The sequence below is a fragment of the Pseudomonas sp. X10 genome, assembly GCF_054889225.1.
In genome coordinates this window covers 5,223,089-5,280,294 of record NZ_CM142677.1, presented here as the reverse complement: position 1 = coordinate 5,280,294, position 57,206 = coordinate 5,223,089, and the positions used below count along the sequence as shown (strand labels likewise).

At 63.4% G+C, this 57,206-nt stretch carries 50 protein-coding genes, 1 pseudogene and 1 riboswitch (2 of these 52 running past the window's edge); of the genes and pseudogenes, 23 read left to right on the top strand and 28 right to left on the bottom strand.

Annotated features, from left to right (window positions below):
• From ACYU03_RS23990 to gshB, 14 genes are all read right to left on the bottom strand, one after another.
• Positions 1–258, bottom strand: partial view of a TetR/AcrR family transcriptional regulator gene (locus ACYU03_RS23990; RefSeq protein WP_461887092.1) — the beginning only. The gene continues 357 nt to the left of window position 1, outside the view; only the first 258 of its 615 coding nucleotides appear in the window; the start codon lies at positions 256–258; its stop codon lies off the left edge, out of view.
• A 13-nt stretch (positions 259–271) separates the two neighbouring features.
• Positions 272–1,954, bottom strand: coding sequence for a class II poly(R)-hydroxyalkanoic acid synthase (gene phaC, locus ACYU03_RS23985; protein ID WP_461887091.1), 1,683 nt, complete (start codon positions 1,952–1,954; stop codon positions 272–274).
• A gap of 94 nt (positions 1,955–2,048) precedes the next feature.
• Positions 2,049–2,900, bottom strand: a complete 852-nt coding sequence (phaZ, locus tag ACYU03_RS23980; RefSeq protein ID WP_461887090.1) for a poly(3-hydroxyalkanoate) depolymerase — start codon at positions 2,898–2,900, stop codon at positions 2,049–2,051.
• A gap of 60 nt (positions 2,901–2,960) precedes the next feature.
• Complete coding sequence (gene phaC / locus ACYU03_RS23975) at positions 2,961–4,640, bottom strand: class II poly(R)-hydroxyalkanoic acid synthase (protein ID WP_461887089.1); 1,680 nt, start codon at positions 4,638–4,640, stop codon at positions 2,961–2,963.
• 360 nt (positions 4,641–5,000) lie between these two features.
• The gene (locus ACYU03_RS23970; protein WP_461887088.1) at positions 5,001–5,378 is read right to left on the bottom strand and encodes a gamma-butyrobetaine hydroxylase family protein; all 378 of its coding nucleotides are present in this window, start codon (positions 5,376–5,378) and stop codon (positions 5,001–5,003) included.
• 116 nt (positions 5,379–5,494) lie between these two features.
• Positions 5,495–6,838: an ATP-dependent protease ATPase subunit HslU gene (gene hslU / locus ACYU03_RS23965; RefSeq protein ID WP_461887087.1), complete on the bottom strand. Its 1,344-nt coding sequence runs from the start codon at positions 6,836–6,838 to the stop codon at positions 5,495–5,497.
• Positions 6,839–6,914: 76 nt separating this feature from the next.
• A complete protein-coding gene (gene hslV, locus ACYU03_RS23960; protein ID WP_084854004.1) occupies positions 6,915–7,445 on the bottom strand; it encodes an ATP-dependent protease subunit HslV in 531 nt (176 codons plus the stop codon).
• 182 nt (positions 7,446–7,627) lie between these two features.
• Positions 7,628–8,902: a dihydroorotase gene (locus ACYU03_RS23955; RefSeq protein WP_461887086.1), complete on the bottom strand. Its 1,275-nt coding sequence runs from the start codon at positions 8,900–8,902 to the stop codon at positions 7,628–7,630.
• Complete coding sequence (locus ACYU03_RS23950) at positions 8,899–9,903, bottom strand: aspartate carbamoyltransferase catalytic subunit (RefSeq protein WP_461887085.1); 1,005 nt, start codon at positions 9,901–9,903, stop codon at positions 8,899–8,901. The genes ACYU03_RS23955 and ACYU03_RS23950 overlap by 4 nt, the downstream gene beginning before the upstream one ends.
• A gap of 12 nt (positions 9,904–9,915) precedes the next feature.
• Positions 9,916–10,434, bottom strand: a complete 519-nt coding sequence (gene pyrR, locus ACYU03_RS23945) for a bifunctional pyr operon transcriptional regulator/uracil phosphoribosyltransferase PyrR (protein WP_461887084.1) — start codon at positions 10,432–10,434, stop codon at positions 9,916–9,918.
• A 52-nt stretch (positions 10,435–10,486) separates the two neighbouring features.
• The gene (ruvX, locus tag ACYU03_RS23940; protein WP_461887083.1) at positions 10,487–10,918 is read right to left on the bottom strand and encodes a Holliday junction resolvase RuvX; all 432 of its coding nucleotides are present in this window, start codon (positions 10,916–10,918) and stop codon (positions 10,487–10,489) included.
• Positions 10,918–11,487 carry a YqgE/AlgH family protein gene (locus ACYU03_RS23935; protein ID WP_461887082.1) on the bottom strand — a complete coding sequence of 190 codons (570 nt, stop codon included), beginning with the start codon at positions 11,485–11,487 and terminating at the stop codon, positions 10,918–10,920. The genes ruvX and ACYU03_RS23935 overlap by 1 nt, the downstream gene beginning before the upstream one ends.
• A gap of 112 nt (positions 11,488–11,599) precedes the next feature.
• Complete coding sequence (locus ACYU03_RS23930; RefSeq protein WP_461887081.1) at positions 11,600–12,505, bottom strand: TonB family protein; 906 nt, start codon at positions 12,503–12,505, stop codon at positions 11,600–11,602.
• A 251-nt stretch (positions 12,506–12,756) separates the two neighbouring features.
• Positions 12,757–13,710, bottom strand: a complete 954-nt coding sequence (gshB, locus tag ACYU03_RS23925) for a glutathione synthase (protein ID WP_461887080.1) — start codon at positions 13,708–13,710, stop codon at positions 12,757–12,759.
• 251 nt (positions 13,711–13,961) lie between these two features.
• Between gshB and ACYU03_RS23920 the strand changes: the two genes are divergently transcribed.
• The 7 genes from ACYU03_RS23920 (at position 13,962) to trhA (ending at position 23,534) form a co-directional block, all read left to right on the top strand.
• Positions 13,962–14,363 (top strand): response regulator, encoded by a 402-nt coding sequence (locus ACYU03_RS23920; protein WP_461887079.1) that lies wholly within the window; start codon positions 13,962–13,964, stop codon positions 14,361–14,363.
• A gap of 46 nt (positions 14,364–14,409) precedes the next feature.
• The gene (pilH, locus tag ACYU03_RS23915; protein ID WP_461887078.1) at positions 14,410–14,775 is read left to right on the top strand and encodes a twitching motility response regulator PilH; all 366 of its coding nucleotides are present in this window, start codon (positions 14,410–14,412) and stop codon (positions 14,773–14,775) included.
• Positions 14,772–15,326 (top strand): chemotaxis protein CheW, encoded by a 555-nt coding sequence (locus tag ACYU03_RS23910; protein ID WP_461887077.1) that lies wholly within the window; start codon positions 14,772–14,774, stop codon positions 15,324–15,326. Before pilH ends, ACYU03_RS23910 begins: the two co-directional genes overlap by 4 nt.
• Before the next feature lie 14 nt (positions 15,327–15,340).
• Positions 15,341–17,389 carry a methyl-accepting chemotaxis protein gene (locus ACYU03_RS23905; RefSeq protein WP_461887076.1) on the top strand — a complete coding sequence of 683 codons (2,049 nt, stop codon included), beginning with the start codon at positions 15,341–15,343 and terminating at the stop codon, positions 17,387–17,389.
• A 10-nt stretch (positions 17,390–17,399) separates the two neighbouring features.
• Positions 17,400–22,334, top strand: a complete 4,935-nt coding sequence (locus tag ACYU03_RS23900; protein ID WP_461887075.1) for a hybrid sensor histidine kinase/response regulator — start codon at positions 17,400–17,402, stop codon at positions 22,332–22,334.
• Positions 22,327–22,788, top strand: a complete 462-nt coding sequence (locus tag ACYU03_RS23895) for a chemotaxis protein CheW (RefSeq protein ID WP_461887074.1) — start codon at positions 22,327–22,329, stop codon at positions 22,786–22,788. Before ACYU03_RS23900 ends, ACYU03_RS23895 begins: the two co-directional genes overlap by 8 nt.
• A gap of 128 nt (positions 22,789–22,916) precedes the next feature.
• Positions 22,917–23,534: a PAQR family membrane homeostasis protein TrhA gene (trhA, locus tag ACYU03_RS23890; RefSeq protein ID WP_461887073.1), complete on the top strand. Its 618-nt coding sequence runs from the start codon at positions 22,917–22,919 to the stop codon at positions 23,532–23,534.
• Between the two features lie 158 nt (positions 23,535–23,692).
• Here the strand turns inward: trhA and ACYU03_RS23885 are convergent, their stop codons facing one another.
• Complete coding sequence (locus ACYU03_RS23885; RefSeq protein ID WP_461887072.1) at positions 23,693–24,412, bottom strand: 16S rRNA (uracil(1498)-N(3))-methyltransferase; 720 nt, start codon at positions 24,410–24,412, stop codon at positions 23,693–23,695.
• Between the two features lie 151 nt (positions 24,413–24,563).
• Positions 24,564–25,970 carry an adenosylmethionine--8-amino-7-oxononanoate transaminase gene (locus ACYU03_RS23880; protein WP_461887071.1) on the bottom strand — a complete coding sequence of 469 codons (1,407 nt, stop codon included), beginning with the start codon at positions 25,968–25,970 and terminating at the stop codon, positions 24,564–24,566.
• A gap of 235 nt (positions 25,971–26,205) precedes the next feature.
• On the opposite strand from ACYU03_RS23880, the pseudogene ACYU03_RS23875 reads away from it, so the two are divergent.
• The 3 genes and pseudogenes from ACYU03_RS23875 to ACYU03_RS23865 form a co-directional block, all read left to right on the top strand.
• Positions 26,206–27,837 (top strand): annotated as a pseudogene (locus tag ACYU03_RS23875) (flavin monoamine oxidase family protein); the annotation flags it as partial.
• Positions 27,838–28,165: 328 nt separating this feature from the next.
• Positions 28,166–28,717, top strand: a complete 552-nt coding sequence (locus ACYU03_RS23870; RefSeq protein ID WP_461887070.1) for a cytochrome b — start codon at positions 28,166–28,168, stop codon at positions 28,715–28,717.
• A 31-nt stretch (positions 28,718–28,748) separates the two neighbouring features.
• On the top strand, positions 28,749–29,327 hold the full coding sequence (locus ACYU03_RS23865) for a YceI family protein (protein ID WP_461887069.1): 579 nt from the start codon (positions 28,749–28,751) through the stop codon (positions 29,325–29,327).
• A gap of 59 nt (positions 29,328–29,386) precedes the next feature.
• Here the strand turns inward: ACYU03_RS23865 and ACYU03_RS23860 are convergent, their stop codons facing one another.
• The 4 genes from ACYU03_RS23860 to ahcY form a co-directional block, all read right to left on the bottom strand.
• A complete protein-coding gene (locus ACYU03_RS23860) occupies positions 29,387–31,255 on the bottom strand; it encodes a DEAD/DEAH box helicase (protein ID WP_461887068.1) in 1,869 nt (622 codons plus the stop codon).
• Positions 31,256–31,479: 224 nt separating this feature from the next.
• A complete protein-coding gene (locus ACYU03_RS23855; RefSeq protein ID WP_461887067.1) occupies positions 31,480–32,265 on the bottom strand; it encodes a substrate-binding periplasmic protein in 786 nt (261 codons plus the stop codon).
• 205 nt (positions 32,266–32,470) lie between these two features.
• Complete coding sequence (gene metF / locus ACYU03_RS23850; RefSeq protein ID WP_461887066.1) at positions 32,471–33,316, bottom strand: methylenetetrahydrofolate reductase [NAD(P)H]; 846 nt, start codon at positions 33,314–33,316, stop codon at positions 32,471–32,473.
• Positions 33,317–33,479: 163 nt separating this feature from the next.
• Complete coding sequence (gene ahcY, locus ACYU03_RS23845) at positions 33,480–34,889, bottom strand: adenosylhomocysteinase (RefSeq protein ID WP_461887065.1); 1,410 nt, start codon at positions 34,887–34,889, stop codon at positions 33,480–33,482.
• 20 nt (positions 34,890–34,909) lie between these two features.
• Positions 34,910–35,005: riboswitch (S-adenosyl-L-homocysteine riboswitch) on the bottom strand.
• A 179-nt stretch (positions 35,006–35,184) separates the two neighbouring features.
• Between ahcY and ACYU03_RS23840 the strand changes: the two genes are divergently transcribed.
• Entirely contained in the window at positions 35,185–35,586 is a 402-nt protein-coding gene (locus ACYU03_RS23840) for an acyl-CoA thioesterase (protein WP_461887064.1), read from the top strand.
• Between the two features lie 145 nt (positions 35,587–35,731).
• Here the strand turns inward: ACYU03_RS23840 and ACYU03_RS23835 are convergent, their stop codons facing one another.
• Positions 35,732–36,967 carry a cation:proton antiporter gene (locus ACYU03_RS23835; RefSeq protein ID WP_461887063.1) on the bottom strand — a complete coding sequence of 412 codons (1,236 nt, stop codon included), beginning with the start codon at positions 36,965–36,967 and terminating at the stop codon, positions 35,732–35,734.
• A 218-nt stretch (positions 36,968–37,185) separates the two neighbouring features.
• On the opposite strand from ACYU03_RS23835, the gene ACYU03_RS23830 reads away from it, so the two are divergent.
• Entirely contained in the window at positions 37,186–38,019 is an 834-nt protein-coding gene (locus ACYU03_RS23830; protein ID WP_461887062.1) for an EamA family transporter, read from the top strand.
• Between the two features lie 27 nt (positions 38,020–38,046).
• Complete coding sequence (locus ACYU03_RS23825; protein WP_461887061.1) at positions 38,047–38,433, top strand: MAPEG family protein; 387 nt, start codon at positions 38,047–38,049, stop codon at positions 38,431–38,433.
• Between the two features lie 67 nt (positions 38,434–38,500).
• On the opposite strand, the gene mltA is transcribed toward ACYU03_RS23825, so the two are convergent.
• A complete protein-coding gene (gene mltA / locus ACYU03_RS23820) occupies positions 38,501–39,652 on the bottom strand; it encodes a murein transglycosylase A (protein WP_461887060.1) in 1,152 nt (383 codons plus the stop codon).
• 118 nt (positions 39,653–39,770) lie between these two features.
• Here mltA and ACYU03_RS23815 point away from each other — a divergent pair, with 118 nt between their 5' ends.
• Complete coding sequence (locus ACYU03_RS23815; RefSeq protein ID WP_461887059.1) at positions 39,771–40,217, top strand: c-type cytochrome; 447 nt, start codon at positions 39,771–39,773, stop codon at positions 40,215–40,217.
• Positions 40,218–40,318: 101 nt separating this feature from the next.
• Here ACYU03_RS23815 and ACYU03_RS23810 read toward each other — a convergent pair whose 3' ends face one another.
• From ACYU03_RS23810 to ACYU03_RS23795, 4 genes are all read right to left on the bottom strand, one after another.
• A complete protein-coding gene (locus ACYU03_RS23810; RefSeq protein ID WP_461887058.1) occupies positions 40,319–40,714 on the bottom strand; it encodes a DUF1090 domain-containing protein in 396 nt (131 codons plus the stop codon).
• Positions 40,715–40,904: 190 nt separating this feature from the next.
• On the bottom strand, positions 40,905–42,578 hold the full coding sequence (gene ligB, locus ACYU03_RS23805) for an NAD-dependent DNA ligase LigB (RefSeq protein WP_461887057.1): 1,674 nt from the start codon (positions 42,576–42,578) through the stop codon (positions 40,905–40,907).
• Between the two features lie 166 nt (positions 42,579–42,744).
• The gene (gene metK, locus ACYU03_RS23800) at positions 42,745–43,935 is read right to left on the bottom strand and encodes a methionine adenosyltransferase (RefSeq protein ID WP_461887056.1); all 1,191 of its coding nucleotides are present in this window, start codon (positions 43,933–43,935) and stop codon (positions 42,745–42,747) included.
• Positions 43,936–43,954: 19 nt separating this feature from the next.
• A complete protein-coding gene (locus ACYU03_RS23795; protein ID WP_461887055.1) occupies positions 43,955–44,950 on the bottom strand; it encodes an ArsR/SmtB family transcription factor in 996 nt (331 codons plus the stop codon).
• Positions 44,951–45,231: 281 nt separating this feature from the next.
• On the opposite strand from ACYU03_RS23795, the gene tkt reads away from it, so the two are divergent.
• The 9 genes from tkt (at position 45,232) to ACYU03_RS23750 (ending at position 54,636) form a co-directional block, all read left to right on the top strand.
• A complete protein-coding gene (gene tkt / locus ACYU03_RS23790; RefSeq protein WP_461887054.1) occupies positions 45,232–47,229 on the top strand; it encodes a transketolase in 1,998 nt (665 codons plus the stop codon).
• A 148-nt stretch (positions 47,230–47,377) separates the two neighbouring features.
• Entirely contained in the window at positions 47,378–48,445 is a 1,068-nt protein-coding gene (gene epd, locus ACYU03_RS23785; protein ID WP_461887053.1) for an erythrose-4-phosphate dehydrogenase, read from the top strand.
• Between the two features lie 12 nt (positions 48,446–48,457).
• Positions 48,458–49,621, top strand: a complete 1,164-nt coding sequence (locus tag ACYU03_RS23780; RefSeq protein WP_461887052.1) for a phosphoglycerate kinase — start codon at positions 48,458–48,460, stop codon at positions 49,619–49,621.
• Positions 49,622–49,653: 32 nt separating this feature from the next.
• A complete protein-coding gene (locus ACYU03_RS23775; protein WP_461887051.1) occupies positions 49,654–49,872 on the top strand; it encodes a hypothetical protein in 219 nt (72 codons plus the stop codon).
• A gap of 51 nt (positions 49,873–49,923) precedes the next feature.
• Entirely contained in the window at positions 49,924–50,256 is a 333-nt protein-coding gene (locus ACYU03_RS23770) for an MliC family protein (RefSeq protein ID WP_461887050.1), read from the top strand.
• A gap of 101 nt (positions 50,257–50,357) precedes the next feature.
• Complete coding sequence (gene fba / locus ACYU03_RS23765) at positions 50,358–51,422, top strand: class II fructose-bisphosphate aldolase (protein ID WP_461887049.1); 1,065 nt, start codon at positions 50,358–50,360, stop codon at positions 51,420–51,422.
• A 236-nt stretch (positions 51,423–51,658) separates the two neighbouring features.
• Entirely contained in the window at positions 51,659–53,788 is a 2,130-nt protein-coding gene (locus tag ACYU03_RS23760) for a putative bifunctional diguanylate cyclase/phosphodiesterase (protein WP_461887048.1), read from the top strand.
• A gap of 31 nt (positions 53,789–53,819) precedes the next feature.
• On the top strand, positions 53,820–54,320 hold the full coding sequence (locus tag ACYU03_RS23755; RefSeq protein WP_461887047.1) for a M48 metallopeptidase family protein: 501 nt from the start codon (positions 53,820–53,822) through the stop codon (positions 54,318–54,320).
• Positions 54,321–54,339: 19 nt separating this feature from the next.
• Positions 54,340–54,636, top strand: a complete 297-nt coding sequence (locus tag ACYU03_RS23750) for a winged helix-turn-helix domain-containing protein (RefSeq protein ID WP_461887046.1) — start codon at positions 54,340–54,342, stop codon at positions 54,634–54,636.
• Between the two features lie 27 nt (positions 54,637–54,663).
• Here ACYU03_RS23750 and yccS read toward each other — a convergent pair whose 3' ends face one another.
• Both yccS and ACYU03_RS23740 read right to left on the bottom strand, forming a co-directional pair.
• Positions 54,664–56,844, bottom strand: coding sequence for a YccS family putative transporter (yccS, locus tag ACYU03_RS23745; protein WP_461887045.1), 2,181 nt, complete (start codon positions 56,842–56,844; stop codon positions 54,664–54,666).
• Between the two features lie 145 nt (positions 56,845–56,989).
• A protein-coding gene (locus tag ACYU03_RS23740; protein ID WP_461887044.1) for a BaiN/RdsA family NAD(P)/FAD-dependent oxidoreductase crosses the window boundary here: on the bottom strand, positions 56,990–57,206 show its 3' end. It continues 965 nt past the right edge of the window; only the last 217 of its 1,182 coding nucleotides appear in the window; the start codon falls outside the window, past its right edge; the stop codon is at positions 56,990–56,992.

Genomic DNA, 57,206 nt, shown 5'->3' with positions numbered 1-57,206 from the left:
GACGATCAGGTGCAGGAATAGCCAATAGTCCTCGGCATCCAGCCGCACCTCGAGCGGTGGGTCGAGCAGTGGTGTCAGTTCCTCCTCGAAGCGTTCGAACAGGCCCAGCACCAAAGGCTCCTTGCCATGGAAGTGGTAGTAGAGGTTGCCCGGGCTGATGCCCAGTTCGTTGGCGATCTCCAGGGTCGAGACGTTGGGCTCGCCCTGGCTGTTGAACAGTTGCAGGGCGCACTCGAGGATGCGATCGCGGGTCTTCATCCGGGCCATCCGCTCAACGCGCCATGACGTAGGTGCCGGGCGCTGGGTCCAGGGCAGGGTAGGTGGCGTTGCCCAGCTCGTTGCGGGGGGGCTTCAGGCTGCCGGAGCGCTGGCTGATCCAGTCCAGCCACAAGGGCCACCAACTGCCATCGCTGCGTTGCGCGTCGTGGAACCAGGCGCGCGGATCGCTGGAGAGGCGTGGGTTTTCGAGGTAGTAGGCCTTGGGATTGCCGGGCGGGTTGATGATGCTCTGGATATGTCCGCTGTTGGACAGCACGAAGCGTCGTTCGCCGCCGAGCAGCAGGGTCGAGCGGTAGACTGCATCCCAGGGCGTGATGTGATCGTTGCTGCCGGCCACGGTAAAGCTGTCGAGGTTGACTTGCTTGAGGTCGATGGGCGTACCGCAGACTTCCAGGCCGGCCGGGTGGGTCAGCGGATTGAGCTTGAAGAAGTCCAGCAGGTCGCCGTGCAGGGCGGCGGGCAGGCGGGTGTTGTCGGCGTTCCAGTAGAGGATGTCGAATGCCGGCGGTGTCTTACCGAGCAGGTAGTTGTTGACCCAGTAGTTCCAGATCAAGTCGTTGGGCCGCATCCAGGCGAAGATCCGCGCGACCTCACCGCCGTCGAGCACACCGCGTTGATAGGAGCGGCGCTTGGCCGCTTCGATGGTCTGCTCGTCGGCGAACAGGCTTGCCGGGCTGTCGAACTGACTGTCGAGCAGGCTGACCAGGTAGGTGGCGCTGCGCACCCGGCGCAACTGGTGCTTGGCTTGCAGGTGCCCCTGCAGAGCGGCCATGGTCAGGCCGCCAGCGCAGGCGCCAATGAGGTTGGGGTCGCGGTTGCCGCTGATGCTGCGGCAGGCATTGAGCGCTTCTTCCAGCGCCTGCACATAGCTGGACAGGCCCCATTCGCGGTGGCGCGGGTCAGGGTTGCGCCAACTGACCATGAAGACCTGCAGGCCGTTCTTGAGCATGTACTGGACGAAGCTATTGGCCGGGCTTAGGTCGAAGATATAGAACTTGTTGATCTGTGGCGGCACCACCAGCAACGGCCGGCTGAACTGTTTCTCGCTCATCGGCTTGTACTGGATCAGCTCCAGCAGCTCGTTGCGAAAGACCACGGCGCCCGGCGTGGTGGCCAGGTTGCCGCCGACTTCGAAAGCCTGCGGATCGACCTGGCGTGGCAGGCCGTTGTTGTGCCGCAGGTCGTCCAGCAGATGGCCCACGCCGCGCACCAGGCTCAGGCCGCCGGTATTGAGCAGTTCCTTGACCGCCATCGGGTTGAGCAGGGAGTTGCTCGGCGCCAGGGCGTCGTTGAGCAGGTTGAACAGAAAATGGGCGCGGGCCCGGTCGTCCGCGTCAAGGTGGCTGTCATCGATCCACAGGCGGGTCTGCTTTTGCCAGGCCAGGTAGGCTTGCAGGCCCCGCCGATAGAGGGGGTTCTGGCTCCAGGTCGGGTCGCTGAAGCGGCTGTCGCGTGGGTTCGGCTGGTATGGTGTGTCGCCGAGCATCACACGCCCCAGCTGGCCGCCCAGGGCCAACAGGTGTTTGGCTGTGTGGAAGGGGTTGCGTAGACCGTGGCGGCTGACATGGCGCAGTGTCGAGACCAGGTCGCGGCCGCGCAGGCCAGTGATTGCATTCTGCGCGTTCATGGTCGTGGCTGGGACCGATGTCGTCCCTTTTGCCGGTTTGTCTTTCATGGCAACACTCCCTCGTCCAGGCCATTATCTGCAAACAGATCGATCCAAGAGCGGCCGGTGTGAGCAGCGCTCACGTGGCCCCGCAGTACTGCCCTCAACCGCCAGAGGCGGGGCGGGGGTGCATGACTGCGCGTTGGCGCTCTTGCTGGAGGAACTTCATGATGATCGGGGCGACGGCTTCGGCCCGGGTGATGAGAAACAGGTGGCCGTCGTCGATTATGTGTAGCTGGGCATTGGGAATTCGCCAGGCCAGCAGGCGCATGTTGATCAATGGGATCAGCGGATCGTCGTCCCCGGCGAGTACCAGGGTGGGCTGGCGGATCTTGTGTAGCCAGTGGATGCTGGTCCAGCCGAGCCCGGCAAACAGTTGCCAGTAGTAGCCCATCTTGCCCCCGGAGCGCACCTTGGCCGCATGCGACAAGGCCAGGTCGGGGTCCCGGCGAAAGCCGCCACCATAGATCATGGGGGCGATACGGATCACGTGCGAAGGCTGCACATAGCGCCTTGGGCTGGCCATCATCCACAGGACCTTGGGCTTGCCCGGCACCATGAATGCCCCGGCAGCGGTAGCCGCCAGCACCAGCTTCTTGCAGCGTTCGGGATAGTCATGGGCGAATTGCTGGGCCAGCGCACCGCCCCAGGACACGCCAATGACGTTGACCTGGCCATAGTCCAGATAGTCGAGCATGCGCGCGGTCAGCTTGGCCAAGCCGGGGAAGCGGTAGGGATGCCGAGGTGTCGACGAACCGCCGACGCCAGGGACATCGAAGGCGATGACCTCCAGGTCCGGATCCAGGGCTTCGATGAAAGGGAAGACCAGCTCCAGGTTGGCGCCGATGCCATTGAAGATCAGCAAGGGCGTCAAGTGCGGCTTGCCTGGCCGGACCGCCGTGCGGATGGACTGACCATCCAGCTCGACGGTCCTGAAGATGTACGGTTGCGGCATGCGCGAAACCCTGTGGTGGATAAGTCGCCGTGACGCCCGCAGCCGTCACGGCGGTGGTGCTCAACGTTCGTGGACGTAGGTCCCTGGCGCCGCTTCGCCGGCGGGGAAGGCGCGGTTGCCCAGGCGCGTTGGCGCCTTCTTCAGCTCGCCGGAGCGCTCGGCCAGCCAGGCCTGCCAGTGCAGCCACCAGGAATCGGTGTGCTTGATGGCGTTTTCCTGCCACTCCTGGGGAGAGGCTGGTTGTTCGGTACTGGTCATGTAGCGTGCCTTGGGGTTGCCGGGCGGGTTGAGAATGCTCTGGATATGCCCGCTGTTGGACAGCACGAACTCGATCTTGCCGCCGAACAGCTGTGCCGAACGGTAGCAGGAATGCCAGGGAGTGATGTGGTCGGCAGTCCCGGCGACGCTGTAGATATCACAGTGGACCTTCTTCAGGTCGATGGGGGTGCCGGAGACTTCCAGGGCATCGGCGCGGATCAGCGGATTGTTCTTGAACATCTCGATCAAGTCGCCATGGAAGGCGGCCGGCAAACGTGTTGTGTCGTTGTTCCAGAACAGGATGTCGAACACCGGTGGTTCGTTGCCGAGCAGGTAGTTGTTGACCCAGTAGTTCCAGATCAGGTCATTGGGACGCATCCAGGCGAATACCTTGGCCATGTCGCTGCCCTCCAGGACACCTGCCTGGTAAGAGTGACGCTTGGCCGCCTCAAGTGTCTGCTCGTCCACGAACAGGGCGACCTGGGTGTCGACTGTGGTGTCGAGTACGCTCACCAGCAGGGTCAGGGCGTTGACCTTGGTCTCGCCCAGCGCGGCGTAGTGCCCGACCAGAGCGGTGCAGGTAATGCCGCCAGAGCAGGCGCCGAGTATGTTCAGATCCTTGCTGCCGGTGATCGCCAGCACTGCGTCGACCGCTTCCTTGAGGGCATCGATGTAGGTCGACAGGCCCCATTCGCGCTGGGTCTTGGTCGGGTTGCGCCAACTGACGATGAAGGTCTGTTGGTTGGAGCGCAGGCAGAAGCGCGCCAGGCTCTTCTCCGGGCTGAGGTCGAAGACATAGAACTTGTTGATCTGCGGCGGCACCACCAGCATCGGGCGTTGGTGTACCTGCTCGGTGATCGGGCGGTACTGGATCAGCTCCAGCACGTCATTGCGGTAGACCACGGCACCTTCGGTGGTACCCAGGCTCTTGCCGACCTCGAAGGCGTCCATGTTGACCTGGCTGGGCATACCGCCGTTGTTGACTAGGTCCTTGGCCAGGTTGGACAGGCCGTCGAGCAGGCTCTTGCCGCCGGTTTCGAAGAAACGCTTGACCGCTGCCGGGTTGGCCAGAGTGTTGGTGGGGGCCATGGCCTCGGTCATGAGGTTGATGACGAAATTGCCGCGGCTGATGTCCTGGGGCGACAGGTCGCTGTTATCGACCCAGTCGTGCAGTTCCTTGCGCCAGGCCAGGTAGGTTTGCAGGTAACGGCGGTACAGCGGGTTATGGGCCCAGGCAGGGTCGTTGAAACGACGGTCGTCGCTTTCAGGTTGAAGGGTGGACTTGCCCAGCAGCACGTTCTTGAGCTCGAGGCCGAAGTGCGCGACATGCTTGGCGCTGTGCAGGGGTTGGCGGATAGCTTGGCGCAACACAGTGCGCGCCGAGGTCAGCAGGTCCTTGCGGCGGATCCCGATGACCGGGTTCAGGCCCAGAGTGTTTTCCGAGGCTTGGCGCTGCAGCTCATCGTTGTTCTTGTTACTCATCTACGACGCTCCGTTGTCCTGAGACGAGTACCGGGTGGCTGTGGACGGGTACACAGACAAAAGCCCGGTACTGCTGCTCGGGTGACCAGTGATAACGAACAGCGGTGGTGCGACCGGATGCTTACGGCGATGAGCTGCGGTTTTTTCTGCGTGTGAAGACAGCCTGCTTTCGCTCGCGACCTCTACATACCGGCCTTGCCCCGCCCGCTCTTGAAACAGTGGAAACGATGCAGGGAACTTGCCAGTTCCATTGGTTACCCGACTTTGAAGTAATGCGCAAGACAGCCATTCATTGGTCGTCGTTCAGGCATTCAAGCAGATTGAATTAGAAAATGCGCTCTAAAGCCTGGGAGCCCTGCACTAGAGCATCAGCTTGACCACGGACTCGGATGGATCGCGGGATTTTCCGGCCTTGTGCAGTTCGTCGAGGTACTCGGCCCACAGCTGTTCCTGACGCAGGCACAACTGCTCCAGGTACTCCCAAGTGAACAATCCGCTGTCATGCCCGTCGTCGAAGGTCAATTTCAGTGCATATTGTCCGGCCGGCTCCAGACCGATCAGGCCGATGCCGAGCTTGCCGTATTGCAGGATCGGATTGCCGTGGCCCTGGACCTCGGCGGAGGGGGAATGCACGCGCAGGAATTCGGCGGGCAGGTGATAGACCTCGTCGGGCCCGTAGGTCAGGCTCAGGGTCTTGGAGGCTTTGTGAAGATTGATTGCGGTGGGCAATCTGGACATGACGGTGTTCTCTTGGCTTCAAGCTGCAAGCCTCAAGCTACAAGAGTCCCGCTGCAAGCCGCAAGCTTCAAGTCGATACGAGTCAACTTGCAGCTTGCGGCTTGTCACTTGCAGCTTTAGAGGATGTAGCGCGACAGGTCTTCGTTCTGCGCCAGCTCGCCCAGGTGGCTGTTGACGTACTCGGCATCGATGCGGATCGGCGCGTCGCTGTGGGCGCTGGCCAGATCACCGGCGCTGAACGACACCTCTTCGAGCAGGCGCTCGAGTAGGGTGTGCAGGCGGCGGGCACCGATGTTCTCGGTCTTCTCGTTGACCTGGTAGGCGATCTCGGCCAGGCGCTTGATGCCTTCCGGAGCGAACTCGATGTTCAGGCCTTCGGTCTTGAGCAGCTCGCGGTACTGTTCGGTGAGCGAGGCGTGCGGCTCGCTGAGGATGCGCTCGAAGTCTTCTGGAGTCAGGGCCTTGAGCTCGACGCGGATCGGCAGGCGGCCTTGCAGTTCGGGTACCAGGTCGCTCGGTTTGCTCAGGTGGAAGGCGCCGGAGGCGATGAACAGGATATGGTCGGTCTTGACCATGCCCAGCTTGGTGTTCACCGTGCAGCCTTCGATCAGCGGCAGCAGGTCGCGCTGCACACCTTCGCGGGAGACATCGGCGCCGCCGACGTTGCCACGTTTGGCCACCTTGTCGATCTCGTCGATGAACACGATGCCGTGCTGCTCGACGGCCTCCAGGGCTTTGGCCTTGAGCTCTTCCTCGTTGACCAGGCGGCTGGCTTCTTCGTCGCGCACCATCTTCAGTGCTTCCTTGACCTTCAGCTTGCGTGCTTTGCGCTTGCCCTTGCCCATGTTGGCGAACAGGCTCTGCAGCTGGTTGGTCATCTCTTCCATACCGGGTGGTGCGGCGATCTCGACGCCCATGGTTTCGGCGACTTCGATCTCGATTTCCTTGTCGTCCAGCTGGCCTTCGCGCAGGCGCTTGCGGAACAGCTGGCGGGTGTTGGAGTCGCTGTTGGAACTGGCGGCTTCCTCGGCGAAGCTGCTGGTGCGCGCCTGCGGCAGCAGGGCGTCGAGGATGCGGTCTTCGGCCGCGTCTTCGGCGCGGTGGCGCACGCGGATGATTTCTTGCTCGCGGAGCATCTTGATCGACGCATCGGCCAGGTCGCGGATGATCGATTCGACATCACGGCCGACATAGCCGACCTCGGTGAACTTGGTCGCTTCGACCTTGATGAACGGAGCGTTGGCCAGCTTGGCCAGGCGCCGGGCGATCTCGGTCTTGCCGACGCCGGTAGGGCCGATCATCAGGATGTTCTTCGGGGTCACTTCGACACGCAGCTCGGCAGGGAGCTGCATGCGCCGCCAGCGGTTGCGCAGGGCAATGGCCACGGCGCGCTTGGCGTCGTCCTGGCCGATGATGTGGCGGTTGAGTTCGTGGACGATCTCGCGGGGGGTCATGGACATGGTAATGATGGTCCTCGGGCGCAGTGAGTCAGCGTGGAAAAGCCCGGCCGCCGGGGCCGGGCGCCAGAACAACTGATCACTCGGCCAGGTCCTGCTCCTCGATGGTCAGGTTGTGGTTGGTGAACACGCAGATGTCACCGGCGATGTTCAGGGCGGTCTCGGCGATTTCGCGAGCCGACAGGTCGGTCTTGTTCAGCAAGGCACGGGCAGCGGCCTGGGCGTAGGCGCCACCGGAGCCCATGGCGATCAGGCCGTCTTCCGGCTCGACCACATCGCCATTGCCGGTGATGATCAAGGACGCGTCCTTGTTGGCGACGGCAAGCATGGCTTCGAGGCGGCTCAGGGAGCGGTCGGTACGCCATTCCTTGGCCAGCTCGACGGCGGCCCGGACCAGATGGCCCTGGTGTTTCTCCAGCTGGCCTTCGAAGCGCTCGAACAGGGTGAAGGCGTCGGCGGTGGCACCGGCGAAGCCGGCGATGACCTGGCCGTGATACAGGCGGCGGACTTTCTTGGCGTTGCCTTTCATCACGGTATTGCCGAGGGAAACCTGGCCGTCGCCACCCATGACGACTTTACCGTGGCGGCGGACTGAAACGATGGTGGTCAAGGGAGAGTCTCCACGCAGCGGGGCGAAAATGCCTGATGCAGACTCATATGGGGGCGGGGGGAAGGATTTCAACCACGGGTGTTTCGATGGCGTGTGCCGTATTCCTGTAGGAGCGGGCTTGCCCGCGATAGCAGTTGTCCGGACAGACGCTATCGCGGGCAAGCCCGCTCCTACAGGGGGACTCAGGGTTGCTCGTGGCAAATATGCCCATCGACCAAGGTATAACGCACCGCGCTCGGCAGGCAGTGGCCGATGAACGGGCAATTGTCACCTTTGGAGTACCACTGCTCACCCGCTACGGTCGAGGCCTGTGGATCGAACAGCACCAGGTCGGCGGCGCCACCCACCTTCAGTTCGCCGGCCGGCAGGCGCATGGCGGCGGCAGGGCCGCTGGTCAGGCGTGCGAGCAGGGTTGGCAGGTCGAGCAGGCCGTCCTCGACCAGGGTCATGGCCAGAGGCAGTAGCAGTTCGACGCTGCTGATGCCTGGCTCGGTGGCACCGAACGGTGCCAGCTTGGCGTCGCGTTCATGCGGCTGGTGATGGCTGGAAATCGCCTGGATCACGCCGGACTTCACGGCTTCGCGCAGGCCGTCGCGGTCAGCCTGGGTACGCAGCGGCGGTTGCACATGGTACAGGCTGGAGAAGTCGCGCAGAGCCTCGTCGGTAAGGATCAGTTGGTACAGGGCAACGTCTGCGGTAACCGGCAGGCCGAGCTGCTGGGCCTGGGCGATCAGACGCGCGCCGCGTGCACTGGTCAGCTGGCTGAAGTGCGCGCGCACGCCGGTCTGTTCCACCAGCAACAGGTTGCGCGCCAGGGCCACGGTCTCGGCGCTCTCGGGGATACCCGGCAGGCCGAGGAAACTGGCCATGGCGCCTTCATGGGCCAGGCCGCCTTGGGCCAGGTCGCGGTCCTGGGAGTGGAACACCACGGTCAGGTCGAAGGTGGCGGCGTATTCCAGGGCGCGCACCAGCGTCCGGTTGTTGCCGAAGCCCTTGAGGCCATTGCCGAAGGCTACGCAACCGGTGTCGCGCAGGGCGACCAGCTCGGCCAGTTGCTCGCCCTCCAGGCCCTTGGTCAGGGCGCCGATCGGGTAGACCTTGCTGTGGCCGGCCTCGCGGGCACGGTCGAGGATCAGCTCGGCGACCGCCGAGGTGTCCAGTATCGGCCGCGTCAGTGGTGGGCAGCACAGGCTGGTGACACCGCCGGCCACGGCGGCACGGGTTTCGCTGGCGATGTTGCCCTTGCGGCTGTAGCCGGGCTCGCGCAGGGCGACTTCCAGGTCGACCAGGCCCGGTGCGGCGACCAGGCCCTCGGCCTGGAGGGTGCGGCTGGCGCTGAAGCCAGCTGGCGCGGCACCGATGGCGACGATCTGGCCGCCATCCAGGTGCAGGTCGGTGACCTGGTCCAGGCCGCTGTTGGGGTCGATGACCCGGGCGCCAAGAATGCTGATGCTCACAGGGCGTTCTCCTGGTCGAGTTGACGTTGCGCGGTCTGCCCGCTCATGGCCATGGACAGCACTGCCATGCGTACGGCGATGCCGTAGGTAACCTGGTTGAGGATCACCGATTGGGCACCGTCGGCCACTGCCGACTCGATCTCCACGCCGCGGTTGATCGGCCCCGGGTGCATGACGATGGCATCGGGCTTGGCGGCGGCCAGGCGCGCGGTGGTCAGGCCGAACAGGCGATAGAACTCGCCCTCGCTCGGCAGCAGGCCGCCGGCCATGCGCTCACGCTGCAGGCGCAGCATGATCACCACATCGACGTCCTTCAGGCCCTGGGCCAGGTCGGTATAGACCTTGACCCCGTATTGCTCGACCCCGACCGGCAGCAGGGTCTTTGGCCCGATCACGCGGATGTCCGGGCAACCGAGGGCCTTGAGCGCCAGCATATTCGAGCGGGCGACGCGCGAATGCAGGATATCGCCGACGATCGCCACCGACAGGTTCTCGAAGCTGCCCTTGTGGCGACGGATGGTCAGCATGTCGAGCATGCCTTGCGTCGGGTGTGCATGGCGGCCGTCGCCGCCGTTGATGATGGCCACCTCTGGGCAGACATGCTCGGCGATGAAGTGCGCGGCACCGGAATCGGCGTGGCGTACCACGAACATGTCGGCTGCCATGGCTTCAAGGTTGCGCAGGGTGTCGAACAGGGTTTCGCCCTTGCTGGTCGAGGAGGTCGACACGTTCAGGGTGATCACGTCGGCCGAAAGGCGCTGGGCGGCCAGTTCGAAGGTGGTACGGGTGCGGGTCGAGTTCTCGAAGAACACGTTGCAGACGGTCTTGCCGCGCAGCAACGGGACTTTTTTCACGGCCCGGGCGCCGACTTCCAGGAAGGAGTCGGCGGTGTCGAGGATCTCGGTCAGCAGTTCGCGGGGCAAACCGTCGAGCGAGAGGAAGTGGCGCAGCTGGCCCTGATCGTTGAGCTGCAGCGGGCGCTTGGCGTCGATTGGCGTCATCGCGGGGGACTCTTAAAGGGCGGAAGCGGAGGCGAGGTCCTGGCGCTCGAGGGCGAGCGGTGCGGGTCCGGTCAATTTTACCCGTTCATTGGGCGCCAGCGACAGGGTGGCGCCGAGCACGTTCGGACGGATCGGCAACTCGCCGGCGTCCAGGTCGAGCAGGCAGACCAGGGTCACGCTGGCTGGGCGGCCATAATCGAACAACTCGTTCAGCGCGGCGCGGATGGTGCGACCGCTCATCAGCACGTCATCGACCAGCACCAGGTGCTGGCCTTCGATCTCGAACGGCAGCTGCGAGGGGCGTACCTGCGGGTGCAGGCCGTTCTGGCTGAAGTCGTCGCGGTAGAAGGACACATCCAGGGTGCCGAGCGGGCTGTCGTTTCCCAGTTCTTCGAGCAGGGCCTGGGCGACCCAGATGCCACCGGTGCGGATGCCGATGAAACGGGGCTCGGCGATGTTGCGGCGGCTCAGGTGGGCGCGAAGATCGACGGCCATCTGCCGGATCAGTTCGGCGGGATTGGGTAGGCTCATGCTTGCTCCTCAGGGTGCCGGGCTGGCCCGGCTTGAAACCGATGATCGGGGGTTACTGCCCGGTGTTGGCCTCCAGCCAGCCTTGCAGGAGCAGGGCGGCGGCGATGGCGTCGACCGGGTTGTCGCGGTAGCTGCCGCGCTGGCCGCCTCGGGCCAGGCGCTCGCCCTTGGCCTCGAAGGTAGTCAGGCGTTCGTCATGGGTGTGCACCGGCAGGTTGAAGCGGCCGTTCAAGCGACGGGCGAACTTCTCGGCGCGGGCGCTCATTTCGCTGGGGGTGCCGTCCATGTTCAGCGGCAGGCCAACCACGATGGCGTCGGGTTGCCACTCCTTGATCAGCTTCTCCACCTGGGCCCAGTCCGGCACGCCGTTCTGGGCCTTGAGGGTGCAAAGCTCACGGGCCTGGCCGGTGATCACCTGGCCGACGGCGACGCCGATCTGCTTGCTGCCGTAGTCGAAGCCCAGTAGCAGGCGCAGCTCGGCCATCAGGCGTGTCCCGCCTGGTTGGTCAGCAGGCTGAGGTTGATGCCCAGGCTGGCCGCCGCGGCATCCAGACGCATCTCGCTGGCCAGGCCAAAAATGATCTCGGGGTCGAACGGGCAGTTCAGCCAGGCGTTGTCAGCCAATTCGGCCTCTAGCTGGCCGGCTTCCCAGCCGGCGTAGCCAAGGGTGATCAGGCTCTTCTTCGGCCCGATGCCGTCGGCAATGGCGAACAGCACGTCCTGGGACGTGGACAGCGACAGGCCATCGAGCTCGACTGTGGCTTGATAGCTGCACTCGTTGGTGTGCAGGACGAAGCCACGGTCGGTCTGTACCGGGCCGCCATTGTAGATCGGTACCTGCAGGCAACTGGCGGGCGGCTCGGTGTCCGGGCGCAGCTGCTCGAGAATATCAGCCAGGTTCAGCTCTTGCGGCCGGTTCACCACCAGGCCCATGGCGCCATTGGCATTGTGTTCGACGATGTAGGTGAGGGTCTGGGCAAAGTTCGGGTCTGCCATGTGCGGCATGGCGATCAGGAACTGATGCTTGAGGTAGCTCGGGCTGAGGGTTTTCATGGGTGGTAGTGTGGCGCCAGGTGGCCTCAGCTTCAAGTTGCAAGCTGCAAGAAAAAGCCGCTTTGGGCACAGATCTGCGGTTTCTTGTGGCTTGGCGCTTATGGCTTACGGCTCAATTGCTGGACAGGCGGTCGCCACGGGCAAAACGCCAGGTGCGGATGATCTCCAGCCGGTCGAATTCCGCCAGGTCGCCGGTGAACGGCGCGAATGGCGCCGCCAGGCGCACGATGCGCTGGGCTGCCTGGTCCAGCAGAGGCTGCCCGGAGGATTCCAGCACCAGTACTTCATACAGGGAGCCGTCGCGGTTGATCGATACCATCATCCGCAGGCTGCCGTAGATCTGCTGGCGGCGCGCTTCGTCGGGGTAGTTGAGGTTGCCCACCCGCTCGACCTTCTTGCGCCACTCTTCCTTGTACCAGGCGCCCTTGTCGCGCATGGTCGACGCGGCGTTGAGACGGTGGATGCGCGGACGCTTGGCATACAACTGCTGCTCCTGCGACAACTCGGCCTCAAGGCTGGCGATCTGGCTGGACAGCTGCGAGCTGTCGAAGTCCGGCACGGCTGCCTGGGCCTTGGGTTGTGGCTTGCTTTCCTTAGGTTTGGTCTCGACCTTCTGCGGCTTCGGTGCCTGGGTGGTCACCGTCGATTTGGTGGGGGCGGGCGGTGGGGTGACCACCGGCTTGGCGGCCGGTGGTGGGGTGACTTTGTTGATCTTGCTGTCCTGGAAGGGCGCGACCTCGGTGGTGGTGGGCACCGCCTTTTTGTCCAGGGTGCCGCTGCCTTGCTGGTTGTCCTGGGCCTGGTAGTCGGCCTTCTCGGGCGCTTTCTCGCTCTTGAAGGTGGACAGGGTGATTTCCATGCTCCGGCGAATTTCGGCGGGCTTGGTGACGGAAAAGCCCACGCCGAGGATCAGCGCAAGGTGCACCAGGGCAGCCAGGAACAGGGTAAAGCCAAGCCGGTCCACCGGGCGCACGCGGGGTGGGACAAGGTCGGCGGGGATGTCAGCAGGCAGCGTCATCAGTTATCCAGCAATGGGGCGGCTTCAAGCTTCAAAGCGCATGCCGCAATAAAAAGCAGCCCATGCGCCAATGCCAATCAGTTAAGGCCAATGGGGCCGCTGTGCGACCCAATCGTGGGCTCACTTACAGGCCCTGCGTCTTAACTGACTGGCATTGGCCCATGCGCGGGCTGCTCGTTCTTGCAGCGTGAAGCTTGCAACTTGAGGCTGCGTATCATACCCCACTGTGTCTATTTGCTCCGCGTCGGTTGTCAGCGCGCCTTGAGCTTGCGATCAATGGCATCCATCAACTGGGCGCCGATACGCGTGTTGTAGGCGTTGTCGATTTCACGGATGCAGGTCGGGCTGGTGACGTTGATCTCGGTCAGGTAGTCGCCAATCACGTCCAGGCCAACGAACAGCAGGCCCTTCTCGCGCAGGGTCGGGCCGACCTGGGCGGCGATCCAGCGGTCGCGTTCGCTCAGTTCGCGGGCCTCGCCACGGCCGCCGGCGGCCAGGTTGCCACGGGTCTCGCCGCTGGCCGGGATACGCGCCAGGCAGTAGGGTACAGGCTCGCCGTCGATCATCAGGATGCGCTTGTCGCCGTCCTTGATCGCTGGCAGGAAGGCCTGCGCCATGATTTGCTGGGCGCCGTGCTGGGTCAGGGTTTCGAGGATTACCGACAGGTTGGGGTCGCCCGGACGGTGGCGGAACACCGAGGTGCCGCCCATGCCGTCCAGCGGCTTGAGGATCACGTCACCGTGGGTGGCGGCGAACTCGCGCAGGATGTCGGCGCGGCGGCTGACCAGGGTTGGCGCCATGCACTGCGGGAAGCGGGTGGCGAAGAGCTTTTCGTTGCAGTCGCGCAGGCTCTGTGGACGGTTGACCACCAGCACGCCTTCGGCCTCGGCCTGCTCCAGCAGGTAGGTGCTGTAGACGAACTCCATGTCGAAGGGCGGATCCTTGCGCATCAGCACCACGTCCAGCTCGCTCAGGGCGCTGTCCTGCTCCTCGCCCAGTTCGAACCAGCGCGCCGGGTCGGCGAACACCTTCAGTGGACGCATCTGCGCGCGCGCTTGCCCGGCGCCGAGGTAGAGGTCGCGCTGTTCCATGTAGAACAGCGACCAGCCACGCTCCTGGGCGGCCAGCAGCATGGCCAGCGAGCTGTCCTTCTTGTAGGAGATGCCCGCAATGGGGTCCATGACAATCCCGAGGCGAACGCTCATGGGGTAATTCCTCTCGGCGGCGCGGTGCCGCGGTGGTTCAGATGAAAAGTGGCGTCAGGTTGGCGCCCGCGGCGCGGATGGTCAAGGGGCAGTGGGCCAATTCCCTGGAGTGTGCTAAAAAGGCCCCAATCAGCCGCAAGCTACAAGCGTCAAGCTGTAGGAAAAGGCACGCCGTGCTCCGACCGGTTTTTTTCTTGCCGCTTGCTGCTTCTGGCTTGCCGCTCATGGCGAGCAGCGATGGTAGGGCAAATATGGAACAGCCACTGAAGGTGATGGTGATCGACGACTCCCGCACGATCCGCCGCACCGCCCAGATGTTGCTCAGCGAAGCGGGCTGCGAGGTGATCACGGCCAGCGATGGCTTCGATGCCCTGGCCAAGATCGTCGACCACAAGCCCCGGATCATTTTCGTCGATGTCCTGATGCCGCGTCTGGACGGTTACCAGACCTGCGCCCTGATCAAGCACAACAGCGCCTTCAAGGACACCCCGGTGATCCTGCTGTCGTCGCGCGACGGCCTGTTCGACAAGGCACGCGGGCGTGTGGTCGGCTCCGATCAGTTCCTGACCAAGCCGTTCAGCAAGGACGAGTTGCTCGACGCAATCAAGGCCCATGTGCCTGGGTTCGCCGCGCAAGAACAACACGCACCCTGATGCCGTCCGCCATGGCGGCGTCTTTTTTCCTGAATGGGGAAACAGCATGGCCCGAGTTCTGATTGTCGACGACTCGCCGACAGAGATGTACAAACTGACCGAAATGCTCGAGAAGCACGGGCACCAGGTGCTCAAGGCCAACAACGGCGCCGATGGCGTGGCCCTGGCCCGCCAGGAGAAGCCCGACGCGGTCCTGATGGATATCGTCATGCCCGGCATGAACGGCTTCCAGGCCACCCGCCAGTTGAGCAAGGACGCCGAGACCAGCGCCATTCCGGTGATCATCGTCACCACCAAGGATCAGGAGACCGACAAGGTCTGGGGCCAGCGCCAGGGCGCGCGCAGCTACCTGACCAAACCGGTGGAAGAGCAGACCCTGATCCAAGTGCTCAACGGCGTGCTGCAAGCTTGACCACAAGGCCTCAGGGCGCGTCGCTGACCGCCTTCGAGCTGCTGCTGGACATTGACCGGCGCTGCCGCCTGCTGGTGGCCGACCAGCCGCCGCAGGACACGCGCCTGCAACACTGGAGTGGCATCGGCTTTCGTATCGCCGAGCAATGGTTCGTCGCCCCGATGGGCGAAGTCGCCGAAGTGCTCCACGAGCCGCGTGTCAGCCGTGTCCCTGGGGTGCGGCCCTGGGTCTGCGGGATGGCCAACCTGCGTGGCCGGTTGCTGCCGGTCATGGACCTGGGCGGCTTCCTCGGGCTCGGCCCCTCGGCACCTGGCAAGCAGCGGCGGGTGCTGGTGCTCGATCATGAAACATTGTTCGCCGGCCTGCTGGTCGACGAGGTGCTCGGTCTGCAACACTTCCCATTGCACAGCCTGGACCTGTCGCCGCCGCAACCCTTGAGCCGCGCCGTCGCGCCCTTCGTTCAGGGGCATTTTTCGCGTGAGCGCACCTGGGCGATCTTCAGCCCGTTCGCCCTGGCCCAGGCGCCAGGTTTTCTCGATGTGGCGTTGTAGAGGATTCTTCGATCGTGACCAAGGCCGCCACCCCACCCGTGACCCAGCGTTCGCGAAGCAGCGCGCAGATTGCCGTGCTGTTCATCGTGCTGATCCTGTCGATCATCCTGTTGTTCGCCAATTTCGCCTATCTCAACACCCAGTCCAACTACGACAAGCAGTACATCGGCCATGCCGGCGAGTTGCGCGTGCTGTCCCAGCGCATCGCCAAGAACGCTACTGAGGCAGCAACCGGCAAGGCCCTGGCGTTCAAGCTGCTGAGCGATGCACGCAACGATTTCGAGCGGCGCTGGAGCTACCTTAAGCACGGTGACAAGGCCACCGGCCTGCCCGCGGCACCGATGGCGGTGCGCGACGAGATGGCGGCGGTCCAGCGTGACTGGGAGAACCTGCGCAAGAACACCGACGCCATCCTGGCCAGTGAGCAGACCGTGCTGTCCTTGCATCAGGTTGCCGCGACCCTGGCCGAGACCGTGCCGCAACTGCAGATCGAGTATGAAAAGGTCGTCGAGACCCTCCTGCAGAGCGGAGCGCCGGCCGACCAGGTGGTCGTGGCCCAGCGTCAGTTGCTGCTGGCCGAGCGGATACTGGGCTCGGTCAATACGGTGCTGTCCGGCGAAGACACCGCCGTGCAGGCGGCTGATGCCTTTGGCCGCGATGCCGGGCGTTTCGGTCAGGTGCTCGAAGGCATGCTCGGCGGCAATCCCGCGATCCAGGTGAGCAAGGTCGAAGACCCGGATGCCCGGGCGCGGCTGGCCGAGATTGCCGAGTTGTTCCAGTTCGTCGCAGGCTCCGTGGACGAGATCCTCGAGACCTCGCCCGAATTGTTCCGCGTGCGCGAGGCGGCCGGCAATATCTTCAGTCTGTCCCAGACCCTGCTCGACGAAGCCTCGCACCTGGCCAACGGGTTCGAGAACCTCGCCGGCGGGCGCACCCTGGATACCGTGGGCGGCTATGTGCTGGGCCTGCTGGCGCTGGCCTCGATCATCCTGATCGGCCTGGTCATGGTCCGCACCACCCACCGTCAGTTACGTGAGACCGCCGAGAAGAATGAGCGCAACCAGCAGGCCATCATGCGCCTGCTGGATGAGATCGAAGAGCTGGCCGACGGAGACCTGACCGTCACCGTTTCGGTCACCGAGGACTTCACCGGGGCCATCGCCGATTCCATCAACTATTCCGTCGACCAGTTGCGCGACCTGGTGGCCACCATCAACCACAGCGCCGAACAAGTGGCCAGCGCCGTGCAGGACACCCAGAACACTGCGCGGCAGTTGGCCAAGGCCTCCGAGCACCAGGCCGAGCAGATCAGCGAGGCCTCGCTGGCGGTTGGCGACATGGTCGAGTCCATCGACCGGGTGTCGTCGCATGCCTACGAGTCGGCCAAGGTAGCCGAGCGCTCCGTGGCCATCGCCAACAAGGGCAACGAGGTGGTGCACAACACCATCAACGGCATGGACAACATTCGCGAGCAGATCCAGGACACTGCCAAGCGGATCAAGCGCCTGGGTGAGTCTTCCCAGGAAATCGGTGACATTGTCAGCCTGATCGATGACATTGCCGACCAAACCAATATTCTCGCCCTCAATGCGGCGATCCAGGCGTCCCTGGCCGGTGAGGCCGGGCGTGGCTTCGCGGTGGTCGCCGACGAGGTGCAACGCCTGGCCGAGCGTTCGTCCTCGGCAACCCGGCAGATCGAGGCTCTGGTGCGGACTATCCAGGCCGACACCAACGAAGCGGTGATCTCCATGGAGCAGACCACCGCCGAGGTGGTGCGTGGTGCCCGCCTGGCGCAGGACGCCGGGGTCGCCCTGGCCGAGATCGAGGGCGTGTCGCAGACGCTGGCCGACCTGATCCACAGCATCTCCGACGCCGCTCAACTGCAGACCTCTTCGGCTGGGCAGATCTCCCATACCATGTCGGTGATCCAGCAGATCACCGCGCAGACCTCGGCCGGTTCCAGTGCCACCGCTGACAGCATCCGCCGCCTGGCGCGGATGGCCAGCGAGATGCGCCGTTCGGTATCCGGCTTCACCCTGCCGACCCCGGCAGAGCCTCGCTGAGGACTCGACCATGGCCACTGGAACCGTAATGCCCGAGCGCCACGACACGGTCGGCTTGGCCTGGACCAAGGCGGCCATCCTCGATTGCCTGGCGCAGGCGCGCCAGGCTCTGGAGCGTTTTGCCAGCGAACCCTCGGACCCGTCGGTGCTGGCGTTCTTCGTCGACACCTTGCACCAGGTGCACGGGTGCCTGCGCATGCTCGAATTGCCGGGCGCGTCGCGTCTGGCCGAGGAGCTGGAGCAACTGGGCCGCGCCATGGCCGACGGTCGGGTCAGCCCCCGTGGTGACTGCTTGGGCGCGCTGTTCCGCGGTCTGGAGCAATTGCCGCCTTACCTGGAGCGCCTGCGCGGTTCCCGGCATGACTTGCCCTTGGTGGTGGTCCCGTTGCTCAACCAATTGCGCGCCTGCCGTGGTGTCGAGCCCCTGGCCCAGGGCAGCCTGCTGGGTGCGACGCCGCCCGGCCAAGTGCTGGCCGGTGCTGAGGATTTGGCCAACCTCGACCTGTCCTTGGGTAATTGGCGCGAGCACATGCAGGCCGGGCAGGGGCGCGATGCCCTGCGTTCGGTGGTGGTAGCGCTGTGCAATGACCTGGTGCGCATAAAGGAACGCCTCGACCTGTACGTGCGTGGCGATCGCCAGCAGCACGACCAACTGGAACCTTTGCTGGCACCATTGCGGCAGGTAGCCGACACCTTGGCGGTGCTGGGCTTCCAGCAGCCGCGTCGGGTCATCATCGACCAGGTGTTGGTGCTGCAGGCCCTTGCCCAAGGCGAGCGAGCCCCGGACGATGCCGTGCTGATGGATGTGGCAGGCGCCCTGCTGTACGTGGAGGCGACCCTGAACGGGATGATCGGGCCGCAGGAGGAAAGCGGACAGTTGCCACTGCCGGGCACGGACCTGGCCGAGATCCACCAACTGGTGCTGAACGAATCCCTCGCCGTGCTGCAGCAAGCCAAGGACCTGATCGGCGATTGCCTGGAGTCGGGCTGGTCACGCCAGCGTTTGCAGGCCTTGCCGGGCCTGTTGCAGCAGATCCGCGGCGCCATGGCGATGCTGATGTTGCCGGTTGCGTCCGGGATCTTCGCTGGCTGTGTCAGTTACGTGCAGGCCCGCTTGCTGGGCTCCGACGAGGAGCCGGCAGCGGTTGACCTCGCGCACCTGGCCGATGCCTTCGGCGCGGGCGAGTGCTACCTGCAATGGTTGATCGCCGATCCGTTGGCCGACGCCCAGCCCTTCCTCGCGATGGCCCGGCAGAGCTTACTGGCGTTGGGTGTGCAGTGCAGTCTGCCGGACGGCCCCGGCACGCCACTGGATAGTGACGCGAGCGAGGCTGTCGACGCTGAATTACGTGAGGTGTTCCTAGAGGAAGCCAGCGAGCTTCTGCCTGAAATAGAGCGTCACTGGGCGCGTTGGCGTGCCGATAGTAGTCAGCGTGAGGCGCTGGTGGAGGTGCGTCGGGCTCTGCATACCCTCAAGGGTAGCGGGCGGATGATGCATGCGTTGGCCGTGGCCGACTTGGCCTGGGGCGCGGAGCACTTGCTCAATCGGGTGCTGGAAGGGCGCATCGAACTCAATCCCGAAGCACAGGTCGCTTTGCAGCAGGCGTTCGCTCGATTGCCCGAGCTGCTTGTCGATTTCGCGGGAGGCCAGGCGCCGGCAGCCGGCGAAGCTGAGCTTCAGGCCCAGGCCGGGCACCTGCATGCCTTGGCGATGAGCGATGCGCCTGGCGCAGGCGAGGAAGGGGACGGGCTGGACCCGCAGTTGCTGGAGATCTTCCGCAACGAGGCGCAGGGCCACCTGGCCTGTCTCGATACGTTCCTGCAGGAGGCCGCTGTGCAGGCGGCGAAACCGATCAGCGATGACCTACAGCGCGCCCTGCATACCCTCAAGGGCAGCGCTGCCATGGCCGGGGTCAGGCCGGTCGCCGAGCTGGCCACGGCCCTCGACCGTCTGGCACGTGAATACAAGGCGCATCAGCTCACCCTGCTGGTCGAGGACACCGAGTTGCTGGAGGCTGCCCGCTCCTTGTTGCACCTGGGACTGGCGCAACTGAGTAGCACGCCATTGGCGCCGGTTCCCGGTGCCGTCGAGCTGATCGAGCGGCTGGGGCAGGCCGTCGATGCCCGCTTGCTGGACCTGCACGACAACCAGGGTCAGCCACGGCGGGCCAAGCGTGATCCGCAATTGATCGCCCGCTTCCTGGCCCAGGGCATGGATATCCTGCTCGATGCCGAATCGTTGCTATCGCGTTGGCAGGAGCATCCGGGAGAGCGTCACGAGCTCGATGCCTTGCTCGATGAGCTGACCATCCTGGGCCAGAGCGCGCACCTGGCCGACCTCTGGCAGGTGGATGAGGTGTGCGAGGCTTTGCTCGATTTGTACGGTGCGGTCGAGGAAGGCAGCCTGGCCGCCAGCGCGGACTTTTTCGCCCAGGCACAAGAGGCTCATGAAGCGCTGATCGACATGCTCGACGAGATCGCCGCCGGGCAGGAAGTGACGGCGCGTCCGCAATGCCTGCAAGCCTTGCGTGCCCTGCTGGCCGAAGGGCTGGCGCCTACGGCCGTGGGGCTGGTCAGCCGCGAGAAAGGGGTTATCGACCTAGGGCATGCCGCCCTTTCCAGTGTGCCCGAGCCGGTCGAGGACAATGGCGAAAGCGGCGGCGACAAGGAGCTGTTGGAGATCTTCCTCGAAGAGAGCTCCGACCTCGTCGAAAGCGCGGGCGAGGCCCTCTCGCGCTGGCAGGCCGAACCACGCAACACAGTCGAAGTGGAGAACCTGCTGCGCGACCTGCATACCCTCAAGGGTGGGGCACGCATGGTGGAGATCGCCGCCATTGGCGACCTGGCCCATGAGCTGGAATTCCTCTATGAACTGCTGGCCGCTGGCCAACTGCCGCCCAGCCCGGCGCTGTTCAGCCTGCTGCAGAACTGCCACGACCGCCTCGCGCACATGCTCGATGCCGTGCGCCTTGGCCAGCCGCTGCATGCTGCCACGGCGCTGATCGATTACATCCGCAACTTCAGCAGCGCAGCCCTGGCCGATACCGCGGCTGGTCAGTCCCATCCGGAGACCGCGCCCGCCGAGGCACCGGCAGCGGCACCCGAGCGTGCGCCGGGCGATATGGTCAAGGTCGCCGCCGAACTGCTCGATGACCTCGGTAACCTGGCCGGCGAGCATTCGATCATACGGGGCCGTATCGAACAGCAGGTCAACGATGCCCAAGTCGCCTTGAGCGAGATGGAAACCACCCTGGAACGCATGCGCGATCAGTTGCGCCGCCTGGATACCGAGACCCAGGGGCGGATTTCGAGCCGCCAGCAGGCCGAAGGGGATGCCTACGATGATTTTGACCCGCTGGAGATGGACCGCCATTCGCAATTGCAACAGCTGTCGCGTGCCTTGTTCGAGTCGGCTTCGGATTTGCTCGACCTCAAGGAAACCCTGAGCCAGCGCGCCCAGGAGGCGCACAGCCTGCTGCAGCAGCAGGCCAGGGTGAACAGCCAGTTGCAGGAAGGCCTGACCGGTACCCGCATGGTGCCGTTCGAGCGCCTGGTGCCACGTTTGCAGCGGGTGGTGCGGCAGGTTGCCAGCGAGCTGGACAAGCAGGTCGAGCTGGTGGTCGGCAATGCCGAGGACGAGCTGGACCGCAGTGTCCTGGAGCGCATGGTCGCGCCGCTCGAACACATGTTGCGCAACGCTGTCGATCATGGCCTGGAGACGCGTGAGGCACGTCTGGCGGCGGGCAAGCCGGAGCAGGGGACCATTAGCTTGAACCTGCTGCGCGAAGGCGCCGACATCGTCATCGAAATGAGCGACAACGGCGCTGGCGTGCCACTGGAAGCGGTACGGCTTAAAGCGATCAAGCGCGGCTTGCTGGACCCCCAAGCGCGGTTGAGCAACCACGAGATCATGCAGTTCATCCTGCGCCCGGGGTTCTCCACGGCAGAAAAGATCACCCAGATTTCCGGGCGCGGCCTGGGCATGGACGTGGTCCATGAAGAGGTCAAGCAACTGGGTGGTTCGATGAGGATCGAGTCCAGCCCAGGCAAAGGCGCACGTTTCCTGATCCGGCTGCCGTTCACGGTGTCGGTCAACCGCGCTCTGATGGTGAACCTGGGCGAGGAGCAGTACGCGATTCCGCTCAACACCATCGAGGGTGTCGTCCGTGTGCCGCCGGGCGAACTGGAAGCCTGCTACCAACAGGACCCGCCGCGTTACACCTATGCCGGTCATCATTATGAGCTGCGCTATCTCGGCGAGCTGGTGCAGGGCATGGCGCAACCGCGGCTGCTGGGGCAGAGCGTACCGCTGCCGGTACTGCTGGTGCATTCCCACGAGCGGTCGTTCGCTCTTCAGGTAGACAGCCTTTCGCCGAGCCGCGAGATCGTGGTCAAGAGCCTCGGTCCGCAGTTCGCGGCGGTGCCAGGTTTGTCCGGGGCCACTTTGCTTGGCGACGGGCGGGTGGTGCTGATTCTCGACCTGCTGGGGCAATTGCGTGGCCAGCAGCGGCGTCTGGCGCGGTTGCCTGGCCCTGGCGCACAGCGACAGACCCTGGGTCAGACGCCACAGCGGCCGCTACTGGTGATGGTGGTGGACGACTCGGTCACTGTGCGCAAGGTCACCGGGCGCTTGCTCGAACGCCACGGCATGAACGTGCTCACGGCCAAGGACGGGGTCGATGCCATGGCCCTGCTCGACGAGCACCGTCCGGACGTGTTGCTGCTGGACATCGAGATGCCCCGCATGGACGGCTTCGAGGTGGCCACCCGGGTGCGTCGTGATGAGCGTCTGAAGGACCTGCCGATCATCATGATCACCTCACGCAGCGGCCAGAAGCACCGCGACCGGGCCATGGCCATCGGTGTCAACGAGTACCTGGGTAAACCGTATCAGGAGTCGGTCTTGTTGCAGAGCATTGCCCATTGGAGCCAGCCCCATGTTTGAACACATCGCCGGCCAGCGCAGCAGCCTGACGTGCCTGCTGCTACCGTTGGGTGATCGGACCCTGGTGTTGCCCAACGTCGCGGTGGCCGAGTTGATCGGCCACCGCGATTTCAGCTGCCAGGTAGGACAGACGGATTGGCATCTGGGCTGGATAGAGTGGCGCCAGCAGCGTTTGCCGCTGCTCGGCTTCGAGGCCGCTTGCGGCGGGCAGACACCTTGTGGCGAGCGGGCGCGGATCGTCGTGCTCAATGCCCTGGGCGATACCGGGCTGCGCTACCTGGCCCTGCTGGTACAGGGCATACCACGCTCGTGCAAGCTCGACAGCCAGTTGAACTATGTAGACGTGCCCCTGGCTCCGTTGGAGCTGGCGGCGGTGCAGGTTGGCGACCAAGTGGCCCGGGTACCGGACCTGGTCGGCTTGGAGCGTTTGGTCCGCGAAGCTGCGCTTCTTTAAGTTGCAAGAAAAAGCAGGCAGCGTTGTGGTCAAGGTCATGCCAAGTCATGAAAACAGCATTGATCAGCTTGCGGCTTGCTTGGAGCGGCTGGCGTGGAACCTGAAGCATCCGCGGAGGTCGGTGGAGTATGTATTACGGTGAACGCTTCAACGCCTGGACGCATCTGGTCGGTGCCGTGTTGGCCTGTATTGGCGGTATCTGGCTGATTGTCGTGGCTGGGTTGCAGGGCGACCCTTGGAAAATCGTCAGTTTCTCCATCTACGGCGCTACGCTGCTGATGCTCTACAGCATCTCGACTCTTTATCACAGCACGCGCGGGCGGGCGAAGGTGATCATGCGCAAGCTCGACCACCTGTCGATCTATCTGCTGATTGCCGGCAGCTACACGCCGTTCTGCTTGGTCAGCTTGCGCGGCCCCTGGGGCTGGAGCCTGTTCGGCGTGGTCTGGGGCCTGGCGCTGGTCGGCATGCTCCAGGAGATCAAGCCGCGTTCAGAAGCGCGGGTGCTGTCGATCATTATCTACGCGGTCATGGGCTGGATCGTGCTGGTGGCCGTCAAACCCCTGCTGCACACCCTCGGCGGCGCTGGCTTCGCCTGGCTGGCGGCGGGGGGCGTGTTCTACACCGTTGGCATCATCTTCTTCGCCTTCGACAGCCGTTTCCGCCACTGGCACGGTATCTGGCACCTGTTCGTGATCGCCGGCAGCTTGCTGCACTTCATCGCGGTGTTCTTCTACGTGCGCTAGTGTCCTGTCTCGGAAATAAGCTGTTCACTTGTGGCGGCGTCCTGGACGCCCGGCCGGCGTTGCCACTCCTCGCCATAGCCCTGCTATGACTCGTCGCGGCGCCCTGGCCGAACACCCAAGTCACTCGCCCAAAGAGAACGTATTTCTGAGACAGGACACTAGAAATCGCCCCACAGTTGCTGGGCCACGGCCAGGGCTACCACGGGCGCGGTCTCGGTACGCAGCACGCGCGGGCCGAGGCGGGCGGCGTGGAAGCCGGCGCCTTTGGCGTGGTCCACCTCGGCATCGCTCAGGCCGCCTTCAGGGCCGATGAGGAAGGCCAGGGTGTTCGGCTGGGCGTGGCTGACCAAGGGCGCGGCCACCGGATGCAGGACCAGCTTGAGCGCCGCATCCGTCCCCTTGAGCCAGTCCGCGAGGCTCACGGGTGGGTGGATCACCGGCAAGCGTGAGCGGCCACACTGTTCGCAGGCGCTGATCGCCACTTGGCGCCAATGGGCCAGGCGCTTGTCGGCGCGCTCGTCCTTCAGGCGTACTTCACAGCGTTCGCTGACGATCGGGGTGATCTCGTTGGCGCCCAACTCGGTGGCCTTCTGGATTGCCCAGTCCATGCGCTCACCACGGGACAGGCCCTGGCCAAGATGGATGTGCAGCGGCGATTCGGCCTGGCCGGGGAGGGCCTGGTCGAGGCTGACACGCACGGTTTTCTTGCCGACCTCGAGCAGTTGGCCGCGGAACTCCTGGCCGCTGCCGTCGAATAGTTGCACGGCGTCACCAGGTGCCATGCGTAGGACCCGGCCGATGTAATGGGCCTGGGCCTCGGGCAGTTCATGCTCGCCGAGGCTCAGGGGGGCGTCGATGAAGAAGCGGGACAGTCTCATGGGATGGCTCTGGAAAAAGGGGGGCGTGTCACAGATGTCTGGGGCGGCCCGTCACTGTGGGCTTGTCCGCGATTGCGATACCGGTTTTGCTGAGGCAATCGCGGGCAAGTGAGGGCGCCGAACCGCCGCTCCTACAGTGACGGTGGGGTATTTAGCCCGGATCTCGGAAGTCAGGATGGAAATCACCCGGTACCGCCACGCTGACGCTGCTACGGGTGGCGATGTCGATGCCTTCGCTGGCCACTTCGGCCAGGAAGTCGATCTGCTCGGGCGTGATCACGTAAGGCGGCAGGAAGTACACCACGCTGCCGAGCGGGCGCAGCAACGCGCCGCGGGTCAGGGCGTGCTCGAAGACCTTGAGGCCCCGGCGCTCCTGCCAGGGGTAGGCGGTCTTGCTGGCTTTGTCCTGGACCATCTCGATGGCCAGGGCCATGCCAGTCTGGCGTACTTCGGCCACATGGGGATGGTCGGCCAAGTGCGCGGTGGCGGTGGCCATGCGCTGGGCCAGGGCTTTGTTGGCTTCGATCACATTGTCCTGCTCGAAGATATCCAGGGTCGCCAGGGCCGCGGCGCAGGCCAATGGGTTGCCGGTATAGCTGTGCGAGTGGAGGAAGGCGCGCAGGGTCGAATAGTCGTCGTAGAAGGCCTGGTACACCTCATCGGTAGTCAGGCAAGCGGCCAGCGGCAGGTAGCCGCCGGTCAGGGCCTTGGACAGGCACAGGAAGTCCGGGCGGATGCCGGCCTGCTCACAGGCGAACAGGGTTCCGGTACGGCCGAACCCGACGGCGATCTCGTCGTGGATCAAGTGCACGCCATAGCGGTCGCACGCTTCGCGCAGCAGCTTCAGGTACACCGGGTGGTACATGCGCATGCCGCCGGCACCCTGGATCAGCGGTTCGACGATCACCGCAGCGATCGTCGCGTGATGCTCGGCCAGTGTCTGCTCCATGGCCGCGAACATGTTGCGCGAGTGTTCTTCCCAGCCCATGCCTTCGGGGCGCAGGTAGCAGTCAGGGCTGGGCACCTTGATGGTGTCCAGCAGCAGAGCCTTGTAGGTCTCGGTGAACAGCGGCACGTCGCCCACCGACATGGCGGCGATGGTCTCGCCGTGGTAGCTGTTGCTCAGGGTGACGAAGCGCTTCTTCTCTGGCTGGCCCACGTTCTGCCAGTAGTGGAAGCTCATCTTCAGCGCCACTTCGATGCAGGACGAGCCGTTGTCGGCGTAGAAGCAGCGGTCCAGGCCGGCAGGCGTCATCCCCACCAGGCGCTCGGACAGTTCGATCACCGGCTGGTGGCTGAAACCGGCCAGGATCACATGTTCGAGCTGGTCGACCTGATCCTTGATGCGCTGGTTGATGCGAGGATTGGCGTGGCCAAAAACGTTGACCCACCAGGAGCTGACGGCATCCAGGTAGCGCTTGCCTTCGAAGTCTTCCAACCATACGCCTTCGCCACGCTTGATCGGAATCAGCGGCAACTGCTCGTGGTCTTTCATCTGGGTGCAGGGGTGCCACAGGACCTTGAGGTCGCGTTGCATCCACTGATCGTTGAGGCCCATGGGCAGTTCTCCTGACGGCGCGGCTTGGTTTGACGGCGTAAGCCTAAGCAATGCCGGAGGGGAGGACAACCTACTGTCTGGCTCGGCGCGCAGGGTCATGGGCAAAAACCACAATTGCAGTGCAGAACTTGATGTCAGTTCGCTGGCAGGGTGCGCATGCCTGACGTATTCTTCACACAACACCTCTCGGGATGTTCTTTCCCTCTTTTTTGTTACTGATCCGGAGTTCGCCGAAATGGCTGCTGGTTGGCTGCGCCTGTGTGCGTTGGTATTGATAGGACTGTCCAGCGGCACCGCGCTGGCCAAGGACAAGACCCCTTCGGCAATCGTCGTCGGCGGCGGGTTGGCAGGGCTGACAGCTGCCTACGAATTACAGAACAAAGGCTGGCAGGTGACCCTGCTGGAGGCCAAGTCAGGCATGGGCGGGCGTTCGGGCCTGGCCACCAGCGAGTGGGTCGGCAACAGCAGGACCCAGCCGGTGCTCAACCAGTACCTGGACCGCTTCAAGCTCGAGACCCTGCCAGCGCCGGAGTTCGTCCGTACCCCGGGATACCTGATCGATGGCGAATACCTCAGCGCTGCCGACCTGGACAGCAAGCAACCGACCACCGCCGAAGCCCTCAAGCGTTATGAAAAGACGCTCGACGACCTTGCCCGTTCGATCGACGACCCACTGACGCCTGCCGCCAACAGCACGCTGTTCGCCCTCGACCAGATCAACGTCTCCACCTGGCTCGACAAACTGCAGTTGCCCACTACTGCACGGCAGTTGGTCAACCAGCAGATCCGCACTCGCTACGATGAGCCATCGCGGCTGTCGTTGCTGTACTTCGCCCAGCAGACCCGCGTCTACCGTGGCATCAGTGACAGGGACTTGCGTGCCGCCCGTCTGCCTGGCGGTAGCCCGGTGCTGGCCCAGGCCTTCGTCAAACAGCTCAAGACCATCAAGACCAGCTCGCCGGTCACCGCCATCGTGCAGGACAAGGGCGGCGTCACCGTCAAGGTTGGCAGCGTCGGCTACCAGGCCGATTACCTGGTCATGGCCGTGCCTCTGCGAGCCTTGGCGAAGATCCAGATGACCCCGGGCCTGGACAGCCTGCACCTGGCGGCGCTCAAGGGCACCAACTACGGCTGGCGCGACCAACTGATGCTCAAGTTCAAGCATCCGGTCTGGGAAAGCCGCGCGCGTATGTCGGGCGAGATCTACAGCAACGCCGGCCTGGGCATGCTGTGGATCGAACCGGCGCTCAAGGGCGGCGCCAATGTGGTGGTCAACCTGTCCGGTGACAACGCCCGCCTGCTGCAGGCCTTTGGTGACAAGCAGGTGGTCGATCAGGTGCTGATTCGCCTGCATGCCTTCTACCCGCAGGCCCGTGGCGCCTTTACCGGTTATGAAGTGCGCCGCTACAGCACCGACGCAGGCACAGGTGGTGCCTACCTGGCCTATGGCCCAGGCCAGATCAGCAAGTACTGGCGCCTGTGGGAGCGCCCAGTGCAGCGCATCGCTTTTGCGGGCGAGCACACCGACGCTCTCTATCCAGGCACCTTGGAGGGCGCGTTGCGCAGCGGCCAGCGCGCCGCCAGCCAAGTCCAGGACCTGGCCGCCGGCAAGTCGTTCGAGCCAGCCAAGGCCGCTCCATTGGCCGCTGCAACTGTCGCGGGCACGGGTGCCAAGGACAAGGGCGGTTTCTTCTCCAACCTGTTCGGTGGCTCATCCAGCAAGGGCGAGAAGGCGCCAGCCAAGGTCGAGCCGGTGAAGCCCGAGCGGGCTAAGGAAAGCAAGCCAGGCTTCTTCTCGCGGTTGTTCGGTGGTGGCGATAAAGCCGGGAGCAAACCGGACCCGGCGGCTACCACCCAGGCTAAGGCGCAGTAAGCAACGGCTTCAGCCTCGAATGCCAGTCAGTTAAACCGCGCTTGTGAACGGGGCTGCTATGCAGCCCATCGCGACACAAGGCCGCTCCCACAGAGGGCTTGTGTCGCGATGGGCGCGCAGCGGCCCCAAACCATACGACAGATGTCTTAAGTGAACAGCATTAGGACCAGGCCTTCCTTTTCCCTGTCGTTAATGTTTCCTTAATAGCCAAGTTACAGACTAAAAATCGCATTTATCGATATTTCATAGCAGTTTTTTCCGCTTTTATTCGATAAATAAGGCGTTAGTCTTGAGCACAGTTCTCACGGGGAAACACTGCAAAATGCAATTGCGCAACTCACCCTCTCGCTATGGTGTGGTCAGTATCGTCCTGCACTGGGGCGTCGCCCTGGCGGTTCTCGGCCTGTTCGCTCTTGGCCTGTGGATGGTCGGCCTCGACTACTACAGCCCTTGGCGTAAAGACGCTCCGGACCTGCACAAGAGTATCGGTCTGGTGTTGCTCGCGGTCATGCTGCTGCGTGTGGTCTGGCGTTTCATCAGTCCACCACCACCGACGCCAGCCAACCATGGCGCACTGACCCGCCTGGGCGCCAAACTTGGCCATGCCGTGCTGTACGTCGGCCTGTTTGCCGTGATGATCGCCGGGTACCTGATCTCCACTGCCGATGGCGTTGGCATCCCTGTATTCGGCCTGTTCGAAGTCCCGGCACTGATCAGTGGCCTGCCCGACCAGGCAGACCTGGCCGGTGTCATCCACCTCTACCTGGCTTGGGGGCTGGTGATCTTCGCCGGCCTGCATGCCTTGGCAGCCTTGAAGCACCATTTCATCGACCGTGACGCGACCCTGATCCGCATGCTGGGCCGCAAAGCTTGACTCTCAACCTCAATTGCAAAGGAAAGAAAGGATGTTGAAAAAGACTTTTGCCGCTCTGGCGCTCGGTACTGCACTGTTGTCGGCTGGCCAGGCGATGGCCGCGGACTACAAGATCGACAAGGAAGGCCAGCACGCTTTCGTCGACTGGAAGATCAGCCACCTGGGTTACAGCTTCATCCACGGTACCTTCCGTGATTTCGATGGCTCCTTCACTTGGGACAGCGCCAAGCCTGAGGACAGCAAGATCAGCGTCGACCTGAAGACTGCCAGCCTGTGGTCGAATCACGCTGAGCGTGACAAGCACATCGCCAGCGCCGACTTCCTCGACGTGAAGAAGTACCCTGAAGCCAAGTTCGTCTCTACCAGTGTCAAGTCGACTGGTGAGAAGACCGCTGACGTGACGGGCGACCTGACCTTGCACGGTGTGACTAAGCCAGTCACCTTCAAGGCGACCTTCAACGGCGAAGGCAAGGACCCGTGGGGCGGCGAGCGTGCTGGTTTTAACGCCACCACCACGCTGAACCTGAACGACTTCGGCATCAAGGGGCCAGGTGCGACTTCCCAGACCCTGGACCTGGACATCAGTGTCGAAGGTGTGAAGCAGAAGTAATTCGCTGCCCACAAACAACAACGCCGCCCATTGGGCGGCGTTGTTGTTTGTGGGGCTGATCAGCGATTGCGGGTCAGCAGCGCCGGGCGCTCGCCACGTGGGCGGCTTGGCAGGTCCTCGAGTTGCTCCGCGGTAGGGAAGCGGTCGAGCTTGGACTCCTTGCGGATGATCTTCGGCTGCGACTGGCCTTCACGCGGGTTGCGAACAGCGGGTTCCTGACGGGCGTCGTTGTCGCGGCTGGCAGGGCGGTTGCGGCCACCGCCACCGTCACGGCGGGCACCGCCGTTGCCTGCGCCATTGCGTGGACGCTTTTCTGCGTTGGCGCCACCATTGCTGCGTGCGCCACCGCCATTGCGCCCCTGACCACCGGCGTTGCGCTGGCCGTTACCCTGGCCCTGGCCAGCGCCCGTTCCCGGACGGCGATTGCGGTTCTGATTCTTGGCGTTCTGGTACGGGCTGACGTAGTCGGCACGGTTGCCGAAGTTGTCGATCTCGTCATCCAGGAACTCTTCCGGATCACGATCGGCAGGCACAGGCGGGATACCGGCCTGGGCTACCTGGGCCGGGCGTGGCTTCTTGTTGCGCGGTTTGCGCTCCTGGCCATCGGCCCTCTGCGCCGGTTTTTCAGCTGCTGGCTTTTCCTTGGCCTTGCCTTTGTCCTTGCCTTTGTCCTTACGACCGCCGCTGCCAGCGTTGCTGCCCTCGGTGCGTTGGTTGCGGCCGCCGCGCCCATTGTTCGGCTGGCGTTCGCGGGTTTCCGGTTTTTCCGCCTCGATCTGGCTGGCGTCGAAGCCCATCAGGTCGCCGTCGGCGATTTTCTGGCGGGTGACCCGCTCGATGCTCTTGAGCAGCTTTTCTTCGTCTGGCGCAACCAGCGAGATGGCTTCACCCGAGCGTCCGGCGCGGCCGGTACGGCCGATGCGGTGGACGTAGTCTTCCTCGACGTTGGGCAGTTCGAAGTTGACCACATGCGGCAGTTGGTCGATGTCCAGGCCGCGGGCGGCGATGTCGGTGGCGACAAGGATACGCACGCTGCCAGCCTTGAAGTCGGCCAGGGCCTTGGTGCGGGCATTCTGGCTCTTGTTGCCGTGGATCGCGGCGGCAGTCAGGCCGTGCTTTTCCAGGTACTCGGCCAGGCGGTTGGCGCCGTGCTTGGTGCGGGTGAACACCAGGACCTGTTCCCAGGCACCAACAGTGACCAAGTGGGCAAGCAGGGCGCGCTTGTGGCTTGCGGGCAGGCGGTAGACGCGCTGCTCGATGCGCTCGACCGTGGTATTCGGCGGCGTGACCTCGATGCGCTCGGGGTTGTGCAGCAGCTTGTCGGCCAGGTCGGTGATGTCTTTGGAGAAGGTTGCCGAGAACAGCAGGTTCTGGCGCTTGGCTGGCAAGCGGGCGAGGACCTTCTTGACGTCATGGATGAAACCCATGTCGAGCATACGGTCGGCTTCGTCGAGGACCAGTATTTCGACGTGGGACAGATCGACACTGCCCTGGCCGGCCAGGTCCAGCAGGCGGCCTGGGCAGGCCACCAGGACATCGACGCCCTTGGCCATGGCCTGTACCTGTGGGTTCATGCCGACGCCACCGAAGATGCAGGCGCTGACCAGGCTGAGGTCGCGGGCATAGACCTTGAAGCTGTCGTGCACCTGGGCGGCCAGTTCGCGGGTCGGGGTCAGTACCAGCACCCGTGGTTGACGGGGGCCGTGGCGGTGGGACTTGTCCGGGTGGCCACCGGGGAACAGGCGCTCGAGGATCGGCAGGGCGAAGCCGCCGGTTTTACCAGTACCTGTCTGGGCGGCGACCATCAGGTCGCGACCTTGCAACACGGCGGGAATAGCCCGCTGTTGCACCGGAGTGGGCTGGGTATAGCCCGCTGCCTCGATAGCGCGGACTAGAGCCTCGGAGAGACCGAGGGAAGCAAAGGACATGGGCGATCCTGTTCTAGTGGGGGCTTGGGCCCGATGGGATGATCTTGCCTGGCGCGACAAGCATCGGTGGGATGCGATCGCGTCCGGTCCAGCTGGGCTTTTACTGTGCATCCGGGAAGCGGCGGGCGGGCACTTGGCGCGCGAGCCTGCCGGTCGGGATGCTTGTTGCAAGGCCGAGCGTCCGGGCGTAAGCCTGGCGGGAAGGCCCGAGTATAACAGAGCAATCAGGGCGTGCTGCGTTCCTGCTGCTCAACGGCGTAAGGAAAATTCGGCTCGTCGCCGACATAGCGGGCAACGAGGGCGGCATAGGCCGGTTCTTGTTTGAAGCGTCGCAGTTCGATACTGAAGCGTCGGGCCAGTTCCTCCCGGCCGGGTTTGCGGCGCAGGCCCAGGTATTGCGGCTGGCGGCTGATCACCAAGGGCAACTCGTCGACGGCCTCTTCGAGTCCCAGGCGCTGGCGTAGATAGCGGCCCACGCGGCGGTCGGTGATCAACAGATCGATCCGGCCAAGCTGCAGCTTGCCGAAGTTGGCCTCTTGGGTAGGAGCCGCTTCACGTCGGAACAGCGGTGACTCCAGGAACGCGGACCCGTAGCTGTAGCCTGAAGAGATGCCTACGGTCAGACCGGCGAGGTCTTCCAAGCGTTCTACCACATGTGGCCGGGCCTTGGCCTGGAACAGCACGAACTCGACCGCCGACAAGGGTTCTTCAGGGTAGTACATCAGGAACCTGCGCGGCTCGGTCTGGAAGATATCCAGCACGCCATCGGCCAGGCCCTGTTCGAGCATTGCCAAGCAGCGCTTCCAGGGCAGGAGCTGCCACTCGACTTCGACGCCAAGGCGCTTGAACACCTCGTTGGTCACTTCGTAGTCGATGCCCCTGGGTTGGCCGTTTTCCTGGTAGATGTAGGGTGCCCAGTCGTCGCTGACGATACGTAGCCGCTCGCTATGAGCAGGCGGGCTCAAGCAAACGAGCAGCAGTAAGCAGAGGAGGCGGGCGAAATTGGGCATGGGGGCAGGTTACGACGCGCGCAGGCAATTGACCAGTGAAGCTGCATGACACCTGGCACTCCCATTCAGACCTGTGACTGGCTTAACAGACGATATATCAAGATCTTGCGTTTTCTGCACTGACAACCACGTTGGAAATGAAAAAGGCTTCAGCCTGAGCCAAAGCCTTTTTCACCTCCTGCGGCGCTCGCTACCGCCGTGCCTTTCAGCGCGGCAGCTTGAGGTTGTTCCAGACCGCCAGGCTCGGTTCGGCCTGGTTCAGGGTGTAGAAGTGCAGGCCCGGTGCGCCGCCTTGCAGCAACTGCTCGCACATGCGGGTGACCACTTCTTCACCGAAGGCCTGAATGCTCTTCACGTCATCGGCATAGGCTTCCAGCTGCTTGCGGATCCAGCGTGGGATCTCGGCGCCGCAGGCGTCGGAGAAGCGCGCCAGCTTGCTGTAGTTGGTGATCGGCATGATACCGGGCACCACTGGGATGTCCACGCCCAGCTGCTGCACGCGTTCGACGAAGTAGAAGTAGCTGTCGGCGTTGAAGAAGTACTGGGTGATGGCGCTGTCTGCGCCGGCCTTGACCTTGCGCACGAAGTTGTTGAGGTCATCCTCGAAGTTGCGAGCCTGGGGGTGCATCTCCGGGTAAGCGGCCACTTCCAGGTGGAAGTGATCACCGGTTTCCTGGCGGATGAACTCGACCAGGTCGTTGGCGTGGCGCAGCTCGCCGCTGGCCATGCCCATGCCCGAAGGCAGGTCGCCACGCAAGGCGACGATGCGCTTGATGCCGGCCGCCTTGTACTGGGCGAGCAGGCTACGCAGATCGTCCTTGCTGTCGCCGACGCACGACAGGTGCGGGGCGGCAGGGACTTTGGCTTCGCTTTCGAGCTGCAGCACGGTGTTGAGCGTGCGGTCGCGGGTCGAACCACCGGCACCGTAGGTGCAGGAGAAGAAGTCCGGGTTGTAGGTGGCCAACTGGCGGGCAACACCCATCAGCTTTTCATGGCCAGCGTCGGTCTTGGTCGGGAAGAATTCGAAACTGTAGCGGCGTTCTTGAGACATCACTCGTTCCTCAGCTGCAAGCATCAGGCTGCAAGCTGCAAGTAAAAGCCAGGCGGTGTTGGCCGGCCTGGCTCAGGCATCTGGCGGACCGTTGGCGGCAAGCCACAAACGGGGCCGAGCACGGTCTGCTCTTGCTTGCCGCTTGTGGCTTGCCGCGTGGCGCTTAGTAGCGGTAGGCGTCCGGCTTGAACGGACCTTCGACAGTCACACCAATGTACTCGGCCTGCTGCGGGGTCAGCTGGGTCACCACGCCGCCGAAGCCGCGGACCATTTCCAGGGCCACTTCTTCGTCGAGCTTCTTGGGCAGGACTTCGACGGTCAGGCGCTCGGCCTTCTGCGCGGCTGGCAGGTTGGCGAACTTCTGTTCGAACAGGAAGATCTGCGCCAGCACCTGGTTGGCGAACGAGCCGTCCATGATGCGGCTAGGGTGGCCGGTGGCGTTGCCCAGGTTCACCAGGCGGCCTTCGGCCAGGAGGATCAGGTAGTCGTCGTTGTGCGGGTCGAAGTCGCCATGGCCGGTGCGGTGGATCTTGTGCACCTGTGGTTTGACCTCTTCCCAGGCCCAGTTCTTGCGCATGAAGGCCGTGTCGATCTCGTTGTCGAAGTGGCCGATGTTGCAGACCACGGCACGCTTCTTCAGGGCCTTGAGCATGTTGGCGTCGCAGACATTGACGTTACCGGTGGTGGTGACGATCAGGTCGATGCGGCCCAGCAGCTCACGGTTGATGCCGTCTTCGGTGCCGGTGTTGATGCCGTCCTTGAACGGCGAGACCACTTCGAAGCCGTCCATGCAGGCTTGCATGGCGCAGATCGGGTCGACTTCAGTGACCTTGACGATCATGCCTTCCTGACGCAGGGACTGGGCCGAGCCCTTGCCCACGTCGCCGTAGCCGATCACCAGGGCCTGCTTGCCCGACAGCAAGTGGTCGGTGCCGCGCTTGATGGCGTCGTTGAGGCTGTGGCGGCAACCGTACTTGTTGTCGTTCTTGCTCTTGGTGACCGAGTCGTTGACGTTGATCGCCGGGACTTTCAGCTCGCCCTTGGCCAGCATGTCGAGCAGACGGTGCACGCCGGTGGTGGTCTCTTCGGTCACGCCGTGGATCTTGTCCAGCATGGCCGGGTATTTCTTGTGCAGGATCTCGGTCAGGTCACCACCGTCGTCCAGTACCATGTTGGCATCCCACGGCTGGCCATCCTTGAGGATGGTCTGCTCGATGCACCATTCGTATTCCTCTTCGGTCTCGCCTTTCCAGGCGAACACCGGGGTACCGGCGGCGGCGATGGCGGCAGCGGCCTGGTCCTGGGTCGAGAAGATGTTGCAGGACGACCAGCGCACTTCGGCACCCAGGGCGGTCAGGGTCTCGATCAGCACGGCGGTCTGGATGGTCATGTGGATGCAGCCGAGGATCTTCGCGCCCTTGAGTGGTTGCTCGGCCAGGTATTTACGGCGCAGGCCCATCAGCGCGGGCATTTCCGATTCGGCGATGATGATTTCCTTGCGGCCCCAGTCGGCCAGGGAAATGTCGGCGACCTTGTAGTCGGAAAAACCTGCAGGCGTGTTTACAGCGCTCATTAGAGCCTCCATTCGTAGTGTGCGAATGGGCGCCGTTGTGCGTTGAGCGTCCGCGAGGCGGACAACGCCCCATCCGAGCCTGACAGGCCGAGCCTGCTGCAGCGCCCCTCGGATGGGTGGCGGGATGGCCTCCACTGTGGGTGACCATGTGAAACGGCGCAGATTATAGCCGTGGCTGTGTGTCACACCCAAGGCTTTCTGTCGATTTATCGAGACGATAGTCGATGTTCAATGGAGAGCGGCCGGCGGCTCTGCCATCATTACCGCACGTCAGCCAAGTAGGTCAGGAGTACAGATGAATTTCCACACCCGCAAATGGGTAAAACCCGAAGACCTCAACCCCAACGGCACTCTGTTCGGTGGCAGCCTGTTGCGCTGGATCGACGAAGAGGCGGCGATCTACGCCATCGTCCAGCTGGGCAACCAGCGCGTGGTGACCAAGTACATATCGGAGATCAACTTCGTCAGCGCTTCGCGCCAGGGCGAGATCATCGAACTGGGCATCACCGCTACCGAGTTCGGCCGGACCTCGATCACCCTCAAGTGCGAAGTACGCAACAAGATCACCCGCAAGAGCATCCTGACTGTGGACAAGATGGTCTTCGTCAACCTTGGCGAGGATGGCCTGCCGGCCGCCCATGGGCGGACCGAGATCAAGTACATCCAGGACCAGTTCCCGGATACCGCGGTCGAGTGATCGATCTTGCCGATGTGGGGCTGGGCCATTCTTGTTGGCCTGCCTGACACGTTCGCGGGCAAGCCCGCTCCCCCGAGGGCCGAGGCGACCACCTATGAAGTGGTGAGCAGGGCCATGTGAGAGCGGGCTTGCCCGCGAATGGGCGTTACGGCTGGGCCGTGACCCTGCGTACCACATGGCCGATGCTCAGCCCCTGCACCAGGATCGACGACAGCACCACGACGTAGGTGATGCTCAGCAGCAGGTCACGCTCGCTGCCGGCCGGCAGCGACAGGGCTAGGGCGACCGAAACGCCCCCACGCAGACCTCCCCAGGTCAGTACCCGCACCGTTCCTTTTGGCACGCTGCGCCAGCGCCGCAGCAGGACAATGGCCGGCGCCACGGTCAGCAGGCGCGACAACAGCACCGCGACCGCCAGGGCCGATGCGGCCAGCACGTGCAGCCAGTTGAACGGCAGCAGCAACAGCTCCAGGCCGATCAGCGCGAACAACAGGGCGTTGAGCATGTCGTCGATCAACTCCCAGAAGCCATCCAGGTAGCGCCGGGTCATGTCGTTCATCGCCAGGTTGCGCCCCAGGTTACCGATGATCAGGCCGGCGACCACCATCGCGATCGGTGCCGAAACGTGCAGTTCGTAGGCCATGGCCGAACCACCGATGACCAGCGCCAGGGTCAGCATGACTTCGACTTGGTACTGCTCGATGCTCTTGATCATGCGGTAGGTGGCATAACCGATCAGGCCGCCGAAGACGATGCCACCAATGGCCTCGCGGGCGAACAGCATGGCTGTGTCGGCAACGCTCGGAGCCTCGCCCAGTTGGGCGATGCCCAGCAGCACGGTGAATACCACGACCGCGGTGCCGTCATTGAATAACGACTCACCGACGATGGTGGTCTTCAGGGGTTTCGAGGCATTGGCGGTGCGCAGGGCGCCAAGCACGGCGATTGGGTCGGTAGGGGAGATCAGTGCGCCAAACAGCAGGCAGTAGAGCAGGCTGACGTTCCAGCCGAAGAGGGCGAAAATCCAGTGCGCCAGGAAGCCGATCACTACCGTGGCGATCAATACGCCAACGGTGGCCAGCAGACCGATCGGCCAGCGATAGCTACGCAGGTCGGCGAGGTTGACGTGCAGGGCTCCGGCGAACAACAGGAACGACAACATCCAATGCATCAGCAGGTCGTTGAAGTCGATCTGGCTCATCAGTCCTTCTACGCGCTCCTCCAGGCCGGGGAAGCCGATCAGGCTCAGGCCCTGCAGGATCAAGGAGAACAGCAGCGCGGTGACCATCACGCCGATGGCCGGCGGCAGGCCGATGAAGCGGTAGTTGACGTAGGTGAGGAGGGTGGTCAGGCAGATAAACGCAGCAACAAGTTCAAGCATCCCAGGTCCTGTATCGAAGGCTTCCAAGTCAGTACCCGAGAAGCTCGGGCAGTTCTTTGATGATCTGACGAGGGTTTCGGGACACACCTTATGGCCCATTCTATTGGGTTCGTTCCGTAATCGTCATGTATCTCGTTCCGCCAGAGAGCGCGGTAACCGATATATTTGTGGATTGCCCGGGCCATCGGAGGCCTGGACGCTTTGCAAGGAACTCCCGCGTGTTGGCAACTTCGTTGGTTTTGATCGCGGCCCTGCTGCACGCGACCTGGAACACCCTGATCAAGTTCAGTGGCGAGCGTCTGCTGGTGATCGCCAGTATGGATTCGGTAGCGCTGGTCTTCGCACTGGCGGCAGTCGCCTTTGTCGATCTGCCTCCCGGCCCTGTCTGGCCCTGGTTGCTAGCCTCGGCCTTGGCCGAGCAGCTCTACCGCTTCCTGCTGATCCAGGCCTATCGGGTGGGCGACTTGGGCCTGGTCTATCCTCTGATGCGTGGACTCTCCCCGCTGGTGGTGCTGGCGCTGACCCTGGCGTTCGCCGGCGAATCGCTCAGTAGCCAGCAGATCATCGGCATCCTGCTGATCCCCTGTGGCATGGCTTGTTTGCTGTGGCAGGGAGGGGGCGGTGACCGATTACCTTGGTCGATGCTGCCGGTGGTGGCGTTGATCGGGTTGTGCATCGGTTGCTACACCTGGTTCGACGGCCAGGCCGTTCGCCTCTGGGAGAAACCCCTGGACTACCTGGTCTGGCTTACTCTGCTCAGCGCCTGGCCGTTTCCATTGCTGGCCGGTGTGGCACGGCGTGCGCCTTTCCTGTTGTTCTGGCGCCTGCAATGGCGGTTGGGGCTGACGGTAGGGTTGTGCGTGTTGCTCAGCTATGCCCTGGTGCTGTGGGCCATGCATTTGGGGTCGGTGGCGGAGGCTGCGGCACTGCGTGAGGTTAGTGTGATCCTGGTGGTACTGTTCGGCATGCGCTACCTCAAAGAACCTTTTGGCGGCCCGAGGCTCTTAGCCTGCGGGCTGGTCCTGGCAGGCATGCTGGTGATGAAGCTCTGATACCGATAATCGACAAGGAATCCTGCCATGACCGTTGCCTTCTGGTGTGTATTGATCGCGATCTTCCTGCCGCCGCTGTGCTCCCTGACCGCCAAGCTGAGCAGCGGCCGCTTCGGCCTGGGGCAAAACCATGATCCGCGGGCGTTCCTCGATACCCTGGAGGGGATGCCACGGCGTGCCCATGCCGCCCAGCAGAACAGCTTCGAGGCCTTGCCGGCTTTCATTGCAGCCGTACTGATCGCCGATATCGTCGGCAATGCCGAGCAGGTGACCCAGGACGTGCTGGCCGTGCTGTATATCACCAGCCGCCTGCTCTACATCATCTGCTACCTGGCGGACTGGGCCGCCCTGCGCTCGCTAGTGTGGTTCGCCGGGCTGGCGCTGATCGTGTCGCTCTTCGTCGTATCGATCTGAGGCCATTGCGGGCAAGCCCGCTACAGGAACCATGCTGTCCCTGTAGCGGGCTGCCCGCGACGGAGGCTCAGGGGACTTTCGGTACTTCTGGCAGTGGTGCGCCCTTGGGCCACAGCAACCAGATCTGCCCTTGCTGCTTCATGTTGCCTGCCAGCTCACCGGCTTCGGCACCGGTGCCCCAGAACAGGTCGGCACGCACCTCGCCGGTAATGGCGCCCCCGGTGTCTTGGGCTCCGACCGGTCGCACCACCGGGCTGCCATCGGGGCGGGTGGTGGAGAGCCAGAGCAGGCTGCCCAGCGGAATCACCTTGCGATCGATGGCCACGCTATAGCCCGCGGTCAGCGGCACGTTCAGCGAGCCGCGAGGCCCTTCATTGCTGTCCGGGCGAGTGCTGAAGAACACGTAGCTGGGGTTGCTGGCCAGGAGTTCGGGGACGCGCGTCGGGTTGGCCTGGGCCCAGGCGTGGATGCTGCCCATGGTCACCTCTTCCTTCTGCAACTGGCCCTGTTCCACCAACCAGCGTCCGATGGGGCGGTACGGGTGGCCGTTCTGGTCGGCATAGCCAACGCGCAATTGACGGCCATCCTCCAGTTGGATACGACCAGAGCCCTGGATCTGCAGGAACTGTAGGTCCATTGGGTCGGTCAGCCAAGCCAGCACCGGTGCCTTGGCGCCATCACGGCTGATCACTTCAGCCGTGTCGTAAGGTTTAAGCACGCGGCCTTCGAGGCGGCCTCGCAGGCGCTTGCCCTTGAGCTCCGGATAGATGCTGGCCAGGTCGACCACGATCATGTCTTCCGGAATCCCGTAGACCGGCACCTGGGCGGCTTCGCTGCGTGCCAGGCTGCCAGGGTAGACGGGTTCGTAGTAGCCGGTGATCAAGCCATTGGCATTGTTCTCGGCCGAACGCAGTCCATAGACCTGCAAGTTCTGCTGCAGGAAGGCACGGGCCTGGGCCGCGTCCTCCGGGATTCGCTGCGCAGCTTCGCAGGCGCTGGCCCAGACTGGGTCGCGGGTGAGCTTCTCACAGCCGTTGCGCCATGCCTGGAAACCGGCCAACAGGTCGACATCGCTGACGCTCGGCAGGTCTTTCCAGGTGGCGGGGGTATAGGTGGCCACGGCATGGGGTTCGGGTTTGGCGCTTTCGCCGCCGTTGCAACCGGCCAGCAGGGCCAGGGCCGGAAGCGCCCAGGCGAGGTGGCGCAGAGCAGATTTCATGGGTTGAATCCTTGTCGGGTTGCCGGGCGGTGGCTAACCCTGTTTTTGGTAAGGGTATTGGTCTTTGTCGGGCAGGCGAGGATACTGTCGGGCCTTTCCCTCTGCCAATGTGAGCGTGATGATCAAATGTTTCACTGTCCTGCTGCTGGCCAGCCTGTCCTTGGTGGCCTGCGACCGTGTCGATCCTAACTCACCGCTGGGCCAGCGCAAGGCGATCTTCAAGCAGATGCTCAAGACCAGCGAAGACATGGGAGGCATGTTGCGTGGGCGCGTGCCGTTCGACGGTGTGAAGTTCGCCGATGGCGCGGTAACGCTCGATGGCCTGGCTCATGCGCCGTGGCAACACTTTCCCCAGGTCAGGGATGAGGGCGACAGTAGTGCCCGTGCCGAAGTCTGGGAACGCCAGGCGCGTTTTCATGACTTGGCGCGGCAGTTGGAGGGTGTCACTGGCGAGCTGGTCGGCGTGACCCGCAACCAGCCGCTGGATGCGGCGCAGTTGAAGGGGCCGATGGACAGGGTCGAGGCGGCCTGCAAGGCCTGTCATACCGAGTTCCGCAATCACTGAGGAGCGGAACCCCGCAGGAATCGAACGATGCAGTGAGTGGAGCCATCGCCAACTGACGCTGGCTCCTATCCGGTATCGCGTCGACTACGGGGAGTCAGGTGTTACTTTTCCAGCTCTTTGAGTGCTTCTTGCAGCTCTGCCTTGGACTCGGCGAGCTTGGCCTTGCGCTTGTCGATCTTCTCGGGGTCGCCTTTCTTCATGGCCTTTTCCAGGTCTTTCTGGCGCTGGGTGACCTCGTGTTTCGCCTCAAGTACCTTCTGGTTGCGCTTCTCGCCCAGGCTGGCGTCGGTGCAGTGCTCGGTATTTTCCTTCAGGGCTTTTTCCAGGCCGGCGATCTGGCCCCGGTTGTTGTGCGCCCGGGCCTCCTCGAGCTGGTTTTCGATGGCGCTGCGTTTGGCGGCGCAGCCAGTCAGGCCTGGATCTGGTTGCGCAGCCTGCAGTGGGCCAGCGGCCATGCCGAATGCAGTCAGCAAAACGAGTGAGGAAAACAGTTTCATGGGAGCCTCCTTTCGGGGCAGGGCAGCAAAAAAGTTGGGGAAATCCTGCCCTGATTTGTGGGATTTAGAAACCCTTAGAAGGCATTTCGCCTGCTATGCAGGAAAATTCCTACATTTCTAAACACCGTGAATCACTTTTCTTGGACGCTCGTAATAGCCAGACGTTGAAATCGGTGGTGGCTATACCGGGCTAGAAACCTTCGATGGACTGATTGTGCAGCAGGATGGCGAGGTCCTGCAGGTCCTGATGTTGGAAAAAACCCTGCAGTTGCTGCGCACGTAACTGCCCAATGCCTGGCTCATTTTTCCATTGCTGGATACTTCTGGCAGCCAGTGTGGACCAGTCAGGACCCAGCTTGGCAGTGCGTGGCGCAGGTATGCCCAGGGCTCGTAGCCACTGCTCGAATGGTCGTTTACGGGCATCGGCGAAGCTCCGGAGCAGGCGGCCGGCGCTGGCGTCGTTGAAACCCTGCAGTGGCTGCAGGTCGGCAAGGTTCAGGTCAAGCCAGTCACCCAGAGTGGTCACCAGGCCGGCCCCCACGAGTCTGCGCCAGGTCCCGGGGCCCACCCCCGGCATAGCCAACCCCTGTTTGCCGCTGAGCCAGACGAGCCGGGCGATGAACTGATCCTCGCAGCCAGGGCTGGCCTGCCAGCAGCTCATGGCATGGAATCGCCCAGCGGGTGGTGGTTGGACCTGCTGGCGTTGAACGCTGCGATGCACCACCTGCTCAAGGCGCGGAATGGTCATGCCGGCCAGACTGATAGCGACCTGGTCGCCAGGGGCTATATCCAGGGCCTGCCAGCGGGCCAGCGAACCCAGGCTGACCTGGCTGACACGACGGTCGTCCAGCATGACTGGGTGCAGGCGCAGCAACGGGGTGATACGGCCAGTCCGTCCGACCTTGAAGCGTACCTCGCGTACTTCGGTCAGTGCCTGGGTGAACGGATACTTCCAGGCTGCGATCCAGTAAGGGGCCTGGGCCTTCCAGCGGGAGGCGGGCGGACGCAGGCCCTGGCGGAGGATCACGCCGTCCGTGGCAAAGGGCAGAGGCGAGCGGTACCAGTGATCGCGCCAATGGGCGGCCTCCTCGAAGCGGCTGATGGCGATGCTATAGCGTGCAGTATCGGGAAATCCCAGGTCGCGCAGGCCAGCCAGGCGCTCGGCCTGGGTCGCTGGTCCGGCGGGCCAGTCCCAGACGAAAAGGCCGATCCCCTGACCCTCCTCGTGGGTCAGGTGTTTGCGCGCCATCAGGCCTGCCACGGTGCCACGGGCGTTAGCGCCGCCTGCGGTGGCTTGTACATGGCCGTCCAGGCGCCAGTAAAGCTCGCCTTGCAGGAGCAAATCGTCCGTTTGCGGCAATTGTTGGGGGATGCCAGCCAGCATCGGCAGGTGACGGCTCCAGTCATGCCCCCGGATACCGTCGCCACGGCTGAGCAGGCGCACCGGTCTGCCGCCTTCATACACCAGGGAGACTGCGACGCCGTCGACCTTGGGTTGTATCCACAGGCCCTGCTTGTTGCTCATCCAGGCGCGTACGGCCTTTTCATCGGCCAGCTTGCCGACGCCGGTATGCACGACCGGGTGGCGAAGCGGGCCGCTGGCGGTACCGAGCGGATTGTCGGCGGATTCGAGGCCAAAGCATCCCAGCAGATGCTGCAAGCGCTGGCGACTCTGGTCGTAGAGTTCATCGGCAACGGGAGAGATACCCTGGCGGTGGTACTGGTCGTCCCAGTTGGCGAGGGTCTGGCGAAGCTGGCGGGTTTCCGCGAGCGCCTGATCACGCGGCCATGGCGGACAGGGTTGGGCGAGCAGCGCAGGCACGTAAAAACAGCAGAGCAGGGCGGTGAACAGCTTGTGCAACATGGCCAGCATCCTTGCTTGGCAACTTGGAAAGCCAAGCCTAGGCAAGCCACGTTCTACGTGTGCTGCGCAGTTGTCAGGGCATATGTCACGGCCATGAAAAAGCCCCGGTCGATCGCTCGGCCGGGGCTCGTCTTGTCGCTTGCAGCTTAAGGCTTGCCGCTCACCCTTACAGGCCGGCAGCGGCGCGCAGGGCGTCGACGCGGTCGGTGCGCTCCCAGGTGAAGGTGGTGAAGGTGTCGTCGCCGACAGTCTTCTGCTGCGGGATGCGACCGAAATGGCCGTATGCAGCGGTTTCCTGGTACATCGGGTGCAGCAGGTCGAGCATGGTGGTGATGGCGTACGGACGCAGGTCGAAGCACTCGCGCACCAGTTGGACGATCTTGTCGTCGGAGACTTTGCCGGTGCCGAAGGTGTTCAGCGAGATGGAGGTCGGTTGGGCCACGCCGATGGCGTAGGACACCTGGATCTCGCAGCGCTCGGCCAGGCCGGCGGCGACGATGTTCTTGGCGACGTAGCGGCCGGCGTAGGCAGCCGAACGGTCAACCTTGGACGGGTCCTTGCCGGAGAACGCGCCACCGCCGTGACGGGCCATGCCGCCGTAGCTGTCGACGATGATCTTGCGACCGGTCAGGCCGCAGTCGCCCACCGGGCCACCGATAATGAACTGGCCAGTCGGGTTGATATGGAACTGGGTGCCCTTGTGCAACAACTCGGCCGGCAGGGTGTGCTTGACGATCAGTTCCATGACCGCTTCCTGAAGGTCCTTCTGCGACACTTCAGGATTGTGCTGGGTCGACAGCACAACCGCGTCGATGCCCACGACCTTGCCGCCTTCGTAGCGGCAGGTCACCTGGGATTTCGCATCTGGACGCAACCACGGCAGCAGGCCGGATTTGCGTGCTTCAGCCTGGCGCTCGACCAGGCGGTGGGAGAAGCAGATAGGTGCTGGCATCAGCACGTCGGTCTCGTTGCTGGCGTAGCCGAACATCAGGCCTTGGTCACCGGCGCCCTGGTCTTCCGGCTTGGAGCGGTCGACGCCTTGGGCGATGTCTACCGATTGCTTGCCAATGATGTTCATCACAGCGCAGGTGGCGCCGTCGAAGCCGACGTCGGAGCTGTTGTAGCCGATGTCGACGATGACTTTGCGGACGATCTCTTCCAGGTCGACCCAGGCCGAAGTGGTCACTTCGCCGGCGATGATGGCGACACCGGTCTTGACCAGGGTTTCGCAGGCCACGCGGGCGTACTTGTCCTGAGTGATGATGGCGTCCAGGACCGCGTCCGAAATCTGGTCGGCGATCTTGTCCGGATGCCCTTCAGATACGGACTCGGAGGTGAAAAGGGAGTATTCGCTCATCTCGACGGGTTCCTAAAATTTACCGATGGTGAGTGTCGCCAGCAGGCCGCTCGAAATGGCGGACCTGAATCTGGAAACCGTTACGCAAGCCCACATAGAGGCTATCCCCGGGGGTCAGTCCCGCAGCCGTGGCCCAGCAGGCCAGGTCGTCCTGCTCGAAGCCCAGCCAGAGATCGCCGCAGGCCTCCCGGGCCCAGCCCTGGTCATGGCTGCACAGCTCGGTTATCAGCAGGCTGCCGCCCGCCTTCACACGCTTGGCCAGCAGCCGCAGGGCTTGGGCCGGGTCGCTGAAATGGTGCAGGACCATATTCAGCACTACGCAGTCGGCTTCCACATCCGTTGCACCCAGTGCATCGGCCAACTGCAGGTTTACATTCTTGAGCCCTTCACGCTCGCAGACCTGGCGGGCCAGCTCGAGCATGGTCGGGCTGTTGTCCAGTGCTGTGACCCGGGCAAAGCGCCGGGCCAGTTCCGGCAGGAAGCCTCCGTCGCCCGGGCCGACTTCCAGTGCGCAGGCATGGCTGTCGAAGCTGAGCTTGTCGAGCAGGGCCAGCAGGCTATCGCGGTACTGGGGCAGGCCGGCGATCAGGTCTTGCTGGGCGCGGAACTTCTCTTCCACGCGCAGGAAGAAGTCCTGGCTGGTGGCTGCGCGGCGCTGTTGCACTTGGGCGATACGCGCCTGGACGTCAGTTGGCAGCAACAGGCTATCGACCTCTTCGAGCAGGGCTGCATGCAAGCGGCCCCCCAAGCGCAGGCTGTCCGGCAGGGCGCGGCGATAGAAGATCGCATTGCCTTCACGGCGTGTGGCCACCAGCTCGGCCTGGGCCAGGACCTTGAGGTGATGACTCATGCCCGACTGGCCGATATCGAAGATCTGCGCCAGCTCCAGCACGCCATAGGAGTCGCTGGCCAGCACCCGCAATACGTTCAGGCGCAGCGGATCGCCGCTGGCTTTGCACAGGGCAGCCAGTTCGTCGCTAGGCTCATGGCGTAATGAGGGCACACGTAGGTTCATGGAGCGGCAGTCTAGACAGGGTATCCGACCGTCGCAATAGCAATATCAAAAAGTTTTGATATTGGGCGATGGGCGGGGTTGCGAGTTGTTTGGGTAGGGGCGCTTCGCAACCCATCGCTGCGCAGGTGAACCCTTACCTCTGATTTTGTCCAAATTGAGTGCTAATAACGGGAAATTCTCCCGAGTGCGACTATCCGTCATTGCCCCAGGGGCGCCTGTGGGCGAAAATGGCCGCCTTTTTTCGTTCTACTACTTATTTCAAAGCCCCAGGAGACTTAGCGATGCCCAGCCGTCGTGATCGTGCCAACGCCATTCGTGCCCTCAGCATGGATGCTGTGCAGAAGGCCAACAGCGGCCACCCCGGTGCCCCTATGGGCATGGCGGATATCGCCGAGGTTCTATGGCGTGACTACCTGAAGCACAACCCGAGCAATCCGAGCTTCGCCGACCGCGACCGTTTCGTGCTGTCCAATGGCCACGGCTCGATGCTGATCTATTCGCTGCTGCACCTGACTGGCTACGACCTGTCGATCGATGACCTGAAGGCCTTCCGTCAGTTGCACAGCCGCACTCCGGGCCACCCTGAGTTCGGCTACACCCCGGGCGTGGAAACCACCACCGGTCCTCTCGGCCAGGGCCTGGCCAATGCCGTGGGTTTCGCCATCGCCGAGAAAGTACTGGCAGCCCAGTTCAACCGTGAAGGCCACAAGGTCGTCGACCACCACACCTATGTGTTCCTCGGCGATGGCTGCATGATGGAAGGCATTTCCCATGAAGTCGCCTCGCTGGCCGGCACCCTGGGCCTGAACAAGCTGATCGCCTTCTACGACGACAACGGCATCTCCATCGACGGTGAAGTCCATGGCTGGTTCACCGACGACACGCCAAAGCGCTTCGAGGCCTACAACTGGCAGGTGATCCGCAACGTCGACGGCCATGACGCCGACGAGATCAAGACCGCCATCGAGACCGCCCGCAAGAGCGACCGTCCGACCCTGATCTGCTGCAAGACCATCATCGGTTTCGGTTCGCCGAACAAGCAGGGCAAGGAAGACTGCCACGGCGCTCCGCTGGGCAACGACGAAATCGCCCTGGCGCGCCAGGAACTGAACTGGAACTACGGCCCATTCGAAATCCCGGCCGACATCTACGCCGAATGGGACGCCAAGGCCGCTGGCGCCAAGGCCGAAGCCGACTGGAACCAGCGTTTCGACGCCTACGCCAAGGCGCATCCTGAGCTGGCGGCAGAACTCAAGCGCCGCCTCAATGGCGACCTGCCGGCTGACTTTGCCGAGAAGGCCCAGGCCTACATCGCCGAAGTCGCAGCCAAAGGCGAGACCATCGCCAGCCGCAAGGCCAGCCAGAACACCCTGAATGCTTTCGGCCCTCTGCTGCCAGAGCTACTGGGCGGCTCCGCCGACCTGGCCGGCTCCAACCTGACCCTGTGGAAAGGTTGCAAAGGCGTCAGTGCAGAGGATGCCAGCGGCAACTACATGTTCTATGGCGTTCGCGAGTTCGGCATGACCGCCATCATGAACGGCGTCGCCCTGCACGGCGGCCTTGTGCCCTACGGCGCGACCTTCCTGATGTTCATGGAGTACGCCCGCAACGCAGTGCGCATGTCGGCCCTGATGAAGCAGCGCGTTGTCCACGTCTATACCCATGACTCCATCGGTCTTGGCGAAGACGGCCCGACCCACCAGCCAATCGAGCAACTGACCAGCCTGCGCAGCACGCCGAACCTCGATACCTGGCGTCCAGCCGACGCGGTCGAGTCGGCCGTGTCCTGGAAGTATGCGCTGGAGCGCAAGGACGGCCCATCGGCGTTGATCTTCTCCCGCCAGAACCTGCAGCATCAGGAGCGCGATGCCGGCCAGATCGCCGACATCAGCCGCGGTGGCTATGTGCTGAAGGACTGCGCAGGTGAGCCAGAACTGATCCTGATCGCTACCGGCTCCGAAGTCGGCCTGGCCGTCCAGGCGTTCGACAAGCTGACCGAGCAGGGGCGCAAGGTCCGCGTGGTCTCCATGCCTTGCACCAGCGTGTTCGATGCCCAGGACGCTGCCTACAAACAATCCGTGCTGCCAGTGGAAGTCGGTGCGCGCATCGCGATCGAAGCTGCCCATGCGGACTTCTGGTACAAGTACGTCGGTCTCGACGGCCGTGTCATCGGCATGACCACCTACGGTGAGTCGGCCCCGGCAGCCGCCTTGTTCGAAGAGTTCGGCTTCACCCTGGAGAACATCCTGGGCACCGCCGAAGAGCTGCTGGAAGACTGATGTAAAGAGCCGTGGGGCTGTGCTGGCTCCATCGCGGGCAAGCCCGCTCCTACAGGTATTTCATGACCCTGTAGGAGCGGGCTTGCCCGCGATGGCCAGACCAGGAAACCCACCGTTTGCAGATAACATTCTGTTCCGTGAGCACCTCATGCCCCATCCGCGTCCCTATAAAGTTGCACTCAACGGTTACGGCCGCATCGGTCGTTGTGTCTTGCGCGCACTCTTTGAACGGGGGGCGAAGGCTGGCTTCGAGATCGTCGCACTGAACGACCTGGCCGATCAGGCCAGTCTGGAATACCTGACACGTTTCGACTCCACTCACGGGCGTTTCCCCGGAGAGGTGAAGGTCGACGGCGACTGTCTGCATATCAACGGCGACTGCGTGAAGGTTTTGCGCAGTGCCACCCCTGAAGGCATCGACTGGGCCGCTCTGGATGTCGACCTGGTGCTGGAGTGCACCGGCGCCTACCATTCCCGCGCCGACGGCCAGCGCTTTCTCGATGCTGGCGCGCCGCGTGTGCTGTTTTCCCAGCCGATGGCCAGCGAGGCGGATGTCGACGCCACGGTGGTCTATGGCATCAACCAGGACTGCCTGACCGGCGGCGAGCGTCTGGTGTCCAATGCCTCCTGTACCACTAACTGCGGCGTGCCGCTGCTGCGTGTACTGGACCGTGCCTTTGGCCTGGAATACGTGTCGATCACCACGATCCACTCGGCGATGAACGACCAGCCGGTGATCGACGCCTATCACCACGAGGACCTGCGCCGCACCCGCTCGGCCTTCCAGTCGGTGATCCCGGTGTCTACCGGCCTGGCGCGGGGCATCGAGCGCCTGCTTCCGGAACTTGCCGGGCGAATCCAGGCCAAAGCCGTGCGCGTGCCGACCGTCAATGTATCTTGCCTGGACATCACCCTGCAGACCGCCCGCGACACTACCGCGGCCGAGGTCAACCGGGTGCTGCGCGAAGCTGCCCTGGAGGGCCCGCTGCACGGTCTGCTGGCCTACACTGAGCTGCCGCACGCCAGTTGTGACTTCAACCATGACCCGCATTCGGCCATCGTCGATGCCAGCCAGACCCGCGTTTCCGGCCCCCGGCTGGTGAACTTGCTGGCCTGGTTCGACAACGAATGGGGTTTTGCCAACCGTATGCTCGACGTTGCCGATCATTTCCTGCACGTCGTCCACCAAACCCGCTCCACTCGCAAACAGCTCTGAAGGACTGCATTCATGACCGTGTTGAAGATGACCGACCTCGACCTGCAAGGTAAGCGCGTACTGATCCGCGAAGACCTCAACGTTCCCGTCAAGGACGGTGTGGTAGCCAGCGATGCGCGTATCCTCGCTGCGCTGCCGACCATCAAGCTGGCCCTGGAGAAGGGCGCGGCCCTGATGATCTGCTCGCACTTGGGCCGTCCGACCGAGGGTGAGTTTTCGGCCGAGAACAGCCTCAAGCCGGTTGCCGAGTACCTGGCCAAGGCCCTGGGACGCGAGGTGCCGCTGGTCGCCGACTATCTGAACGGTGTCGAGGTCAAGGCTGGCGATCTGGTGCTGTTCGAGAACGTCCGCTTCAACAAGGGCGAGAAGAAGAACGCCGACGAGCTGGCGCAGAAGTACGCGGCCTTGTGCGATGTCTTCGTCATGGACGCCTTCGGCACCGCCCACCGAGCCGAGGGGTCGACGCATGGCGTAGCCAAGTTCGCCAAGGTTGCTGCGGCCGGCCCACTGCTGGCGGCCGAGCTCGATGCCCTGGGCAAGGCGCTGAAGGCACCGGCCAAGCCGATGGCGGCCATCGTCGCCGGGTCCAAGGTCTCCACCAAGCTGGATGTGCTCAACAGCCTGAGCTCGGTCTGCGACCAACTGATCGTCGGTGGCGGTATCGCCAACACCTTCCTCGCTGCGGCAGGCCACAAGGTAGGCAAGTCGCTGTACGAGCCGGACCTGGTCGAGACCGCCAAGGCCATCGCGGCTAAGGTCAGCGTGCCGCTGCCGGTGGACGTGGTAGTCGCCAAGGAGTTCGCCGAGAGCGCCGAAGCCACCGTCAAGGCCATCGCTGACGTCGCCGACGACGACATGATCCTGGATATCGGTCCGAAAACCGCCGAGCAGTTCGCTGAACTGCTGAAAACCTCCAAAACCATTCTGTGGAATGGCCCGGTCGGTGTATTCGAGTTCGACCAGTTCGGCAACGGCACCAAGGTGCTGGCCAAGGCCATCGCTGACAGTGCAGCGTTCTCCATCGCCGGTGGCGGCGATACCCTGGCGGCCATCGACAAATATGGCGTTGCCAGCGATATCTCCTACATTTCTACCGGTGGCGGCGCGTTTCTCGAGTTCGTCGAAGGCAAGGTTCTGCCCGCCGTGGAAATCCTGGAACAACGGGCCCAGGCCTGAAGGGACCTGCGCCTGGCAAAGGGAGTGACCTGATGGTCAAGCGATTGCCTGTGATGATCATCGCTGGCCTGCTGGGCGCATGCTCCGGCAAGCCAGTTTCGGAAGCGGAACCCTCCGGCCCACCCAAGGGCGGTTGCTACCAATCCGAATGGCAGGCGGAGACCGTGCCGGTGATCAGCAAGCGACTGGGCCCGGACGGCCTGGAAAAGTACGACGACGAACACCAGCGCCGGGCCCAGGGCTGCCCTTGATCGGGTCAAGGCAACCTACCGGTCGCTTCGTGGTCTTGAAGAGGATATTCAATGAAAGCGCTTATGGCCCTGGTGGCCCTGACGACTTTGGCAGGATGCGCAAACTTCCATTCGTCTGATGATCCGGCTCCGTCGGACAACTGGACACGCTGGGTCTGCGATAGCCAGGCCGAAGTACTTTGGCGCTTCGCTGACGCCAGCCAGGATGCGGTGGATGTCCGCCTCGGTGGCGGTGACCAGGTCTACCGACTCAAGTCCGAGCCGGGCGCCTCGGGCGCGCTGTACAGCGATGGCGTGTTGGCCTTTCACACCAAGGGCAACGAAGGCGTGGTGTACTGGGTCGCGACCAACGATCTGATAGGGCGGGGCTGTAAGGCACCGTGACTGGCCGGGCCACCGGAAAGGCGGCCCACACTACTTGAATAGCAACCGCCACTGCGGCAGGCTTGCACGAAAAACGACGCTTGTCGGGAGAGAGATACACAATGGCACTCATTAGCATGCGCCAGATGCTGGACCACGCCGCCGAGTTCGGCTACGGCGTTCCAGCTTTCAACGTCAACAACCTCGAGCAGATGCGCGCCATCATGGAAGCCGCCGACAAGACCGACTCCCCGGTCATCGTCCAGGCCTCGGCCGGTGCGCGCAAGTACGCTGGCGCGCCGTTCCTGCGCCACCTGATCCTGGCGGCTATCGAAGAGTTCCCGCATATCCCGGTGTGCATGCACCAGGACCACGGCACCAGCCCGGATGTCTGTCAGCGCTCGATCCAACTGGGCTTCAGCTCGGTGATGATGGACGGCTCGCTGGGTGAAGACGGTAAGACCCCGACCGACTACGAATACAACGTCCGCGTCACCCAGCAGACCGTAGCCATGGCCCACGCCTGTGGCGTGTCGGTAGAAGGCGAACTGGGCTGCCTGGGCTCCCTGGAAACCGGCATGGCCGGTGAAGAAGATGGCATCGGTGCTGAAGGCGTTCTGGACCACAGCCAGATGCTGACTGACCCGGAAGAAGCCGCCGACTTCGTCAAGAAGACCCAGGTCGATGCCCTGGCCATCGCCATCGGCACCAGCCACGGCGCCTACAAGTTCACCAAGCCGCCAACCGGTGACATCCTGGCCATCGACCGCATCAAGGAAATCCACAAGCGCATCCCTAACACCCACCTGGTGATGCATGGTTCTTCCTCGGTTCCGCAGGAGTGGCTGGCGATCATCAACCAGTATGGTGGCGAGATCAAAGAGACCTACGGCGTACCGGTCGAAGAGATCGTCGAAGGCATCAAGCACGGTGTGCGCAAGGTCAATATCGATACCGACCTGCGTCTGGCTTCCACCGGTGCGATGCGCCGTCACATGGCTCTGAACCCGAGCGAGTTCGACCCTCGTAAGTTCTTCGCCGAAACCGTGAAGGCCATGCGTGATGTCTGCATCGCCCGCTACGAAGCCTTCGGCACTGCCGGCAATGCCTCGAAGATCAAGCCGATCTCCCTGGAAGGCATGTTCCAGCGTTACGCAAAAGGCGAGCTGGTAGCCAAGGTCAACTGACCGACACGCTGTTGGCTGTAAACAAAACGCCCGGTGCTTCATGCATCGGGCGTTTTTTATTGTTCCATGACAAGTTCGACACGGGTTTGCACAGAGACAGTTGTGTGACCATTAGTCGGCTGACTGCACATTTACTCAGTAATGGCTATTTAATTGCTTTGCGTCTTTGCGGCCCGGGTCTAGAGTAATTTATCGGATCCAATTCTACGTCGCCGTCGAAGCCCCAAGGGACCAGCATGGACTGCGCTCAACCTCAATCCGTCGACGGCGGTTCGGTACTGCTGGTCGTTGATGACTACCCGGAAAACCTGATAAGCATGCGGGCCCTGCTGGCTCGACATGACTGGCAGGTGCTGACGGCGAGCTCAGGCAGGGAGGCTCTTGGCGCCTTGCTTGAACATGACGTGGACCTGGTCCTGCTGGATGTGCAGATGCCGGAGATGGACGGTTTCGAGGTCGCCCGGTTGATGCGCGGCAGCCAGCGCACACGCTTGACGCCAATCATCTTCCTTACCGCCAACGAGCAATCCGATGCCGCCGTGCTCGAGGGCTATGCCAGTGGTGCGGTGGACTACCTGTTCAAGCCAGTCGACCCCCTCATCCTCAGGCCCAAGGTCCAGGCCCTGCTGGAGCAGCAGCGCAGTCGCCGCATGCTGCAACGCCTGACCTGTGATCTGGAGAGCGCAAGGGCTTTCAATGCCTCGATCCTGGACCATGCTGCCGAAGGCATCCTGGTGGTGGATGAGTCGGGATCGATCAGCTTCGCCAATCCGGCGGTCTCGTGCTTGCTAGAGGCGCCGGTGGAGCGCTTGCAGGGCGCCTGCCTACAGGACTTCATCCAGTTGCCAGCCATCGGCAGGTGGTGTGATTCAGACTTCTACCGGGCTTACCTGGAGCGGGATACTTTCCGTATCCATGATGCGCTGCTGTGTACCATGGGCGGCCGGCCGGTTCCGGTGGCCCTGTCCTGCGCGCCCTTGCCGGCCGAGCAGCGGGCTATGGTGGTGACGGTGCTGGACATGTCGGTGGTGCGCAACCTGCACCAGCAGTTGGAGCACCAGGCGATCACCGATCCGCTGACCGGGCTGCTCAACCGCCGTGGTTTCTACCGGGCCGCCGAAGGCGCGTTGTTGCGCAACGAGCGTTCGGGCAAAGCGCAAGCGTTGATGTACATGGATCTGGACGGTTTCAAGCGGATCAACGATTGCCTGGGGCACGAGGCCGGTGATGGCATACTGCGTTGGGTCGCCGAGCAATTGAAGGACTGTCTGGGCACCCAGGCCCTGCTGGCGCGCATGGGAGGCGACGAGTTCACCGCATTGTTCGACACTTTGCCCTACCCGGAACAGGCGGGGCGTTTTGCCGAGAGCCTGATCGAGCGCATGTCGATCTGTCAGCAGGTCGATGGGATGGATGTCAGCCTGGGCGTCAGCATCGGCATCGCTACCTACCCGGATTGCGGTGCCAGTATCGATGGTCTGATGCGTTCGGCGGATGCGGCAATGTATGCGGCCAAGCAAGCTGGGCGCCAGCAGTATCGCTTCTTTGACCAGGAGCTCAATGGACGTGCCCGCTCGCGGTTGATGCTCGAAGACAGCGTGCGCTCGGCGATCGAGCAGGGCGATCTTGGCTTGGTCTACCAGCCTCAGGTAGCTTTTGCCGACGGTCGCCTGCGTGGCTTCGAGGCATTGCTGCGCTGGCAGCACCCTTCTGTCGGCGATGTGCCGCCAGGCTTGTTCATTCCCTTGCTCGAGGAGGCGCGCTTGATCAGCCGCCTGGCCAGTTGGATCTATCAGAAAGGGGCAGCTCAGCGCCGTGCCTGGCAAGGACGCTTCGCCCCCGACCTGGTACTAGGTATCAGCCTCAGCCGGGCGCAGTTCGCCATGCCCAATCTGGCCGACGAGCTGCACAGGGTGATCCAGGACCAGGGTTTGGAGCCTGCGCAGCTTGAGGTGGAGGTAGCCGAGACGTCGCTGATGTACGACATCGATGCGGCGGCCAAACAACTGCATCGCTTGCATGAGCTGGGTGTGCGCATCGCGCTGGACGATTTTGGCGCGGGCGAGTGCTCGCTCAGAATGCTGCGCGACCTGCCGATCGACACACTCAAGCTGGACCGTCACCTGGTGGCCCGCCTGCCGGACTCGGTGGCGGATGCTGCCTTGATGCGCAGCGTCCTTGTGCTTTGCCGGGAGTACCGCATCACGGTGGTCGCCGAGGGCGTGGAGACCCTCGGGCAGGCCGACTGGCTGCGGAGCCATGGTTGCGAGTATGTGCAGGGCTTCCTGGTGGCGCATCCCATGACCGCCTTAGATGCGGGGGCGTTTCCGGAATTTTTCCCCCTGGCCACGGCTTCCGTTGGATAAACTTGCAGTCCACCCTCCCGAACACGGTGTCATGACTGCTCTTCGATATCTCCAGGCCTACCCGCCGCAGTTGCAGGACCAGGTTCGCCAACTGATCGCCAGCAACCGCCTGGGCGACTACCTGCAACAGCGTTACCCCGAGCGGCATTCGGTGCAGAGTGACAAGGCGCTGTACACCTATGTCCAGGACTTGAAGCAGGAGCACCTGCGCAACGCCCCTAACCTGGACAAGGTATTGTTCGACAACCGTCTGGACCTCACCCACCGTGCCCTTGGGCTCAATACTGCGGTATCACGGGTGCAGGGTGGCAAGCTCAAGGCGAAGAAGGAGATCCGCATTGCGTCGTTGTTCAAGGAAACAGCGCCGCAATTTCTCAGGATGATCGTCGTGCATGAGCTGGCGCACCTGAAGGAGCGCGATCACAACAAGGCCTTCTACCAGCTCTGCGAATACATGCAGCCGGGCTACCATCAACTGGAGTTCGACCTGCGCGTTTACCTGACTTACCGTGAATTGCCGGGCAATGCCTGAGCGACAAGGACCTCTGCCGATGGATGTGAGCAAGACCAAGACCAGTTTCTACCGCCGCCTGTACGTGGCCTGGTTGATCGACAGCCAGACAGCCAGCAACGTACCGGCATTGATGGCGGCCACTGGCATGCCCCGACGTACGGCCCAGGACACCATCGCGGCCCTGGCCGACCTGGACATCGTCTGCGAGTTCGAACAACAGGCTGGTGCGCGTAACCATGCCGGGAACTACCGTATCCATGACTGGGGAGCGATCGACAAACAGTGGATCATCCAACACCTGCGGCAGATTCGCGAGGTGTTGGGGTATCCCTGACGGCTGCTGCGCCAGCTCGGTTTCTGATCAGGCTGGTGCGCCCTTGACCAAGTGCGCGGCCAGGGTCCGCAGTGGCCCGAGTTGACGGCAGATCAATGCCAGTTGGGTCTGTACCAGGCGCTGGTGCTCGTCCAGTTCTTCCGGCATCTGTTCCAGCTCGTTGGCCAGTGCCTCTTCAGCATCGCTGTGGATAGCCACCGGCAGCTTGGCGGCCAGGCCGTTGGCAATCTCGTCCAGGCTATTGGCCAGGCTGCTGCCGACACCATCGATCAGCTGTTCATGGACTTCGTTTGGCAACGCCGTGTCGCGGTGGGCGCCGAGGCCGGACAGATAGCTGAGCAGGGTGTGCGAGAGGACCAGGAAGCGGAAACCGACATCGGCTTCCTTGCGGAAGTGGCCTGGCTCCATCAGCATGTTGGCCAGCGTGGTCGACAGTGCCGCGTCGGCATTGTGCGCGTTGCGCCGGGCCAGGCGGTAGGCCAGGTCGTCACGCTTGCCATGGGCGTACTGCTGCATGATTTGGCGTAGGTAGATACTGTTGCAGCTCAGGGTATTGGCCAGCGCCTTGTTCAAGCGTCGCCCTTGCCAGTCCGGGAGGAACAGGAACACCGCCAGGATGGCGATCAGGCTGCCGACCAGGGTATCGAACAGGCGCGGTAGGAACAGGCCATAGCCATCGCCGATCTGGTTGAAGCAGAACAGCACCATCAGAGTGATCGCTGCGGTGGCGAGGGTATAGCGAGTCGTGCGGTTGACGAAGAACACCACTCCGGCGGCGATCGCGAACAACGATTGGACGACCGCGCTGGGGAACAGGTCGAACAGTGCCCAGCCCACGGTCAGGCCGATGGCGGTGCCGATGATCCGTTGCACCAGCTTGCGCCGGGTCGCCCCATAGCTGGGCTGGCAGACGAACAGTGTGGTGAGGATGATCCAGTAGCCTTGGGTCGGGTGGATCAGGTGCACCATGCCATAACCGATCGACAGCGCCAGAGGCAGGCGCAAGGCATGGCGGAATAGCAGAGAGGTCGGGGTCAACTGGGTGCGCAGGCGGCCCCAGACATCCTTGAGGCTGCGTGGCGAGCGGTCGAGCAGGCTGTTGTCGCTGGCCTCGGCCAGGTTTTCCGGGTTGCTGGCAGCGCTGATCAGGCGGTCGAGGGTGGCGAGGTTGGCGGCCAGCGCCCGCAGTGAGCGCAACAGCCCGCGCCAGGCTGGGTTGCTCTGGATACGCAGGTGTTCCAGTGAGGCGTGCAGGTCTTCCAGGGCTTCGGCGAAGCCGGTGTCGTAGGCGAAGGGCTGGCGCAGGCGGATGGACTCGGACAGGCGTTGGCATGCCGAGCCCTGCTGGCGCAGCAGGCGTTGGCAGCGGAACATCACGTCGCTGTGGAAGAACGCCTCGGCCAGGGCGTTGTACGGGTAGTGCGAGGAGCTGGCGCGTTCATGGATATCCTGCGCCAGGAAGTACAGTTTGAGGTAGCGGCTGACCTTGGAGTTGGGCTGGCTGTTGCCGACGCGGTGCAGGATGATCTCCTTGGCCGCATTGAGCGCCGCCACCACCTTGCCGTTCTGTTGCGCCAGCTCCAGGCGCCGGGCCTCGACGTCGAGGTTGCGGATCGGCTCGAACAAGCTGGCCTTGAGTTTGAGGTAGCGGCCCAGCTCAAGAAACAGCTTGGCCAGGCCCTGCTGCACCGGCTGGTTGGAGAACAGCGCTTGCCAGAGCACCGAGAGCAGGCCGTACCAGGCCGCGCCGGCCACCAGCAACAGGGGTTCATGCCAGAAGTCTGTAACCTGGCCGCCACGCTGGTCCACGCCAATCATGGTGTAGACGGAGAGGATCAGCGTCGCCGAGGCGATAGCTCCGTAGCGCTCGCCCAAGGCGCCGAGCATGGTCAGACCGAAGGCAGCCAGGGCCAGCGCACAAACGAATATCAGCGGATAGGGAAACAGCAGTTCAACCGACAGGGCGGCGATGGTGAAACACACCAGGGTCACGGCCAGGGCATTGAGGCGGCCTTGCCAACCGTCGTCGGTCTCGGCCAGCGCGCTGGCGATGATGCCGAGGAACAGCGGGATCAGCAGGCTCATCTCGTCCTGATACCAACACAGCGCCATGCTGCCGGTGAGGGCGATCGTCACTCGGATGCTGTAGCTGAACTTGTCTTGGCCCCACAGGCGACGCAAGGAATGGCGGAGTGAGCTCGATGACATAATGGCCTGCTGGGCAGTGATCGAATGAGTAGCTTTCGTGGTCGCTCATTGTGGGGCCGCGATGGGTTGTAAAACGCCCCCAACTGTAACGACTCACAGTCACGGACCAGCAAGAAGCGTTCCGTGCTGCTGAATGGATTCTACTCTACACGAACTGCGCGGCAGCGTTGGCCGAGGCCCAGGCCCACTGGAAATTGAAGCCACCCAGGTGGCCGCTGACGTCCAGCACTTCGCCGATGAAGTACAGCCCTGGGCTCTTGAGCGACTCCATGGTCTTGGACGACACCTCGCGGGTGTCGATGCCGCCCAGGGTCACTTCGGCGGTCCGATAACCCTCGGTGCCTGACGGAATCACCTGCCAG

Excerpts from the sequence above, each read along its gene's own strand:
- phaC (WP_461887091.1), bottom strand. The coding sequence starts at position 1,954 with ATGAAAGACAAACCGGCAAAAGGGACGACATCGGTCCCAGCCACGACC.
- phaZ (WP_461887090.1), bottom strand. The coding sequence starts at position 2,900 with ATGCCGCAACCGTACATCTTCAGGACCGTCGAGCTGGATGGTCAGTCC.
- phaC (WP_461887089.1), bottom strand. The coding sequence starts at position 4,640 with ATGAGTAACAAGAACAACGATGAGCTGCAGCGCCAAGCCTCGGAAAAC.
- ACYU03_RS23970 (WP_461887088.1), bottom strand. The coding sequence starts at position 5,378 with ATGTCCAGATTGCCCACCGCAATCAATCTTCACAAAGCCTCCAAGACC.
- hslU (WP_461887087.1), bottom strand. The coding sequence starts at position 6,838 with ATGTCCATGACCCCCCGCGAGATCGTCCACGAACTCAACCGCCACATC.
- ACYU03_RS23950 (WP_461887085.1), bottom strand. The coding sequence starts at position 9,903 with ATGACGCCAATCGACGCCAAGCGCCCGCTGCAGCTCAACGATCAGGGC.
- pyrR (WP_461887084.1), bottom strand. The coding sequence starts at position 10,434 with ATGAGCCTACCCAATCCCGCCGAACTGATCCGGCAGATGGCCGTCGAT.
- ruvX (WP_461887083.1), bottom strand. The coding sequence starts at position 10,918 with ATGGCCGAGCTGCGCCTGCTACTGGGCTTCGACTACGGCAGCAAGCAG.
- ACYU03_RS23935 (WP_461887082.1), bottom strand. The coding sequence starts at position 11,487 with ATGAAAACCCTCAGCCCGAGCTACCTCAAGCATCAGTTCCTGATCGCC.
- ACYU03_RS23930 (WP_461887081.1), bottom strand. The coding sequence starts at position 12,505 with ATGACGCTGCCTGCTGACATCCCCGCCGACCTTGTCCCACCCCGCGTG.
- gshB (WP_461887080.1), bottom strand. The coding sequence starts at position 13,710 with ATGAGCGTTCGCCTCGGGATTGTCATGGACCCCATTGCGGGCATCTCC.
- ACYU03_RS23920 (WP_461887079.1), top strand. The coding sequence starts at position 13,962 with ATGGAACAGCCACTGAAGGTGATGGTGATCGACGACTCCCGCACGATC.
- pilH (WP_461887078.1), top strand. The coding sequence starts at position 14,410 with ATGGCCCGAGTTCTGATTGTCGACGACTCGCCGACAGAGATGTACAAA.
- ACYU03_RS23900 (WP_461887075.1), top strand. The coding sequence starts at position 17,400 with ATGGCCACTGGAACCGTAATGCCCGAGCGCCACGACACGGTCGGCTTG.
- ACYU03_RS23895 (WP_461887074.1), top strand. The coding sequence starts at position 22,327 with ATGTTTGAACACATCGCCGGCCAGCGCAGCAGCCTGACGTGCCTGCTG.
- trhA (WP_461887073.1), top strand. The coding sequence starts at position 22,917 with ATGTATTACGGTGAACGCTTCAACGCCTGGACGCATCTGGTCGGTGCC.
- ACYU03_RS23885 (WP_461887072.1), bottom strand. The coding sequence starts at position 24,412 with ATGAGACTGTCCCGCTTCTTCATCGACGCCCCCCTGAGCCTCGGCGAG.
- ACYU03_RS23880 (WP_461887071.1), bottom strand. The coding sequence starts at position 25,970 with ATGGGCCTCAACGATCAGTGGATGCAACGCGACCTCAAGGTCCTGTGG.
- ACYU03_RS23870 (WP_461887070.1), top strand. The coding sequence starts at position 28,166 with ATGCAATTGCGCAACTCACCCTCTCGCTATGGTGTGGTCAGTATCGTC.
- ACYU03_RS23865 (WP_461887069.1), top strand. The coding sequence starts at position 28,749 with ATGTTGAAAAAGACTTTTGCCGCTCTGGCGCTCGGTACTGCACTGTTG.
- ACYU03_RS23860 (WP_461887068.1), bottom strand. The coding sequence starts at position 31,255 with ATGTCCTTTGCTTCCCTCGGTCTCTCCGAGGCTCTAGTCCGCGCTATC.
- ACYU03_RS23855 (WP_461887067.1), bottom strand. The coding sequence starts at position 32,265 with ATGCCCAATTTCGCCCGCCTCCTCTGCTTACTGCTGCTCGTTTGCTTG.
- metF (WP_461887066.1), bottom strand. The coding sequence starts at position 33,316 with ATGTCTCAAGAACGCCGCTACAGTTTCGAATTCTTCCCGACCAAGACC.
- ahcY (WP_461887065.1), bottom strand. The coding sequence starts at position 34,889 with ATGAGCGCTGTAAACACGCCTGCAGGTTTTTCCGACTACAAGGTCGCC.
- ACYU03_RS23840 (WP_461887064.1), top strand. The coding sequence starts at position 35,185 with ATGAATTTCCACACCCGCAAATGGGTAAAACCCGAAGACCTCAACCCC.
- ACYU03_RS23835 (WP_461887063.1), bottom strand. The coding sequence starts at position 36,967 with ATGCTTGAACTTGTTGCTGCGTTTATCTGCCTGACCACCCTCCTCACC.
- ACYU03_RS23825 (WP_461887061.1), top strand. The coding sequence starts at position 38,047 with ATGACCGTTGCCTTCTGGTGTGTATTGATCGCGATCTTCCTGCCGCCG.
- mltA (WP_461887060.1), bottom strand. The coding sequence starts at position 39,652 with ATGAAATCTGCTCTGCGCCACCTCGCCTGGGCGCTTCCGGCCCTGGCC.
- ACYU03_RS23815 (WP_461887059.1), top strand. The coding sequence starts at position 39,771 with ATGATCAAATGTTTCACTGTCCTGCTGCTGGCCAGCCTGTCCTTGGTG.
- ACYU03_RS23810 (WP_461887058.1), bottom strand. The coding sequence starts at position 40,714 with ATGAAACTGTTTTCCTCACTCGTTTTGCTGACTGCATTCGGCATGGCC.
- ligB (WP_461887057.1), bottom strand. The coding sequence starts at position 42,578 with ATGTTGCACAAGCTGTTCACCGCCCTGCTCTGCTGTTTTTACGTGCCT.
- metK (WP_461887056.1), bottom strand. The coding sequence starts at position 43,935 with ATGAGCGAATACTCCCTTTTCACCTCCGAGTCCGTATCTGAAGGGCAT.
- ACYU03_RS23795 (WP_461887055.1), bottom strand. The coding sequence starts at position 44,950 with ATGAACCTACGTGTGCCCTCATTACGCCATGAGCCTAGCGACGAACTG.
- tkt (WP_461887054.1), top strand. The coding sequence starts at position 45,232 with ATGCCCAGCCGTCGTGATCGTGCCAACGCCATTCGTGCCCTCAGCATG.
- epd (WP_461887053.1), top strand. The coding sequence starts at position 47,378 with ATGCCCCATCCGCGTCCCTATAAAGTTGCACTCAACGGTTACGGCCGC.
- ACYU03_RS23780 (WP_461887052.1), top strand. The coding sequence starts at position 48,458 with ATGACCGTGTTGAAGATGACCGACCTCGACCTGCAAGGTAAGCGCGTA.
- ACYU03_RS23775 (WP_461887051.1), top strand. The coding sequence starts at position 49,654 with ATGGTCAAGCGATTGCCTGTGATGATCATCGCTGGCCTGCTGGGCGCA.
- ACYU03_RS23770 (WP_461887050.1), top strand. The coding sequence starts at position 49,924 with ATGAAAGCGCTTATGGCCCTGGTGGCCCTGACGACTTTGGCAGGATGC.
- fba (WP_461887049.1), top strand. The coding sequence starts at position 50,358 with ATGGCACTCATTAGCATGCGCCAGATGCTGGACCACGCCGCCGAGTTC.
- ACYU03_RS23760 (WP_461887048.1), top strand. The coding sequence starts at position 51,659 with ATGGACTGCGCTCAACCTCAATCCGTCGACGGCGGTTCGGTACTGCTG.
- ACYU03_RS23755 (WP_461887047.1), top strand. The coding sequence starts at position 53,820 with ATGACTGCTCTTCGATATCTCCAGGCCTACCCGCCGCAGTTGCAGGAC.
- ACYU03_RS23750 (WP_461887046.1), top strand. The coding sequence starts at position 54,340 with ATGGATGTGAGCAAGACCAAGACCAGTTTCTACCGCCGCCTGTACGTG.
- yccS (WP_461887045.1), bottom strand. The coding sequence starts at position 56,844 with ATGTCATCGAGCTCACTCCGCCATTCCTTGCGTCGCCTGTGGGGCCAA.